Here is a 57,671-nt window from a genome sequence, read left to right on the forward strand (position 1 = left end):
AATAAAATAGAATAAAAATAAAAAAACTAAACAATTAAGCGTTTATTGACGATACTATAAATAAGATAAACTCGTGATAAGTCAAAGGGGTGAACAATATGAAAATTAACCCGTATAATCAAATCCAAAACATATACAAAAAACAGCTAGAGAAAGCTCAGCCTAAAGGTGAGGTTTCGAAAAAGAAAGATCAAGTTGAAATTTCTACAGAGGCGAAATTAATGCAACAAGAATCAAGAATTGTAACAGAGCGAAAAGAAAAGATTGAGGCTTTAAAGGAAAAAGTTCAGTCTGGTGAATACAAAGTAAACCCACAAGAAGTTGCTAAGAAGTTTTATGGCTTCTGGAATCAGTAAAGCTTTCCATTAAGCAGTGAAATTCCGCTTTATTTCAACTGTTTGCTAGTTAAACTCATACTAAAGTTTTAGGGTGAGAATACTTCCTTAAACTTATTTAATATTTTACGTTTCTTACTGCTTTTTAAGAGTTGGGAAATCTTGGAGGTGAAGTAGATGTCTGCTGAGTTAATGATTCAATCTATGAAAAAATTAATTGAAATTCATCAAACGTTTTGTGAAATTGCTAAAGAAAAAACGGAATGCTTGAAAAAAGGGGACATCGCTCACTTGCGAAGCCTCATGCAAAAGGAAGTTGTTCAACTAAAGCAACTAGAACGAGTGGAACAAGAGCGGATTAGGCTCGTTCAATTTTTTATCCAAGGCAAGGGGTTAGTAACAGAAACCGGAACGTTAACCGAGCTCCTTCCGTATGTTAGTGATACCGAAAAAGAGGAGCTCGTTAGTTTGCAAAAAAGCTTAACTGAGCAAATTAACCTACTGAAACAAGAAAACGAATTAAACCAGCAATTAATTCAAGATTCGTTACGGTTTGTGAATTTATCTCTTGATGTTTTAAAGCCTGAGGCCGAAACTGGAAATTACGGGCGACCAGATAAGGAATTCGACGATGGAATTCAAGGACGTTCTCTTTTTGATTCGAAAGCGTAAAGAGATTGAGAGAGTGATTAAGTTATAGATGAAGGTGGTATGAGAAAAGAGGGTGTCCAAAAACAAAGTGTCAGACACCGTATCGCACCTATATATAGATGGATGTCGAAACTGAACCTCTGTATATAGTAGAATGCACGTGGTGTCAGATCCTTTTTGGAACCCTCTTTTCTCAAGAAATGGAGGAAGTGTAAATGAAGTCGACATTTCAAGGGTTGGAGACAGCCCGTCGTGCCCTTTATACACAGCAAACAGCACTACATGTAACAGGGCATAATATTGCAAATGCGAATACACCAGGTTATTCGCGGCAGCGCGTTAATTTTTCACAAACAACGCCATTTCCAGGTGTAGGTTTCAATAGACCCGATATTCCAGGGCAAGTTGGAACAGGTGTACAAGCTGGATCCATTCAACGTACTCGAGAAAGTTTCTTAGATATGCAATATCGTGGGGAAACGAGTAAGTTTGGCTATTGGGAAACTCGTTCCATTGCGTTAGAAAAAATGGAAGACATTATGAATGAACCTACAGAAGACGGAATTGCCAATACGCTTGACCGATTTTGGACAGCACTTCAAGATTTATCTGTTCACCCAGAAGATTCTGGTGCTCGTTCTGTTGTTCGTCAACGAGGAATGGCGTTAGCGGATACGTTTAACTATACAGCGGATTCATTAATGGCTATTCAGCGAGATCTAAAAGTTCAATCGAATGCGACTACGAATGAAATTAACTCATTAACGAGACAAATTAATAATTTGAATAAACAAATAGCGGCAATTGAACCACACGGATATTTACCAAATGATCTTTATGATCAAAGGGATCTTTTAGTAGACCAACTTTCAAAGCTTGTGAACATTAAAGTTGAGCCTGTGAGAAGTGGCGGACAAGCGCTTGAAATAGCTGAAGGAAGATATACGGTCAAATTAATCGATGAAAATGGACGTGATTTAGGGGTTACACTTGTCGATGGAACACGTCTTACAAACAATGATGTAAAAGTCGAGTATGATCAAAACAGTGGGCTTGTCAGTCAAATTTTAGTTGGCCCAGCTGGGTTTGATGATAACGCATTAAGTGGAGTCGTCGCGTTTAACTTTGAAGATTTTAATGCGATTGGAAAATTAGTTGCCGATATAGAAGCGCATGGCTATTTAGCGAAAGACGGTTCTGAACAAGGTGTTTACCCGAAAATGCTTCGAGATTTAGATACAATGGTTGTTACATTTGTAGAAGAGTTCAACCGTGTTCATCATGAAGGTTGGAACTTAAATGATGTGAAAGACGGTGCAAAAGGTGATCCGATTGACTTTTTTACATTTGCAGGTTTTACGCCAACTGCTGGTAATCCAAAAGGTGCGGCAACAAGCTTAAGAGTATCTGATGAAATTGTTAACGAGCTTGATAATATTGCAGCTTCTATCCCAACTTCCATTGCAGACTCGAACAGAGGGTTTGCAGGTGACGGATCGAACGCACTTGCATTAGCGAATGTAAAAGATGCAATGCTAAACTTTGGTGGGACAACAACGACAGTGCAGAGCTTTTACCAAGGTGTTATTGGAGAAATGGCGGTTAGCGGAAACGAAGCAGAGCGTATGATGAAAAATACGGATACGTTACGCCTGTCTGTTGATCAACGTCGCGAAAGTATTAGTGGTGTCTCTCTTGATGAGGAAATGACTAACTTAATTCAGTTTCAGCATGCCTATAATGCAGCTGCTAGAACTATTACATTAGTAGATGAAATGTTAGATACGATTATTAATAGAATGGGTACAGTTGGTAGATAAGACTTACCTTTAAAATGAATCAGCAAATGTAGCTAGAGAACTGTATTTCAATCTTTTGGGATAAAAAGTAAAACGCCATTTTTTATAGAAGAATAGTAGGTGAAATTGATGCGTGTAACGCAAATGATGCTTTCAAATAACACTCTCCGTCACATGTCTAACAGCTATCAAAAGTTAGGGAATATCCAAGATCAATTAGCAACTGGGAAAAAAATTACGCGAGCTTCTCAAGATCCTGTTGTTGCGATGAATGGAATGCGATATCGCTCACAAGTAACGGAAGTCGAGCAATTTAAACGTAATCTTTCAGAAACATATAACTGGATGGACACGGCTGACGCAGCGTTAGATGAAGTGACCCTAACTCTACAACGAATTCGTGAGTTAACGGTACAAGCTTCGAATGATTCGTATGAAGAAACGCAGCGTGAAAATATTCGTAAAGAAGTAACGCAACTTCGTGAGCATTTAGTGGCGTTAGCGAATACTCGAGCAAACAATAAATTTATTTTTAATGGGACGGATACGATCACGCCGCCCGTTGACGGTGATGCAATGAAAAATGCCTACGATACAGCCCGCGTAACTGGAGTTGTAGAACTTCCTGAAGGCGCGGTTTCGGCAAATGACCAACAAGTTCAATTTGAGTTGCTTAAAGGGGTTAATATTGCAGTTAACATTAATCCAAAGAACGTATTTTCTGAACAATTTTTTACAGATATTATTGAATTAGAACGTACATTAAGTGATCCGAATTCGACAGCTGAAGATATTAGTGCATTTATTGATAGGGTTGGTGATAATATTGATCATGTCGTGAATGAACGTGCGGAGCTTGGGGCAAGATTGAACCGAGTCGAAATGGTCGAAAATCGTATTATGGAACAAGAAGTCATTGCTAAACGCATCATGTCTAATAATGAAGATGCCGATATGGAAAAAGTAATTATTGATCTCGTTTCTCAAGAAAGTGTTCACCGGGCAGCTCTATCGGCAGGGGCACGAATTATTCAGCCGACATTAATGGACTTTTTACGTTAAATTAGTATTTTGAGTGAAAGGGGGAGAGTTGATGCAACTACCATCATTAAATATTCAATCGGTTCGTGGACAAACTGGTATTCAGTCACAACGCCCCCATATTCAAATACAGAATCATAAACCCAATTTTTCAATCAAACAAGACCATGCTTTTGTAGAAATGAGTACGCAACAAAGTAAGCTTACGATTGATCAAAGAGAAGCTTTTGCATCCGCTAATTCGAAACACGTTTACCGTTTGAACGAAGAGTTTGCCGCAAAAGCAATGAGTAATGCGCACCAAGCGATCGCAAAATATGCAAGAGAAGGCGATCAACTAATGAGGATTGAAAATGGTGGCGATGTCATTCCTCATTTAGCAAAAGTAAACAGCGTCCTTTTCCCTGAAAAAGGAATTACGCTCGGGCAAATGCCAAAACCTTTTTCGGTAAAAGTTCAGTTTCAACGAAGTAAGACAAATTACCGGGTAAACGAAGGCGGAGTTCATGTTCAAGCACAAAAAAACGTTCCTACCATTCAACACAGACCTTGGCAAACAGACGTCTACGTACGTCAAAAACAAAGCATTCAATTTAAGGCAGTCGGACTTCAATTCAATCAACAACGATAGCTTCGAGTTATTCTCGAGGCTTTTATGTATATGAAAAAATTCATCAAGGTTACAAGCACCTAAATTAGTTTTCTGTCGCATGTTTAAATCAACCCAAAACTGCATTACAATAACAGTAAATATAAAATAAAGTGGTGAGTAAAAATGAAGATTCAAACGAAATATTTAGGGGAAGTAGAAATTAACGAAGAAAAAATTATCCATTTTGAAAATGGAATCCCGAGCTTTCTCGACGAAAAAAAGTTTATCATCCTCCCATTCGGAGAAGGAACACCGCTATACATATTACAATCGGTCACAACACCAGAGCTCGGCTTTGTCATTGTATCACCGTTTGATTTTTTCCCAGATTATCAAGTGAAGTTATCAGATTCAACAATCGAAGCTCTCGGAATAGAAGCAGAAGCCGATGTCACTTTATTTGTCATCTTAACCGTCCAAGATCCATTTACAAATACAACGGCCAACCTACAAGGTCCAGTCGTGATCAATAGTAAAAAACAAAAAGGAAAGCAAATTTCCTTAAACGATCCAAACTACACAACCAAGCACCTACTCATCCCACAAGCCGTCGGTCAGGAGGGGTAGAGGATGCTAGTACTTTCTCGAAAAAAAGATCAGTCGATTATGATTGGTGATGATATTGAAATAACGGTATTGGCTATTGAAGGTGATCAAATAAAGCTAGGGATCAATGCGCCTAGGTCAGTGGAGATACAGAGGAAAGAGATTTATCTGGCTATTCAAGAGGAAAATAGTGAAGCAGCGAATGCTTCGATTAATTTGTTGCAGCAACTGACAAGTACACTACAGAAGAAATAGGAACAGAGTCGATTGGCTCTGTTTTTGTTTCGAAAAAAACAATAATCTGACAAAAAAATAAATTAATTTACATAAAACTTCTACCAAACTATTAAACATCTAAACCCTTTGTCCGATATAAGTATTGTAGGAACGGAAATGAGAAGAAAGGCGGCCGACTTTCCAACCATTTTACGTTCAAAAACATTCCAACCACAAGGACGTGGGCGGAGTAATAAAACAAATTCAAGGAGGAAATTTATTATGATTATTAATCACAATATGAATGCAATGAATGCTAACCGTCAAATGGGAGTTAATATTAACGCAGGTGCAAAGTCGATGGAGAAATTATCTTCAGGACTTCGTATAAATCGTGCTGGAGACGATGCCGCTGGTCTTTCGATTTCTGAAAAAATGCGTGGGCAAATTCGTGGATTAGACCAGGCTGCTCGTAACTCACAAGATGGCATTTCTTTAATCCAAACTGCTGAGGGAGCTCTTAATGAAACTCATGCAATACTTCAACGTATGCGTGAACTAGCTGTTCAAGCTTCAAATGATACAAACGTTACTGCTGACCGTGATGCTATCAGAGATGAACTTTCACAGTTAACGAATGAAATCACTCGTATTGGTACTGAAACTGAGTTCAATACTCAGAAGGTGTTGCAAAATTCCGCGACATACAATTTTCAAGTAGGAGCAAATTCTGGCCAAAATATTCAGCTATCAATTAATATTATGACAGCTGGTGGAAACGGCTTAAACATCTCAAACATTGCGGCTAGTGTAGGTTCTTATGGAGCTGCTACTGGTGCAGTTGATCAGATTAACGCTGCGATAGCTCTTGTTTCTAAGGAGCGATCTAACCTGGGTTCAGTGCAAAATCGTTTAGAGCATACAATTAAAAACTTAAATACAGGTGCTGAGAATTTACAAGCCGCTGAATCACGTATTCGTGACGTAGATATGGCTAAGGAAATGATGGAGTTCACTCGATCAAACATCTTAAACCAAGCTTCTCAAGCTATGCTAGCACAAGCTAACCAACAGCCACAAGCAGTTCTACAACTATTAAGATAACAAAAAACAAAGGCAGCCTTTTCTAGGTTGCCTTTTTAAATAAGGAAGGGTAAATATGGAAACGGATAATGTTAGAAAAGATGAGGACTTTCCTTTTGATACAACTAATATTAATATAATTAAAAGTAAAAGAAGTCTATACTCTACAATAGAGATTAATGGTTTATTCTTACATAGCTCTTATAACCCAATAAAAGAAGCAAAAGCTTTTGCGGAAAAAGTATACAAGAAAAATCATTTGCATATTCTTTATGGCCTAGGCATGAGTTATTATGCTAAAGAGCTATATTCATTAATGGAAGAAGAAGATTCCTTGATAGTTATTGAGCCTAGTGAGGTAATTTTTAATTCCGTCAAAGAAAATATTAATCTTAGTTTTTTACAAGAAAATAATAATATCAGTTTATTTGTAGGGAGTAATATTGATGAATTAAGGAAAAGCATTGAAAAAGTTATAGGTAAGTTTTCTGGGAGAATTACGGTAGTTGAGTCTCCTAATTATTCGAAGTTATTTCCTAAACAATTGCATTCACTATATGAATTACTAAAGGAGCTTATATTTTTACAGGTAGTGAACCTTAATACAATAAATTTTTTCTCGAAGTATTGGCAAGAGAATTTTTTCTCAAACTTATTTGCAGCAAGAAATGCTACATATTTAAGTGATCTAATCGGTAGAATTTCTTGTCCAATAATTATTGCATCTGGTGGCCCTTCATTAACGAAGCAACTTCCTATCCTAAAAGAGTTTCAGAGTAAAGTTTTAATTTTATGCGCGGGTTCAACGATTAATTCTTTATTAAAAGGAGGAATCGAACCAGATATTATAGTTAGTGTAGACGGTGCACCAATAAATTTCAGTCATTATAATGATGTTGATATACATAAGTACCCACTTATGTATCCGTTTAAGGTACACAAGGATATACCCCGATATCATAAGGGGCCACAAATTGTATTTAATGATGATAGACTTGTAGCATCATTTATAAATAGCATTTTCAACAAAGATATAGGCTTTGTAAAAGCTGGAGCATCTGTAGCAAATTACTGTTTAGATATTGCCATTCAGCTAAGTTTTGGGCCGATTTGTTTTATTGGTCAAGATTTGGCCTATACAGATGGCATTACTCATGCATCAGGTAATCGTAGGATTAAAAAGGTTGATATGAGTAATGAAGAGAAGTATGTCAAGGTTAAAGGTTATTATGGAAATGAGGTTTATACAGATTATCCTTTCTTATCAATGAAATATCAGTTTGAAAAGTATTTAGAGTTATTTAAAGAAGAAAGAAATGTATTTAATGCTACAGAAGGTGGGATTTATATTAAAGGTACTGATAACATAACCTTTAATGATTTTTGTCAAAAGTATTGTGATAGTGATTATAGTGTGGAAATTAAAAATCTTTTCAATAAAAAATCAAGTATTAATCTAATTGAATTTAAACAAAAAATCAAACAAGAAATTAAAAACATAAAAAAAATAACTGAAATTTGCAAGGGTGCAATAAAGAAAATAAATAATTATAAAGAAATTGATTCTCATTTAATTGATGATTTAAATAAATACGATAAAGAACTTTATAAGCTACTTGAATCTGAGTTAATGTATTATTTATTCCAACCAATTGTTATCCGCATTTATAATAACTTACTAAGCCCACATACTGAAACTGAACAAGAACGAGAAAAACGGATCATGTTGCTGTCAAAGGGGCTTTATAAAGATATATTAGAAGCAAGCAAGAAGTCTCAAAAATGGTTAGAGGAGTTATTTAGAGAGATAGAAGCTGAAGTTGGTTAAATGAAAGCAGCTTGAACTTTTAAAATAATAATTATCAAAGGAGAGAAACAGAAAGTGGAGATAAATATTAAAGAAATATTAGAAACTTTAAAAGAATATTTACCTAAACTAGTTGGTGCCTCTGAAGAAATAGCAAGCCAATTACAAAGTGGGAAAGATGTAGAAGCGATAGAATTATTACAACAATTTTTAGAGGGGTTAAATTGGGTTGTTTCTGTATTTATTCATCTTAAAAAAATTGGGTATGATTTAGGTTTAAATAGTGAGCAGCTTAATGAGTTTTTAATTCAGATAGAAAAAGCGTTGATATCAAAGGACAATGTCTTGATAGCTGACTTATTCGAATATGAAATTTCTCCAATCTTATCATTATGGTTAGAGAAAGTAGAAAATAACTTGAATAAGGAATTTTCTTAAATAATGAAATGGGAATTAATTGAAACTTCTACAAGTGATTATTCGATTAAACTTATAATGGATAATAGTGATGAACTATATTTGAATAGTCGGTATAATCCCTTAAAAGAAGCGAAAAGATGGGTAGAAGGTATAAAATTAACTTCATTACCTAAGAAGTTTATAATTGTAGGTATGGGGGCTGGGTATCATATTAGGGAACTTCATTTAAGATATCCTAACATTGAAATTGAAGTATGGGATTTTAATAATGATTTTGCTAACTGGATTAAAAGTTCAAAAACTTTAGAATTAATAGGAATCGACTTAGAATTTATAAAATATCATTCTACAGAAAATAAAGGTGAAATAAATAAAGAATTTATTCCATTTATAAATGATGATGGTATTCAATTTTTAATTTATAAACCAGCATTGAACTTGATTCCTCCAAACCTTTCTTTAGTTAAGGAAGCTTTAAATGATTTAATATTACTCAAACAAAATAGTTTAGCAAGAGAAGAGCTATTATCGAGGAACATAAAAAGCAATCTATCGTTAGAAGATAAGGGAGTGGTAGGTTGGATAAATCAATTTTCTGATCAACCAATAATTTTGGTATCAGCAGGCCCTTCGCTAACGAAACAGTTACCTTTATTACAAGAGCTTTCCCAAAAAAATAATATTCAAATTGCCTGTGTAGGGACAGCTTTGATACCTCTCACGAAGTTTGGAATCAAACCAAATTTAGTGATGATTTCTGATCCTACTATAAAAATAAAAGAACAATTTATTGGTGTTAATACTTTAGATATTCCACTATTTTATTTATCTACAGCAAATTATGAAGCTGTCAACCAATATAAAGGTGATAGATATATTGTATGGCAAAAGGATTATTTAGAAGCTGAAAGACAGGCTGAGATTAGAAATGAACCTACTATTCGGACTGGTGGTTCAGTGGCGACTTGCTTATTAGATTTGCTAGTAAAAATGGGAAGTAATCCTATTGCATTAGTTGGTCAGGATTTGGCATTCACAAACGGTATTAGCCATGCAAAAGGTACACATAATTGCAAACCTATATTTAATGTTTCAAATAAAGTTCCTAATTTTAATCAAACTGATTTAATTAATACCTCTGCTAGTTTAAATTCTTTTAGAAAATGGTTTGAGAGGTATGTAGCAATTACCGGAAACGAAAATCAGTTTTGGAATTGTACAGAAGGTGGGGCTTATATAAAGGGCTGGAAGCATTGTTCGCTATTGGAATTTATTGAATTTGTAACTGCAAATAAAGCAAAACAATTAAAATTTTTTAATAAAGAAGTTTAATATTATAAATAAAAGGGATTGGTTAATTTGAAAAATATATTAGTAACTGGCGCGGATGGCTTTATTGGCTCCCATCTAACTGAAGAACTAATTCGTCAAGGTTATAATGTTAAACCTTTTGTCTATTATAATTCTTTTAACTCATGGGGATGGTTAGACCATGCTCCAAATGAAATAAAACAAAATCTAGATGTTTTTACAGGTGATATACGGGATCCTTATGGAGTTAAAACAGCAATGAAGGGTTGTGATACAGTTCTTCATTTAGCGGCTTTAATTGCAATTCCTTACTCTTATCATTCACCTGATACCTATGTTGATACAAATATTAAAGGAACGCTTAACATTTTACAGGCGGCACGCGAACTTGGAATTGAAAAACTTGTTCATACATCGACTAGTGAGGTATACGGTACAGCGCAATTTGTCCCAATAACTGAACAACATCCATTACAAGGACAATCACCATATTCAGCTTCAAAAATTGGAGCAGATCAAATGGCAATTTCCTTTTACAACTCCTTTGATTTACCTGTTTCAATCATTCGTCCTTTTAATACTTATGGTCCTAGGCAATCTGCTAGAGCTGTTATTCCAACAATTATCTCTCAAATAGCAGCTGGCAAAAGAAGAATAAAATTAGGAGCAATACATCCAACACGTGATTTTAACTATATAAAAGATACGGTAACTGGATTTATTTCTATAGCGGAATCTCCGAAATCAATTGGTGAAGTAATTAATGTCGGTAGTAACTTTGAGGTATCAATAGGTGAAACTGTTCAAATAATAGCAGAAGCTATGGGAGTGGAAGTTGAAATTGAAACGGATGACATTAGAATTAGACCTGAAAAAAGTGAAGTTGAACGTCTATGGGCGGATAATTCAAAAGCTAAAAAGTTATTAAATTGGGAAACGAGTTATAGTGGTAGAGACGGATTTAAGAGGGGATTGAAAGAAACAGCAGAATGGTTTACCAATCCTGAAAACTTAAAAGGATACAAGGCGGATGTGTATAATATATGATTTTAGAGCAGCAAATCCTAAAAACACTACAATCAGTATTGCCTACCAGTGAATTTACTCCATTACATGAGCCTACATTTCAAGGAAATGAGTGGAATTATGTTAAAGATTGCCTTGATTCTACATTTGTATCTTCAGTTGGAAAGTATGTCGATCTATTTGAAGAAAGGCTTGCAGAATTTACGGGAGTAAAAAGAGCAGTAGCAGTTGTAAATGGAACAGCAGCATTACATATTGCTTTGAAAATTGTTGGCGTTGAAAAAGACGATGAGGTACTTATACCATCTCTTACTTTTGTAGCTACCGCTAATGCTGTTTCATATTCATCTGCTATACCTCATTTTGTTGATTCTGAAGAAAAAACATTAGGGTTAGATCCTTATAAATTAGATCTTTATCTAAAAGAAATTGGCCAAGTCACTTCTGATGGGTGTATTAATAAGCTTACGGGTCGAAGAATTAAAGCAGTTGTTCCAATGCATACCTTTGGTCACCCTGTTGATATTGATCCGTTACTTGAAGTTTGTAGGAAATACAAACTTGTATTAATTGAAGATGCTGCAGAATCGCTAGGATCTTATTATAAAGGGAAACATACAGGAAGCTTTGGTAAAGTTGCAGCATTAAGTTTTAATGGTAATAAAATAATCACTACAGGCGGTGGTGGAGCTATATTAACTAACGATGATAATCTTGCAAACTATGCGAAGCATCTTACAACTACTGCAAAGGTTCCTCATCAATGGGAATATATTCATGATGAAGTTGGATATAACTACAGAATGCCTAATTTAAATGCAGCTTTAGGATGTGCTCAACTTGAAGCATTACCTAAGTATATAAAAAGCAAACGGGAATTAGCTCAAAAATATAAAACGGCATTTAACACCGTTCAAGGGGTAAACTTTTTTCAGGAGCCTTCTTTTGCAAAAAGTAATTATTGGTTAAATGTTGTGGTTCTTTCAAGGGAATTGATTTTAAATAGAGAATCGATCCTGGAGGTATTAAATAATAACGGTATTATGTCAAGACCAGTTTGGATGCCATTGCATAAGCTTAGTATGTATAGTCAGTGTCCAAGAATGGATTTGGACGGTGTTGATGATCTTGAGAAAAGGATTATTAATATACCAAGTAGTTCTTTGTTGGGGGAGTTTTAAATGAATAAGAGTCGTGTTTGTGTTGTTACAGGTACAAGAGCGGATTATGGACTTTTATACTGGTTAATGAAGGGGATTCAAACAGATAAAGAACTTGAACTACAAATTATTGTAACAGGGATGCATTTATCACCAGAATTTGGATTAACATACAAAATGATCGAAGAAGATGGATTTATAATAGATGAAAAGGTTGAAATGTTACTATCTAGTGATACAGCTGTTGGTATAGCTAAGTCTATTGGATTAGGAGTAATTGGCTTTGCGGATACGTTTGAAAGACTAAAACCAGATATTCTAGTTGTTTTAGGAGACAGATATGAAATTTTAGCTGCTGCACAAGCTGCAATGGTAGCTAAAATTCCAATAGCGCATATTGCTGGTGGTGACACTACAGAGGGTGCATTTGATGAAGCAATCCGCCATAGCTTAACAAAAATGTCTCATCTTCACTTTGTAACCAATGAAGCTTCACTAAAAAGGGTTAGACAATTAGGAGAAAATCCGAAATGCATTTTTAATGTGGGTAGTCCTGGGATTGACTTTATAAATAAAATGAAAATAATGTCAAAAGAAAGCTTGGAGGATAGCTTAAAAATAAAACTACAGAAAAAAAATATTTTAGTTACATTTCATCCGTCTACTTTAGATAGGCTAACTCCTAAAGAACAAATAGGTGAAGTTTTAGATGCTATAGATTTGATTGATGAAAACATAGGGATTATCTTTACAAAACCAAATGCGGATAATGGTGGTCATACGATTATAGAAAAGATAGAATTATTTGCTAAAAGAAAAAGTAATGTAAATGTCTTTTCTTCCTTAGGACAAATAAGGTATTTAAGTATGTTGAAATATGTCGATGTAGTTGTAGGGAACTCTTCAAGTGGCTTGTATGAGGTTCCGTCATTCAAAAAACCAACTGTTAATATTGGGGACAGACAAAAAGGAAGATTGCAAGCTAGTTCTGTTATTGGTTGCGCTGTAAATAAAATAGCAATAGTAAAAGCAATTAATAAAGCATTTGCAATGGATTGCTCAAATACTGTAAATCCATACGGTAATGGGAAAAGTTCTGAAAAGATGATAAGTGTACTTAAAGAATTAAAAGATTACACAGACCTCTTACAAAAACATTTTTTTGAGGTGAAGTAAATATGATTAATAAGACTTATATAATTGCTGAAGCAGGTGTAAATCATAATGGTTCAATTGAGTTGGCTAAGCAATTAATAGATATTGCCAAAGATTCAGGAGCAGATGCCATTAAATTTCAAACCTTTAAGGCGGAAAACCTAGTTAGTAAAAATACGCCAAAAGCTGATTATCAAAAAAGGCAAACTGGTGAGGCTGAATCACAATATGAAATGCTTAAAAAATTGGAATTGGGTATAGATGAACACAAAGTATTAACAAATTATTGTCGAGAGAAAAGTATTGAGTTTTTATCAACCCCTTTTGACTATGAAAGTTTAGATTTACTCGTAAATGATTTTCATATTTCAAAGCTAAAAGTCCCTTCAGGGGAAATTACAAATGCTCCGTTACTGTTAAAAATGGCACGTACTGATAAACCGATTATTTTATCGACAGGGATGAGTACTCTTGGAGATATTGAAAATGCATTATCTATTATTTCGTTTGGTTATTTAAATAAAAATGGTACTCCTACTTTTGAAACATTAAGACAAGCCTTTTATTCTGAAGAAGGTCAAATGGTTATTAAAGAGAAAGTGATCCTACTTCATTGCACTACCGAATATCCAACACCTTTTGAAGATGTGAATTTACTAGCATTAACTACATTAAAGACATCATTTGGGCTCCAAGTAGGTTTATCTGATCACACGATGGGTATATCGGTGCCAATTGCAGCAGTCGCTATAGGTGCAGTCGTCGTTGAAAAGCACGTTACTGTTGATCGGACATTACCAGGACCAGACCATAAAGCATCTCTTGAACCTAATGAATTAAAAGAGATGGTTAAATCAATTCGAGAAGTTGAACAGGCTATAGGATCTCCTATTAAAAAGCCAGCACCTTCTGAATTAAAAAATATGAACGTAGCGAGAAAAAGTATTGTTGCTAATTGTAATATTTCTGGAGGAGAGGCTTTTAATGAAAAGAATATTACAGTCAAAAGGCCAGGTAATGGAATTTCACCAATATATTATTGGGAAATGCTAGGTAAAAAAGCTACAAGAAACTTTAAGAAAGATGAAGAGATTAATTAATATGTCTAAACCAGTTATTATTATTGGTGGTGGTGGGCATTCAAAGGTTCTTCAGGACATATTAAAACTTATTAATAGAGAAATAATTGGTATCACAGAACAGTCCTATGAAAAAGAAGAGAGTAATGGTATTAAAATAATAGGAAATGATGAATTAATTTTTAAATATAAAGCTAGCGAAATAGAATTAGTAAATGCGATTGGGTCTATTCCATTTACTAATAAAAGAAAACTGATTTTTACCAAATTTAAAGAAAATGGTTATAGTTTTGCTACTATAATTCATCCTTCATCTATAATTGCATCTGATACTGAGTTTGAAGAAGGAGTTCAGATAATGGCTGGTGTTATTGTGCAGCCAGGGACAAAAGTTGGATATAATACAATATTAAACACTAAATCATCTATTGATCATGATTGTAAAATTGGATCCCACACTCATATAGCACCAGGAGTTACCTTATCTGGGAATGTCACAATCGAAGAAGATGTCCATGTTGGTACAAGTGCCTGTATTATTCAAGGTGTAACAATTGGAAGAGGTACGACAATTGGAGCAGGTTCAGTTGTTTTAAAAAGTATAAGTAAGAATTCAAAAGTAGTAGGAAATCCTGCTCGGGAGGTACGCAAATGAAGAACTGGCAACAAATATTAATACCGCCTGAAACTACAATTATTGAAACTTTAAAAGTAATAGATCAAAGTGCAATGCAAATCGCACTAGTAGTTGATCATAAAAATAAGTTACTTGGAACAGTTACTGATGGTGATGTAAGAAGAGGAATTTTAAATAAGGTAAATTTAGATGAGACAATTGATAAGATAATGAATAAAACTCCTTTTAAAGCTTCAACTAGTGATACATCTCTTCAAATAACAGCCCTTATGACAACAAATAGTTTAAAGCAAGTTCCGATAGTCGATCATCAGGGTACTATTGTCGATTTGAAGACTTTCCAAGAATATTTCATTCATAATAAAAAAGAAAATCCGGTAGTTTTAATGGCTGGTGGACTCGGAACAAGGCTTCAACCCTTGACTAAGGATACTCCAAAGCCATTATTAAAAGTTGGTGATAAACCTATCTTAGAAACTATCCTAGAAACATTTATTGAATATAATTTCTGTAATTTCTACATTTCAGTAAATTATAAATCAGAATTAATCAAAAACTATTTTGGTGACGGGTCAAAATGGGGAGTTTCAATTAATTATATTGATGAAACAAAAAAACTAGGTACTGCGGGTGCGTTATCTTTATTAAAAACAAACTCCACATTACCGTTTATAGTGATGAACGGAGATTTATTAACTAAAGTTAATTTTGAACAACTACTAGAATTTCATCAGGAACATGATTCAATAGCTACAATGTGTGTAAGAGAATACCATCACCAAGTGCCATATGGAGTTATTCAGTGTGATAATCATGTGTTAACTGCAATTGAAGAAAAACCGACGCAAAGGTTTTTTGTGAATGCTGGAATATACGTTTTAAATCAAAGCATTTTATCATTAATACCCCATAACGAATTTTATGATATGCCTATTCTTTTTCAAAAAGTAATAGATTCTAATCAAAATACAAGTGTTTTTCCTATTAGAGAATATTGGTTGGATATAGGGAGAATGAGCGATTTTGAAAAAGCAAATATTGAGTTTTCGGAGGTATTCAAATGATAAATGCCCTATCTGTATTAGCAATAATACCAGCTCGTGGTGGTTCAAAAGGAGTTCCTAGAAAAAATATTAAAAATTTAGCAGGGAAACCATTAATTGGTTGGACAATAGATGAAGCAAAAAAATCTAAATTTATAGATAAAATAGTATTAAGTTCAGATGACCAGGAAATTATTTCGATTGCAGAACAACTTGGTTGCTATGTACCATTTATTCGTCCAAAAGAATTATCTAGTGATGATACACCGGGGATTGAACCAGTCTTACATGCGATCGAAAAGTTACCTGAATATGATGTTGTAGTATTATTACAACCAACATCTCCACTAAGGTTAGCTGCCGATATTGATCAGTGCATAATTGAGTATATAGGAAATGACTGTAATGCATGTGTATCAGTTACAGAAGTTGATAAAACACCATATTGGATGTACAAAGTAAACCAAAAAGGGTCATTGGAGCCACTTTTAGAAAATAGAAGCGTGTTACGACGACAAGATGCTCCTAAATTTTATTCATTAAATGGTGCTATATATGTGTCTAGTAAAGAAAATATAAAAGCAGAAAGAACATTTTTAACGGATAAAACAAGGGCATATATTATGCCTAAAGAACGCTCTTTTGATATTGACACCCAAGAAGATTTTTTATTATGTGAAATGATTTTAAAAAAAGCTTGTCATAGTAAAAGCCTACCAGTTGATATTATCTAATAAAATTTATCTCTTAATTAAGTATTCTCCCTTTTCAAATTAAATGTAATGCAATGTTTCAGCCTTGTTTCAATTAATTCTTAAGATTAAATTAATCTCAACCGATATAATAAAAAAGAATAATTGAGAGGGGCTTATAAAATGGAAATTGGGCGCTCGTATACATTTAGTTCAACTTCTATACAACAACCGAGAATGGAACTCACAAATCAATCAGATACTGAGCATTTGAAGGACAGGACCGAGGAAGTACCAAATATAAAAAAAGCTGACGTAACCGATGTGCAGAAAAAAATCGACGGTGTTAATCAATTTTTAAAGTCTTCTAACACAAACCTTCAGTTTAATTTGCATGAAGGTTTAAAAGAGTACTATATTACGATCGTTGACGAAGACACAAAGGAAGTAATTAAAGAACTCCCACCAAAGAAACTACTAGATTTTTATGCGGCAATGGTTGAATCAATAGGTCTCTTTATCGACAAAAAGATTTAAAGGTGGTGCTATAAATGAGAATTGGTGGTATTGCAAGTGGAATCGATACGGAAACAATTATTCGTGATTTAATGAGGGTAGAACGTTTGCCACTTGATCGCTTTTTTCAACGCAAACAAACACTTGAGTGGCAGAGAGATGCTCAACGTGAAATGAATTTACTATTAAAGAATTTAGACGATTCTGCAACAGGAATTCGACTGCGTTCATCGTTAAATACAAGACAAACATCGGTTTCAGATAGTAGTATACTAACGGCAACGGCTAATGCTTCTGTAAGAAATGGTACTTATGATTTTAATGTAACTAGTATAGCAAAGACAGAGAAACATATGAGTCAGAATAACATTGTTACTGATACTGCTGAGAAACTTAATTTAACAACATCTTTTAAATCTCAAATAGCAGTTTCTGATAATGCATTTGAAATTAATGGGGAAAGTTTCACAGTAGATGATAAGTCATTAAATGACATTCTTAAAGAGATTAATACAAGGGAAGGTTTAGAAGTTCGTGCACATTATGATTCGGTCTTTGATAGAGTTGTCATTGAGACAACCAAAACGGGCATTCATAAGACGGATGGAACTTTGGAAATAGAGCTAAGTGGTGAATTCTTCTCTAAAATAAACATTAATGATGTAAATAATCCATTTCAAAATGCAGCTAATGCTGAATTTACTTATAAGGACAATGCAACTGCTCTTACTACAGATCCGATTATTTCAAAGGGAAATAGAAATACAGTTGGAGGAATAACTGTAAATTTACAAAATACAGGGACGACAACTGTTACTGTAACTAGCAATACAGATGACGCTTTTGATAAAATTAAAAGTTTTGTAGATAAATATAATGAGTCGATTGATATTATACAAGGTAAACTTAATGAGCCAACCCATCGTGGTTTTCCACCTTTAACAGATGAACAAAGAAATGAATTGTCAGAAAGGGAAGCGGAGTTATGGGATGAAAAGGCAAAAAGTGGGCTGTTACGTAGGGATCAAAACTTAGCAAGTACTCTTAATCGAATGCGTTCTGATTTATACACGCCCGTTTCTACTTCAGGGCAATTTAACCAATTAGCACAAATCGGTATTACAACAACGAGTAACTTTCGAGATGGTGGGAAATTAGAAATTGATGAAACGAAACTCCGTGCTGCCTTAGCAGATGATCCTGATTCAGTTCATCAATTACTAAATAATGTCGCTGAAAGTGGTGCAACTAGTCAAGAAAAGTATGAGCAAACTGGTTTAGTTGGTCGATTAAGATCCTCAATTAGTAACTCAATCAGAAATATCGTTTCACGTGCAGGTAACGAAAACCGTACTGAACAACAGTTTACCATTGGTAGAGAAATGGTTAATGTAGATCAGCAAATAGACCGTTATCAAAGACGGTTAGCGGATATAGAAAATCGTTATTGGGCCCAATTTACAGCTATGGAGAAAGCGATGAATCAAGCGAATGCTCAAGGGATGGCCTTTTTGCAACAATTGGGAGGATTCTAAACAGTTGAAAGGATGTTTTAATAGTGATACAAACAGCTAATCAAGCATATCAAAAAAATAAATTTGATACGGCGTCACCGGGTGAATTAACATTAATGCTTTATAACGGTTGTTTAAAGTTTATTAAACTATCAAAAGAAGCAATTAGTAATAATCAAGTAGAAACAAGGAATGTTAATTTGATAAAGGCACAAAATGTTATTCGTGAATTAATGGTGACCTTAAAAGTTGAAACAGAAGTTGGAAAAAACATGTTACAGATGTATGACTATATTTTACATCATTTAACTGAAGCTAATATTAATAATGATATAAAGGCATTAGAAGAAGCGGAGCAATATGTCATTCAATTTCGTGATACATGGAAAGAAGTCATCATGATTAACCGTAAAAGACAACATGGTGGTGGAGGACGTGCTTGATCTATTAAATAAAATTGATCAAGTCAACATGATTCTTTTATCCCATTTAAATCTAGCTCTTCCAAAAGATGAAACGGATTACTATATTCAGCAGTTGGAAAACTTACTTGCAACTCGTGAGGAACTAATAAAAGGTGTAAAAGAAGCTCAAACCGCTGAGGAAAAACATCTTGGAGATAAGATTATTAAGGATAATAAAAAAATAAATCAACTACTAGTTCAGAAAACCCAACAACTGAAGAGAGAAATTAACCTGTTTAATACAAAAAAGAAACATAATCAACGATATGAAAATCCTTATCAAGATACATCAGTGGATGGAATTTTCATTGATAAGAAAAATTAATTCCTTCCCTATCAGCTTGTTAAGGTGGTTGGTCTACATCGATCAAAAAAAGTGGCTATCTTAAATTAATTTTTGGAGTAATCAATTATGGTTACTCTTTTTAATACTTCTCGAGAACAACCTAAACAATACACCCGAAAACCTACAAGCAACTTAATCGTTATTCGTAACTTATCCATCAACTAATTATCATAATAGAACAGTCATTTAATATTACTATTGAGGCTAGTTCGTTACTTGCGTTTTACAATGGAACGTGTAAAAACAGGTGAAAAATTAGATGGACCACTAGAATTTAAAAAAAGTATTGCAAAAAGAATATCCGTTGTGCTAAAATCTATTTATGAAAGCGGTTAAAGTAATGCGACAATCTTTAAAGCAACCTGTATTTGAAGCAGAAGCTGTATATTTAAACATTCATTTGCGAAGGCTTACAAATAAAAGTGAATAATGTATAGTTCTACTTCTTTACGTGTAACTAATTCGATTAGGCATAAGTAGAGAAAGAGGGATGCAAAATGAGCTTATGAAAATAAGTTCATCTGTATCGGAAATCTCTTTTTTTACTATGTCTTTTTCTGTGCCTTATAAGAAAACGCTTACTTTTACTAAAACTTTATAATTAGTTTATCTTTACGTGTAACTGATACGATCAGGCATAAGTGAAGAAAGCTGCAAGGGTACTAGTAATCTAGTTGATCAAGATTACTATACCACATCACCATACTTGCACTTTTTTCTCTTATGTCTGTTTTTTTATTTCACAAATTGGTAAACAAAAACCTAAAAATTTTTGAGAGGAGCATTTATATGTTTAAAAATTTATTTGGAACACTTCAAAAAGTAGGTAAAGCGTTAATGTTACCAGTAGCCCTTCTTCCTGCAGCAGGTATTTTACTTGCATTTGGTAATGCTTTGCAAAACCCGCAGTTAACAGATCGTATGCCGTTCTTAGAGGCAGGATGGATTGTGTTAATTGCTCAAGTTATGGAGCAAGCAGGTGGAATTGTTTTTGGTAACCTCGCTTTATTATTCGCGGTGGGGGTTGCTGTTGGACTAGCTGGTGGTGACGGTGTTGCTGGACTTGCAGCTATCATTGGTTACTTAATCATGAATGTTACAATGGGAACTTATTTAGGAATTACACCAGAGCAACTTGCAGATCCTGCTTTTGCAAATGTATTGGGTATTCCAACAATGCAAACAGGAGTATTTGGTGGTATTATCGTTGGTATTTTAGCTTCTTTTATGTACAAAAAGTATTACAATATCGAATTACCTTCATATTTAGGATTTTTTGCTGGTAAACGTTTCGTTCCGATTATTACGGCGGCATCTGCTGTTGTATTAGGGGTTGCAATGGTTTACATTTGGGGTCCAATTCAAAGTGGATTAAATGCTTTCTCTCACAGTATGATTGACTCAAATTTAACAGTAGCAGCATTCATTTTTGGTATTATTGAACGTGCTTTAATTCCATTTGGTTTACACCATATTTTCTATTCACCATTTTGGTTTGAGTTTGGTCAATATGTAGATGTAGCTGGAAACGTGGCTCGAGGAGATCAACAAATATTCTTTGCACAAATGAGAGATGGCGTGGAATTTACAGCAGGAACGTTCATGACTGGTAAGTTTCCATTTATGATGTTTGGTCTACCTGCAGCAGCACTAGCTATTTATCATTGTGCTAAGCCTGAAAACAAAAAGTATGTAGCAGGTATTATGGGGTCTGCGGCATTAACTTCATTTTTAACAGGTATTACTGAGCCAATCGAGTTTGCGTTTTTATTCGTAGCACCAATTCTATTTGCTATTCACGCAGTGTTTGCAGGTTTTTCATTTATGCTTATGCATATTTTAAATGTTAAAATTGGAATGACATTCTCTGGTGGTATTATTGACTTTTTACTTTTTGGAGTTCTTCCAAACCGTACGGATTGGTGGTTAGTTATTCCTGTAGGTTTAGTTTTCTCAGTTGTTTATTATTTCGGGTTCCGTTTTGCTATTCAAAAGTTTAATTTAAAAACGCCAGGTCGCGAAGATGAAAATGTTGATGCACAAGCAAACGGTGGAAAAGTCGATGAGTTACCGATTAAAGTTTTAGAAGCTATGGGTGGAAAAGAAAACTTAGATCATTTAGATGCTTGTATTACTCGTTTACGTGTTTCTGTAAAAGATATTAAAAAAGTAAATAAAGATGAGTTGAAAAAAATAGGGGCAGCAGGTGTACTTGAAGTAGGAAACAACATTCAAGCTATTTTTGGACCAAGGTCTGAAAATATTAAAGGCCAAATTGAAGATATTATTTCTGGTAGAACGTCGGTTAAACAAGAAGAACAACCAACGAAAGTTGTAAAAAGTACGACAGTAAATGAAACGTATCTTTCACCGATGAAAGGTAAACTTTTACCAATTTCTGAGGTGCCTGATCAAGTATTCTCGCAAAAAATGATGGGTGATGGATTTGCCATCTTACCGAACAGTGGAGATGTAGTAGCTCCTGTTAATGCAAAAGTTGTTAATGTATTCCCTACTAAACATGCGATCGGTTTAGAAACAGAAGGTGGAAAAGAAATTATTATTCATGTGGGAATCGACACAGTAAATTTAAAAGGGCAAGGCTTTGAAGTAGTTGTTAAAGCTGGAGATGTTGTTAAACAAGGTCAATTGTTAATGAAAGTTGACTTAAAATATATCAAAAAACACGCTTCTTCCATTGTTACACCAGTTGTATTTGCGAATCTAGCAGCAGGTGAAACGGTTTCACTGGAAGGAAAAACAATTAAAATCACAAATTAATATTTGTAAAAGGTCTGGTGCTAACGGTACCAGACCTTTTTAAATTTAAACCCTCGTGCCTAGTCACCACCCGAAGATTGTAATATTTTGTCGAAGGTTTTGGAAGGTAGTATTTGTTTAGACATTCTTTTCCTTTGAGATAACAAGTGACGTTTATTACTCCTTCAGACACAATACCACCCAATTTTGCTTTTGTTAGATACAAGCAATATCTCTTGGACGAAGGTTTTGCAATTGCGACGATCAATGAAAAAATCAACAGTTTGAAAGTATACAATGATTTTCTCCGAATGAAAGGCGTCGTAAATGACTCCTCCATATACAAGAAACGTAATCGACTTATGATCGCTGCAGGAAGTGAGCATGTCGTGACTGCCCTGTTAGACAAAGAAGTAGAACTACTGCTGTTCTACCTAGAGGAGCAAAGGAAATTAATCATGAGAAATATAGTGAAGTTCTAAATTTATTCTTGAAAAGGGTCGACTTAGTTGTTATATTAATAATAAGAATATATGTTCTATTTTGGTGAGTGAGAAAGTATAAAATTCCTTACTTGGAAACTGTCTAGCGCAAGCGCCCTATCGACTAGAAAGCTTCCTTCGTCTCGTCTACGATAAGTCGAGAACGAAAGTCTAACGACTTTCGACTCTCCTATATCTCACTCGACTTAGTCCAGCTTATTACGTCGATGAGCAAGGGCGCTTGTGCTTTTCTTATTTTCGTAGCATATTAGTACATGCCTTGCTTTAAACACTCCACATCCACGATTCAGCACTTGAATAACCACCTAATCAACACTTAAGAATACCCCACTCAGCGAGATTTTTGCACTAGTCGTTTTTTTCAAAAATTAAAAATATGTTATAATAATAGAACTAAGGAGAAACGGAAATCATGCAAGAAGAATTACCGATTAATTGGTTGAAACCTAAGAATGATTTTGTGTTTAAGTTATTGTTTGGAAGTGAAGACGAAGGGTCTAATCAACTACTTTTAGCATTTCTAAATGATGTTCTTGATGTACCAGAAGGTCAAAGTCTAGCCAAAGTAGAAATCTTAAATCCCAATCTAAACAAGAAATTTCTTAAAGATAAGGAAGCAATCTTAGATGTCCGAGCAAGAGTGGTAGGATTGGGGTACATTAATGTAGAAATTCAATTAACAAATCAGAAGAACATACACAAACGTTCACTTTTTTATGCTTCAAGATTATACGAGGGACAGCTAGGTGAAAAGGGGAAATATAGAACCTTAACGAAAGTAGTTGCTATTAACCTAATCGATTTTAATTATTTTCAATCTGAAGATTACCGTAGATGTTTTGGTTTAAAAGAAGATGGCACCTTAGAACCGTTTCCAGATGATTTAATGAAGTTACACTTTTTTGAAATGCCTAAGTTTAGAGCATTAGATAAAAATGGGAAGATAGCAACGAATGATCGAATGGCAAAGTGGTTACGCTTTTTAACAAATACCGATGATACGAGGTGGGAAGAAATGGCGAAACAGGATCCGATGTTAGAGCTAAGTGTTGAGAAATTACGACTTGCGAGTATGGACCCAGAAATTCGAATGCAGTATGAGGCTCGTGAGAAAGCCTTAAGGGATATCGAATCGATTCGTGATGATGCTTTGGAAGAAGGGAAGTTAGAAGGGAAATTAGAAGGAAAAGAAGAAGGGAAAGAAGAAGTCGCCCAAACTATGCTTCGAGAAGGTATGGAAATTTCTTTTGTTATTCGTATGACCGGACTTTCAAGGGAAGTTGTAGAGAATCTAGCGTCAAAGCTAAAAAGCTAAAGGTTATCAAGTTGGGAACTATTTCTAGTGCCAGTCACGACCCGATAAAAAGCTGCTGTAAATGTAATAAAAAGGAAAAGTTAGTGGGTTGCTGTCGATTATTTCCCGAAAAATATCGAGAAAAGGAATCTGGTAATTGGTTTACATTTTCAACTAAATTACCTGGATATTTACGGTATGTTATCTACGTTAAATTTGATACACTATTCAAAGGAAATCCCTTGTAGACCTACGTTAGAATAGGAGTGCAAGGGATTTCGTATTTATATTTACACTTTAAAATCATAAGCAGATGGGTGTGAGTTAGTAGTAAAAGTGTGCTCTTGATGATACTCGGTACTTTCATAGATTTCAAATTCAACTTTATACAGTACTCGATCAATTTCCACTAAAACAAACCACGGTTGAAAAACGTTGATTGTCTCATTGTTAAATAGGTATTGAATACCTAATGTGTTTGTGACATACCGTGTCTTATTTTTTGTATATTTTAAGGGAATATCGTAAACAGCTACTGGATGTTTAGGTTCGGACTGAATATACCAGTGATAGCGAACCGTCGTTTCCTCTTTTTGATCAATTTGAACTAAAACCGTTACGGAATGGTTATGTTGTGTAAATCGTTCTATTATTTCAACAGGTTGAAAGTCTTCAGTCGCTCCTTCGCAAAGAACTATAGATTGAACAACATTCTTTGTCCTCATTAGCTACTCATTTGTCCCCATAGAAAGTTTTTGAGTAATGGTGTTTTTGAATATTGAACGATATAGCCAACGTTATCCGCTATTTTTATATGTGTACATGTATGAGAATGAAATGATTGAGAGTTTCCTTGTTTTATTAACCTGTTATTTTGAGAGAGTGTGGATAGAATACCGTTTCTAAGTTGTCCATTATCTACAGAATGTAATTGAATGGTGTGTACATTTCTGTTCGATCTTTTTAGGTGATGTATTTGTCCTTGAAAATCAATTCCTAAATTGGATAGCATTTCTAGATCACATCCCAACTACCATAAAATGGTTTCTATTAAATATAACTATATTACTGTAAAGAAAAGTTGTCAATAAATTGAAACTATTTTAATGCCGAATTTTCAGATAGATTACTGTAAATGTTGTTAAACCAATAAATATTAAGTGTTTTGGGGGATATACCGAAAATGTTTAATATATTATTTTAGGATAATATAAACTTGTCGAATATAACGTTATTCTTTCGAAAAAAGTAGAAGTTTGTATCTGGACTTTGGAATTACCAATCTGATGAAGGGATAAGGGGGCTTGTGAGGCTCTACCTGTCACACCACGAAATACATTTAGGACGGGACTGAGAAGAGGTAACGGTAACCAATGAACTGATTTAAAATGGAATTATTGTTAATTAATATGTCTTTATCAATAAATCATCCCCTTTTTTTACCATTTTAGTAGGCGTTTCCTACCGATACAAGCAGAATCCCGAATAGTTAGAAATATCATTATATTATAGGATATTGTTGAATTTTGGAATTTTCTGCGATAGTATTTTGAATATATTAGAAAATTTTTAAAATCTTCTCAATTGAAAATTAGTGGTTATTTGAGTAGTGGAGGGTAATAGATGGCTAACCTTCATTAGTTAAATTTCATTAGTAGATAAAATTCTTAGAGGGGGGAATGAATGCTTTAAAACGAAGAGGGTGGATGTCGTTAAATTTTAGTTAGTATAGTTATAAATTACTATGAAAGTAGGCCAAATATGAAAAGTATTAAAACAAAACTAGTTGTCTCTTTTTCGATACTAATTTTAATCATATCGATATTAATAGGGGGCATTTCATTATTAAGTGCTAGTAATGCGATTGAGCATGAAGCGGAAGCAGGTTTACTTGCGATTGCAACTGAAGGAGCGCGGTTAACAGAGAGTCGGGTTGAAACTCAAAAACAGGCTTTGCAGTTAATCGCAAATCTTGAAGAAATAGAAAGTATGGATTTGGAAAGGCAACAGCCGGTCCTAGAAAGACAAGTTGCGAGAACTAATTTTCTTGCACTTGCAATTGTTCAACCAGATGGAACGGCCTATTATAGTGACGGTACTACTGTGCAATTGGGAGATCGAGACTATGTGAAAAGGGCATTTAATGGAGAAACAAACGTTTCTGACATAATTGTAAGTCGTGTTACGAATGAGCCCATGCTTATGTATGCAACGCCGATTGAAAGAGATGGAAGTGTAGTCGGGGTGCTAATTGGCCGAAGAGATGGATATGCATTAAGTAACATTACTGATATGATCGGATATGGTGAGCATGGATATGCTTATATGATTAATAGTGATGGAACAACGGTAGCTCATCCAGAAAGAGATAGGGTAGCCAATCTATGGAATCCGAACGATTCTGTAGCGGATGATAAAAGTTTAGAGTCTGTTGCGTCATTATTTACTAGAGCAATTGAGGAAAAAAGAGGGATAAGTCAGTATAATTTTTTAGATCGAGATGTTTATGCTAGTTATGCGCCTGTTGAAGGAACTGATTGGGTACTTGTTGTCACAGCACATCGAGCTGAAGTGCTAGAAGCAATTCCTGGCCTACAAAGAAACATAATGGTAGCAACTCTTATTATTTTATTAGTTAGTATAGTGATTACTAACTTACTAGGATCGTCGATTACGAAACCTATTATTAAAATTATTGGCCACTCTGAGAAAATGGCAGATTTGGATTTAACAGAAGATGTGCCAGAAACACTTCTTAATAAGAAGGACGAGGTTGGTAATTTATCGCAAGCACTGCAGATAATTTCGAATAATTTGAGAGTGATTATTAAGGAGATTAATCATTCATCAGATCAAGTATCTTCAGCATCAGAGGAGTTAACAGCAACCACCTTACAATCAACGACCGCGGCTGAGGAAGTAGCAAAAACAATTAGTGAAATTGCTCTTGGGGCATCAGATCAAGCGCAAAATACTGAAGCAGGTTCTACAAAAGCATATTTATTAGGAGAAACTGTCGCAAAAGAACAAGCCTACGTCAAAGAGCTTAATGAAGCTTCACATAGAGTAAATCAAGTCGTTGAAGAAGGCTTAACTGAAGTTCAAAAATTAACAAACATTGCTATAGAAAGCAGTAAAGCTACAAAAGAAGTCCAAGAAGGTATCATTAAGACAAACGATAGTGCAAAGCGAATTAGTGAAGCGAGTAATGTAATAGCAACAATATCAGAACAGACCAACCTATTAGCATTAAATGCGGCTATCGAGGCTGCCCGTGCAGGTGAGGCTGGAAAAGGATTTTCGGTCGTTGCTGACGAGATTAGAAAACTAGCGGAACAGTCATCAAATTCTACTCAAACGATTGATACGGTTGTCCATGAGCTACAAAATAATTCAAATGCTGCCGTTGAAATCATGGAGAAAGTTTCTTTAATCTTAAAAGAACAAGAAGTTAGTGTGAAACAAACAAGAGAAAAGTATGAAGCGATTAATCAAGCGATGAAAGAAGCGCAAAACGCCGTTGAAAAATTAAATGTTTCTGGTGAAGAAATGGAACAAATGAAAGAAGCGATCATCGATACTTTACAAACGCTTTCAGCTATAGCTGAAGAAAACTCTGCTTCAACACAAGAAGTTTCTGCGACAATGGAAGAACAAACAGCATCATTAGAAGAGATTGCATCTGCGAGTGAAGGACTTTCAGAATTAGCACAAAGGTTACATACAATTATTTTGAAATTTAAAGTATAAAATTTCTATAGGATCGATCGAGTACCGAGTGACTCCATCGATCCTATTTTTTAAAATATATGGTTTTGGAATCCTTCTATGAAGCTGAGTGCTTATTGTTCATGAGATCTTGCATGGCATTTGCAACAAATTCTACATCTGTACCAACAATTACTTGTAAGCTTGTATTCCCTAATTTCATTGTTCCTTTAGCACCATGTTTTTTTAATTTTGCTTCGTTCACTTTTGATAGATCATTGATTTTAAGGCGTAGTCTAGTTGCGCAGTGATCTAAGGTAGCGATATTTTCTTTTCCACCAAGATCTTCTAGAAAATAAAATGCCATTTGATGATATTTATCTCCAGGGATTACTTGTTGGTGATCGTGATTAGAAATATCTTCATCGTCCTCACGTCCAGGAGTTTTTAAATTAAATTTAAGAATGGCAAAATAGAAGATGATAAAATAGATAACTCCGTAACCGATTCCAATTCCTAATAATAGCCAAGGACGTTGTGCAATCCCTAAGTTTAAGAAAAAGTCGATGGCCCCAGCGGAAAAACCAAATCCGTGATGGATATCTAATAAATAGGCAAATGCCATTGAACTGGCTGTTAATAAAGCGTGTATAACAAAAAGGATGGGCGATAGGAACATAAACGTAAACTCAATTGGTTCTGTAACCCCTGTCAAAAAAGAGGTAAAGGCAATACTGATTAATAAACCAGCAACGATTTTTCGTTGAGATTTCTTAGCTGTTAAAATCATGGCAAGTGCTGCAGCTGGTAATCCGAACATCATAACTGGGAAAAATCCTGCCATAAATATTCCGGCAGATGGATCTCCGGCAAAAAATCGATTTAAGTCCCCAGTAACGCCGTTAAACTCACCAAATACAAACCAAACGAGACTATTTAACACATGGTGTAACCCAATGGGAATTAAGATTCGGTTCAAAAATCCGAACACACCTACACCGAGTACCCCTGCATTGATAATCCACTCTCCAAGTGCGTTAATTCCAGCTTGGATAGGCGGCCAAAGGACACTCAAGAGTCCAGCTAATACAATCATTGTAGCTGCTGTTATGATGGGTACAAAGCGTCTTCCGCTGAAAAAACCTAACCATTCAGGTAGTTTTATAGTATGGAAGCGATTGTATAATCCCCCTGCGATCACCCCAGATAAAATCCCACCAAGAATGGCCATGTTAATACTTTCGTCAATGGCTTTTGTGCCTTCTGTTAGAACCAAATAACCGATGGCCCCTGCTAAACCTGCTGCACCGTTATTGTCTTTTGAAAAACCAACAGCAACACCAATCGCAAAAATAAGTGCTAGGTTTGCAAAAATGGCAGAACCTGCGCTTGCGACAAAGGGAATATCAAGTAAATCAGGTTGTCCTAATCTTAGTAATAAGGCAACGGCTGGTAGGACGGCAATTGGTAGCATTAACGCTTTTCCAATTATTTGAAAGAAATTAAGCATGTAGTATTCACTCCTCTTTGATTAGTACGCATGGTAGCGTTCTCTTAAAATAGTAGCACCTAATTATATAGTTGTCTATACCAATTTAAGATAAGGAAAATAAAAATGTACTAAATAAACGATAAAACAGTTGTGTATTAAGAGATTATAGACTTTTTAACATCTTCCCACTAAAATAATCTATGAACTGGTATAGACAACTATCTCTCGCGATGATAGAATGATCTTAAAGTTAAAAGTGAAAGGAGTGGATCATAATGATCAAACATCAACCTTTTATGATCAAAGGCATTCAGATCTATGCTGAAGATTACACATATGAAAAAGGATATATCAAAGTTGTTGACGGATTCATTAAGGAAGTTGGTGATGTGAAAGAACTAAGTTCTATCGATTCACTCAATTTTGACGAAGTCTTCATTCCTGATGGTTGTAGTTTACTTCCGGGAATGATCGATATTCATATCCATGGAGCGGCAGGTACCGATACAATGGATGCGACGTTTGAAGCTATTGAAAAAATGGCAAACGCTTTACCTCATGAAGGAACGACAAGTTTTTTAGCTACTACAATGACACAATCAGAACAAGCTATTGAAGATGCTTTAAAAAATGTAACTAATTATATGAAACAATCAGAGGGAAATGGGCAGGCGGAAGTTCTTGGCATTCATCTTGAAGGTCCTTTTATTAACGAAAAAAGAAACGGTGCGCAACCAGCTGAGTACATTACAGAACCTAGTCTTGACTTATTTAAAAAATGGCAAGAGGTAGCAGAAGGGAATATTAAACTTGTTACATTGGCTCCAGAGAGGCCAGGTGGAATAGACCTAGTTAAGTATTTAAAAGAAACGAATGTTGTCGCTTCAATTGGTCATTCTGATGCAACGTATGAGGAAGTCAATACAGCTATTTTGGCAGGAGCCTCACATGTAACACATCTTTTTAATGGGATGAATTCCTTGCACCATCGAAAACCAGGTGTTCCGGGTGCAGCTTTATTAAGAGATGAGCTATATGTTGAAATCATTGCTGATGGTATTCATGTTTGCCCTGAAATGATGGATCTCGCTTATCGTCTAAAAACAAAAAATAAACTTATTCTTATTACGGATTCAATCCGTGCAAAAGGTTTAACAGAAGGAACATATGAATTAGGTGGTCAACAAGTAACGGTGACTGAAACAGGTGCAACACTTGAGAATGGTACATTAGCAGGAAGTGTAGTAAAAATGAGTGATGCGCTTCAGAATTTTAAAAAGGTTACTTCATGTTCAATGAGAGATCTCATTGATATGACGTCTGTAAACCCAGCCAAACAATTAAACCTTTTTGATCGGAAAGGGAGCATTGCAGAAGGCAAAGACGCTGATTTAGTTGTCATGAATAAAGATTTAGAAGTTGTTTTCACGTATTGCCGAGGGAAATTAGCATATAAAAAAGGAGAGAACAGAACATGAAATTAATAAAAGTGAAAAATTATGAAGATATGAGTGAAAAGGTTGCTGAAATGATCATCGAGAAAATACGTAAAACAAGTAAATTAAATCTAGGATTAGCGACAGGTGGGACACCGAAAGGAACATACAAGAAGTTGGTAGAAGCATACGAAAAAAAGATGATTTCTTTTCAACAGGTTACAACCTTTAATTTAGATGAATATGTTGGACTTGCTCCTAATGATCCTAATAGTTATCATTACTATATGAATAAATCGCTTTTTGATCATGTTGATATTCAACCTTCAAACACAAATATTCCAAATGGGGTTGCAAGGGATTTGATGGAAGAATGTGTTCAATATGATTATTTAATCAAAAAATCAGGTGGTATTGACTTACAAATACTTGGAATAGGTCAAAATGGTCATATTGGATTTAATGAACCTGGTACTTCGTTTGATTCGGGAACTCACATCGTTAAATTAGATGACTCAACCATCAATGCTAATGCTCGTTACTTCAATCGTTTACAAGATGTTCCAACACATGCCATTACGATGGGAATTCAATCGATCCTTCAGAGTAAGGAAATTATCTTAATGGTATCTGGCGAAGAAAAGTCTAATGCGCTTCAAAGGCTATTAAATGGAGAGGTTACGGAGGAATTTCCAGCGTCAGCATTAAAGAACCATCCAAATGTGTACATCATCGCTGATGAGAAAGCTTTGTCTAGCGTTTTTGTAAGTTAAGTGAAAGGGGAAACAAAATGATCGACAAAAACTCACCGTTACCAATTTATCACCAAATTGTGGAGCATATTAAAAGTTTAATTGAAAAAGGTGAATTAAAACCTGGAGATTGTCTTCCTTCAGAGCGTGAATATGCGGAAAGTTATGAAATAAGTAGGATGACGGTGAGACAGGCAGTGAATGAACTTGTTAGTGAAGGACACCTTTATCGGATAAGAGGAAAAGGAACGTTTATTGCAGAAAGAAAAATTGAACAGAAACTTGCGGGTTTAACAAGTTTTACAGAAGATATGTGTGCAAGAGGAATGAAACCAAGCAGTAAGTTGCTTCGTTTTGAAATTGTTCCGGCCCATAATAAGCTAGCAAAACAACTTGGGATAAAAGAGAATGGTCCTGTTTACGATATAGTAAGGATTAGGTTTGCTGACAATGTGCCAATGGCACTAGAAAATACGTATATCCCCGCTAATCTTGTTAAAGGATTAACAGAGGAAATTATTAGTCAATCTTTGTACGCATACATTGAAGAAAAGCTTGATTTAAAAATTAAAGATTCAGATCAAGCCATTGAAGCTTCCGTTGCGGATGAAAAGCAAAGTAAGGCTCTAGAAATAAAAAAAGGATCTCCCATTTTATTCATTCAAAGAAATACATTTTTAACAAATGGAGCTACATTAGAAGTTGTTAAATCAGCTTATAGAGCCGATCGTTATAAGTTTTTAATTAATATGAAACGTTAAAATGAAATAGGCTTTTTGTTGGAGGTCAGATATGATTACACAATATTTCGAAAACATCCATAAGCTATTATATACAGTAGAACAAAATGAAAAGGCAAAATTATATTTGGCAGCAGAAAAAATTGCTACTGGCATTCAAAATGATGGCATTGTCTATTTGTTTGGTTGTGGTCATTCGCATTTACTAACCGAAGAGGTGTTTTATAGAGCGGGTGGCTTAGTACCTATTTCTCCTATATTTGTAGAGGAACTAATGTTACATAAAGGGGCGCTTCGTTCATCAAGCTTAGAGAGAAAAAATGATTACGCCAAGTCTTTTATGAACGAAATAAAAATAAACTCCAATGATGTGATGATAGTCATTTCAACCTCAGGTAGAAATCCGGTTCCAATTGATGTGGCTTTATATGGAAAGGAAAAAGGAGCATTTGTTATCGGGATTTCATCTGAAACCTATTCGAAAAGCCAAAAATCGAAGCATACTACTGGAAAATATTTGTGTGACACCGTTGATCTTCATATAGATAATCATTCAGTGAAAGGCGATGCTCTCGTTACACATCATATGTCTTCCGTAGCTTTTGGTCCTAGTTCTACCGTTATTGGTGCTGCAATTTTAAATTCGATTATGGTCGAAGCGATTAAGGTCATGCTTGAAAATGGTTATGAAGCACCCGTTTTTAAAAGTGGGAATCTTGAGCATGCAGATGAATATAATTTACAATTAATAAAAAAGTATAAAGAGCGAATTTCTTTATTTTAAGAACTTCGTCTTAGGATACAGCCAATAGAAAATACAAGTAAGATAAAACTTAATCAAACGTTTAATTAAAAATAGTACCTTAAAACATGAAGAGCAACTGTCTAATAGGAGTAGACAGTTGCTCTATTTCTATTTCCAAAGTTATCACTTTTTCTATATAGAAGAGCGATCGTAAAGAGGTTTATTGAATGATGAATGTTGACTTTCAATGTGGTGGCACCATTGAATTGAAATTATTTTTAAAAAATTCACTACGTACCCCCTCAAAATGAGGAAAGCTTACGTATAGATAATTGGAAATATAGAAAGGCAAAGCCGTTGAAAGGTGGTGACGCAAAGCGAAAGATTAATTACATATGTCAGCTAAGTGTAAACAAGGAAGCGTCTTTCACTTCTACAAAAAAGAAACGAATGGTCAGATCAGAAATTGAGGTGAAGAAAATGAGAAGTAAAGTAATCTTAGTTTTATTTTTTACTTTACTATTACTAGGGGCTTGTGGGACTGATAGTTCTCAATCAAATCTCGAAAAAAATACCGAACCATATCAAACGGAAGAACTGAATTACTTGTATGAAAGCCAATTATTTATAGTGGCTGATACGCCAGGTTGGACAGTGCATCAGGAAAACACTTCTAATGATAAGGCAAATGTTATGTTTCAAAATGGTAAACTTAGAGCGATAGTGACTGTTGTTTCAAATGAAAAGTCATTAGAAGAAATAAAAAAAGAGTTAAAAGCGTCATTTCGAAATGTTGAGGAGATTGAAGAAACGAACAATTACTTATCGTTCAAATCTAAACGAGAAGAAAGTATTCGTACGGAAATTTACTTACATTCAGGTGATGGACAAACAGGTATATTGATTTTTATGACACCTCTTAATGACTATGAAACAAATCAATCAAAAATAATAGAATTTAAAAATAACGTACAATACTTTTAGTGGAGGATATGTTTAATATGAAAAAAATAATTACTAGTATTACAGTAGGGCTTTTATTAATTGGTGGGAATTCTTATTCGGCTGAAGAGCAAGAGATTATTAAACCGGATTCAGAACTATATGATACATCTCGTTTGATAGAGGAAGCAGAATACGAGTTAACAGAAGATAATGGTGAAAAAGCACTTCTTCAAGATGAATATGCCGATAAGCGTTTGAGTGAAGCTGAAATGGCATTTGATGAAGGTGATGAACAAAAAGCTGAAGAATTAATGGAAGATTATAACGAGCATATGCAAGAGATAGAAGAAAATATCGAAGCGGCAAAAGAAGCTGGAGATGATATTTCAAAAGTAGAAGAAATTGTAGCTGAAAACAGTCAGAAGCGTTTCGAAAATCTTCAAGCGTTATTAGAGCGTGAGGATTTACCAGAAGCTGCAAAGCTAGGAATTAAAAAAGCATTAGAGAATAAGAAAATGGCTCAGCAAAGATTTTCAGAAGCCTTAAAGAAAGCTGAAGCAGCACGAGGTAATGTCAAAGAAAAGCAAGAAGAGCGTACGAAGAATGAAGAAACACGTGTTAACGCTGAAGAAAAGCAAGAGGATAACATAAAGGAAGTAGAAGAACGTGTTAACGCAAAAGAGAAACAAGAAGAGGGTATGAAGAGAGCAGAAGAAGCACGTGTCAACGCAAAAGAAAAACAAGAAGAGGGCATGAAGAAAGCAGAAGAAGCACGTGCTAACGCAAAGGAAAAACGAGAAGAGGGCATGAAAAAAGCAGAAGAAGCTCAAGAAAATGCCCAGAAAATCAATAAAGAAAACAATACAGGAAAAGAAACTTCACAAGTGAACGCACCACAAGCTCAAAGGTAAACAAATATAATAAGCACCAATAATCTCTGTTGTTAAGGAAAAACTGTAGTGCAAAAATCAGAATTTAAAGTAAGGTGTTTAAAAAAGACCTTAACATGGTGAAACTATTTTAAAGTATAAAAATGTCTAGTATGCAACCCATTATTAAAAAATGGGTTGTTATTATTTATCCCACTCTTAAGGGATAGTAAGCCACTACCTCAAAACTTAAGAAAATCGAGAAGTTTAGGTGGGGGATAAACTGCCCCTAAAGGTCCGATATAGAATAACTTTCATCAGTGATAGCTGATGATTAGTTATTCTTATGCCTGTGGTATAAGTTGAACTAACAATCAGTGGGGGATGAAGGAAAACCCCCACTGATTGAAGTTCAGCTTTATCAGTGAATGCTGGAATGAAGGAAAGCCTCCACTGATTGAAGTTCAGCATTAGAATAAATTTTATCATTTATTATTTTCGCCACTAAGGTATTATGGTATGTGGAATCGTCGTAACCAAAGGTAGGTTTATGTCACTCGTTATTAAAAGATATTTACCCTCAAAAAAAATAGAGTACTCTTATTTTTAGGAGAGCTGAAGGGGGAGCTATGGAAGAGTCTCGATTAAAAAAGTCACTTATTGAAATACAAAACGGCAATGAAATAGAACGAAATCGTTTAATTCATCATTATAAACCATATATCATTAACGCTGTTGGTCATTGAAATCGTTTAATTCATCATTATAAACCATATATCATTCACGCTGTTGGTCATGTTTGTAAACGATATATTACGTGTAGTAGTGATGAAGCTAGCATTGACTTAATCGCATTTAACCGTGCTTTGGAGACGTTTGATTGGCAAAAGGGTAGGACGTTTCTAAACTATGTATATCTTCTCATTCAGCGGGATTTAATCGACTATTTTCGAAAAGAAAATCGTGAACACGATTTACTGATCCAATCACTCCCAACTAATGAAGACAACCAACCGCTAGATATTGAGGCGGTTGCTTCGATACAGGTATATAATCAATCTACTTCTTCTACTAATTTAGTAGAAGAAATTTTAGAGTTGGATGAAAGATTATTTAACTTTAACATCTCATTTGAAGAATTAGAATACCACTGCCCGAAACACAAGGATACTCGACTCATGTTAGTTGATTTGGCATCTGAGTTTACAAAATGTCGGGAATTAGTAAATGAACTGTTAGAGAAAAAACAATTTCCGGTGTCAAAATTCACTAAAAAAACAGGTGCTCGACCGAAAACGATTGAGCGACATCGAAAGTATCTCATAACTCTAATCATAATTAAACTGCATCCTGAATGGACTCATCTTTCGTCGTTTGTTCAATTCGAACCAGGGAGTGTGAAATAATGAAAAAAAATTCAATTGAAGGCGTTGTTGTTAAAGTAACGCAAAGTTATTGTGTTCTTCTTTGTGATGATGGAACATTTAAAAATGTTCCAAGAAACAAGAAAGAAGTACCGAAGTTAGGAGAACGATTAACATATGATCAAAAACCTCAATTTACTCTGTTTCAGCTTAAATATATCTCCGCCATGTCAATGGCTGCTATTCTGTTTATAAGTTTAGTAACCTATGGCTTCATTCAGAAAAGCTCTGAACCTTACTACGTTGTTGCAATTGATATCAACCCGAGCATTGAGCTGTATTTAAACAAAGATTTAAAGGTTTTAACACTTTCTCCTTTAAATGAAGATGGAAAAAAGATAGTTGATTTACTTGAAATAGAGGATGCAGATTTATATACAATGACTGAAAAAATTGTCACGGTCTCAAAAAGGTATTTTCATCAACATGATAAAGGATTAATAAGCACTACAATTGTAAATCTAAAAGATTTAACTACAATACATTTTGAAAACAATCTAAAAGAGACGATTGAAAATCAACTTCATAATCATCAGGTTATTGCTGAAGTGAAGGTTTTTAATGAAACAAAGGAATACTATGATCAAGCCCAATATATGAACGTATCTGTAAATAAATACAGGTTGTATGAAACATTAAACGATAAAGGGATAGTAAGTGGTATTAAAGATATAAAGGAGAAGTCCTTATGGCAATTGGAAAATATGTTAGTTGAAGAATCGATTCCAGAAGGCGATGAAAGCTCGATTATAAAGAGTGGGGATACATTGGACACCGATTACGAACACGTAGAACCACTTACACCTCTAAGTCCTAAAAATATGAAAGAAAATATTGAACGAAGTCATGAAAATAAACAATCCCAACAAAAGGGAAGTAGTGACCTACAAAAAAATAGTAAAGTATCGATACCGACTAGTGAAGCAAGCAAGAATGATAATTCCAACGAAAATGTGAAGAGAGAGGTAGAACATCGACCTGCAAACAGGCCTGAAACAAAAGAACCTGGTCAGGATAATAAAGCTACTAAACCATAGATTGAGGGGAAAAAACAAAACGAGAGCAGTTTTCAATTTTTACTGAAGCTGCTCTCGTTTTTGTGTGAGCTCATCGTGCCTGTTGTTTGGTGTTCATTACAAAAACGTATGTTCTTTACACGGTCTTTGAGTTGTGATATCATATATTAACAATAGGAACGTACGTTCTTGTTGTCGGGTTTATCTACATCTTATGGAGTTACTTGAACTATGATAAAATATGAGGTGTATGACGTGTACAATGTTGATTATGATTCACTATGGAAAGATGTAATTGAAGATTTTTTTGAAGAATTTCTCCTTTTCTTCGCCCCTGATCTATTTGAGCAAGTGGATAGGAGAAGAGGCTTTGAGTTTTTAGAACAAGAATTGCGAAAGTTGTACCATGAATCTGAAACTAATAAAAAAATCATGGATAAGCTAGTAAAAGTGTATTTGAAAAATGGTGAGGACAAATGGATCCTTATTCACATTGAAGTACAGGGTACGAATGAAACAGATTTCTCAAAACGGATGTTTCAATACTTTTACCGTGCATTTGACAAATACGATCAACAAATTTATGCAATTGCCCTTTTTACAGATTTTCCGAACGAGAAAGCCCACTCCTTTAGTTATATTTAGGTAGCAGCTCACAAGAACTGATAGGATAACAAAAACACATATTAGTCATGTAAAATATGTGCCCTTGACGTTGAACCTTGCGGGTGTGTGTTTCTTATGTGTAAAGGCAAGTTAAACACAACCACTTACCATTCAAGGTTACACACACCCTCTTCAACGTAAAGGGACCGCATCGCTCACATATTAAACAAAGTGAACGATGCGTTTTGGGTTTATTTAACGTATAAAATATGACGCTGTTTTTGTAGAAACACCTATCATATTGAACTAATTAGCCTATCATTTTAAACCTATATTTAACTTTAGGTGTGGGATGATAGTGAGTTCAAATACGGAGTGCCACTGATAAACCGAAGGTTTGTGGTACTTCAAGTATTTGAAATTTCCTTCCTTTTTTATTGTGTACTCGTTGCAGTTTCGTTTGGTAACTGATACAATAAGTACATGGATGAATATAGAAGAACAAACACAACCGTTTCGTTATTAAACTATCATTTCGTTTTCTGTCCTCGTTATAGAAGGAAGATTTTTCTTCGGGAAGATGTAGAAAATCGTTTTAAAGCATTAGTGCAAGAAGTGTGCGANGAATTAGAGATANAAATTGTAGCTGTTGAATGTGATAAAGACCATACGCACATGTTTCTTAATGCCCTACCTAAACTAAGCCCTTCGGACATTATGGCAAAAATTAAGGGATTCACTTCAAAAAAACTAAGAGACGAATTCCCTCACCTTCGNCATTTGCCGAGTCTTTGGACTCGTTCGTTTTTTGTTTCTACCGCTGGCAATGTTTCGAGTGAAACCATTAAACGATATGTAGAAAATCAAAAGAAAAGGAATTAGAAAGGAGTTGAAACCTATGGCAAGAAAAAGTACACCAACTTATACAATTGAATTCCCTTTGCACATTCCAACTTGGCAACAACACCGTTTGGAAAACAAGTTCAAGATAGCTAGAGTTTTATATAATTCTTGCCTAGGTGAAGCTTTAAAGCGACACAAAGCTGTAAAGTCGGATAAAGAATATCGTAACCTTCTTAAAGAACCTAAGTCTAAAGAACGTGATAGTCAACTTTCAGATATTCGATTAAATTATGGTTTTTCTGAATATGGAATACATAGTTTTGTGAAGTCTATTCAAAGAAAGTTTAAAGGACACATTGGAAGTTTTGAATCACAAAANCTTGCAACTAGAGCATTTCATGCNGTTGAGAAACTCCATTTTGGTCACTCAAAAAAAGTTCACTTTAAAAANAACACTGATGATATTTCAGTTGAGAATAAATCAAATAAAACGGGACTGAGATTTGCGAATGGCAACATTCTTTGGGGTGATAAACCAACAAAAAAGAATACAAAGCCTAAAAATTGGCTNTCTATGCCTATTTCACCGAAACCTAACGATGAATATGCACATTTAGCTTTAATGGATAAGACGAAATACGTTCGTATATTAAAACGTGAAGTACGTGGTAAAGTTCGTTATTTTGTTCAACTCATTCAAGAGGGGTATCCGCCTACAAAAAGAAATCGTAAGATTTCTAACGACGAAACAAAACGTGTAGGCATAGATATTGGTACGTCTACGATTGCGATATGTAGTGAAGAAAAAGTCCGATTTCAAGAACTTGCTCCAGATTGTAAAAATGATGAAAGAGAACTAAAACGTATTCAACGTAAAATGGATAGGTCCAAAAGAAGTACAAATCCTAATAATTTCAATGAAAATGGAACCATTAAAAAAGGTAGACTAACTTGGACGTTCTCTAAGAAGTACAAGGATTTAAGAAAAAAAAGAAAAGAACTTTATCGAAAAATCACTGTTCAAAGAAAAATGGCACACGAAAACTTAACAAATGAAATACTTTCTCTTGGTTCTGATATTCGAGTTGAAACCATGCGGTTTCAATCTCTACAAAAACGAGCGAAAAATACTACACGTAATAAGAAAAATGGCAAAATCAATCGCAAGAAAAGATTTGGCAAATCAATAGCTAATCGCGCACCAGCCATGTTGCTAACAATAATTGACCGAAAACTAGGTTANCAAGGTCGTTCTTTAAAGAAAATAGATACTTATGNAACGAAAGCAAGCCAATTCAATCATATAACAAGAGAATATAGTAAAAAACAACTTTCGGAACGTTGGAATGAATTTGGAGAGTTTCTCATTCAACGTGATTTATATAGTGCTTTTTTAATAGGNAATACAAACGAAACTCTTAATTCAGTTGATGTGCAATTATGCAATACGCAATGGGATAATTTTGTGCAACTACACAATCTTGAGGTTGAGCGTTTAAAAAAATCACCAAGTAAAACTTTGCGATGGTTTGTCGCATAAAACAAACCTGATTGGTCGTGACAACGCCCAATAGAACTCGGAACGATAAGCATATCAAGAGTCTTTCTAGGCTTGTTGAGAGAAGTGCCTTGCGATTGCGCAATACGTCCGTTAATGTTTTAGGAGAAAGTACGTCAGTGCTTTGGTGGAAACTCTTTCCGAAAAGAAAGATAAGGGCACCATTGAGAAGCTTGCAAGTACCCTAGAACCCCACTGCTTTAGCTGTGGGAGTTGTCAGGTTACTGGTTAGAAAAGGTTATTGCCCTCAAGGTGACCTTTGGTATTCTTCAATTCAAATCTTCAATAGAGAAACGCTTTCACATATGTTATTCTATAAGATGAGGTGATAGCATGGCGATTACAATAAAAGATGTAGCTAAACTTGCGGGAGTAGGGATAGGGACTGCATCTCGAGTTATAAATAAATCTGGATATGTTAGAGAAGTAACAGAAAAGAAAGNNCTAGATGCTGTTAAAAAGNNAGGATATGTNCCCAATGAAACTGCGAGAGCATTTGTCTCACAAAATAATAAGATGGTTGCTTTATTTTTGCCTTCCATTCACCATGCCTTTTTCTCAGAGCTTGCATTCTTTATTGAAGATGAACTCGATGAGAACGGTTACAAAATGATGCTGTGTAATTCTGATGGCCATAAGGAAAAAGAGCTAGAATATATTAGTATGCTAAAGCAGAATAAAGTATCAGGCATAATAGGCATTTCCTATAATTCAATAGAAAATGATATAGATGATTCAATGCCCATTGTATTAGTAGACCGACATATTGGAAAAAGTACTCCGTATGTCTCGAGTGATAATTACGGTGGTGGTAAAATGGCATTTCATCTGTTAAGAGATACAGGGTGTCGTAACGTAGCGTTTATCGGTACTTATTCTAATCATTTGTATACGGAAGTAGAAAAAAGAAGAAAAGGCTTTGAGGATGCTGCAAAAGAGAGTGGAGCAAAATATACTATATACATTGAAGAGGATCCTATTAAGGACGAAATTGCATTTTTAAATAAATTTCTATTAAATTATCCCGATATAGATGGGGTTTTTGTTGAGAATGATATCATGGCTTTATTTCTAGTACAACTGGCCCTTGAAAAGAATATTAAAATACCAAAAGACCTTTCTATTATAGGGTATGATGGGATTCAGACATTTTCCCCTTTACGGCCAAGTCTAACATCAATAAGGCAACCAGTTGAATTAATGGGGAGAAGTGTTGTTAAGTTATTATTAAAAAGAATTAATGGGGAAAAGGTATTACCTGTTATACATCCAGTTGAATTTATTAAAGGAGATACAACATTTTAAAAAAAATCGAAAAATTATAAAAGAATGGATTGACAATGGAAGGGCTTTCAAATATACTCTAGTTAATTGATGGAAACATTTCCACAAAGTTTAGGGTGTTTGTTGCCCCTTTAATTTTTTCTCTAGTGTGGAAACATTTCCACTACCAATCAAGGGGGGATATAATTGTGAAAAAAGTATTTGCTTTATTGATGACTGCTGTACTTGCTTTTGGTTTAATGGCTTGCTCTAATTCCGAAAGTAAATCTACTGTTACAAATGGAGATGAAGTAATAGAAATTACAGTATGGGTACATGTTCCTGCAGATGATCCAGAAGGCTTGAATTATGCATTAAGAGTGAAAGAATTTGAAGAAAAGCACGAAAAAGTAAAAGTAACCGTTGAGCATATCGTTAAGACTGGTGAAGGAAGTGGTTATAATGATAGACTTAACGCCGCCATTACAACTGGAAATTTGCCAGATATTATTACATTAGAGAGTGTGCATACAGCTTCTTATGTTGATGCAGAGATCCTTTTATCGCTTGACGAATATCTAGACCATCATGTGATAGATTCGTATTTAGATGCAATCGTTAATGCTGGTAGTGTTGGAGATCATTTATATGCCTTACAATCTTTTGACTTATCTGCACCTGTATTCTACAATGTTGATTTATTTGAAGCTGCAGGCATAGACATTCCAGCAGATGAAAACGGTAATTGGACTTTAGATTTAGCGTGGAGTTATGATGAATTCTTAGAAAATTCGAAGATTCTTAGAGATTATATGGGGGAAGAACCGGTACACATGTTTCCTGATAATAATGGCTGGCAGATGTATGCTCACTCCCCGATTATCTTTTCGAATGATGTTCAATTAGTTGGAGAGAATGGGTTAGATACAGAAGGCTACTTAAATAGTGACAATGCTATAGAAGCCTTTAATTTTATAAATACTCTTTTTAGAGAGGGAATTGTTTCATCTACTGCTAGAGAAAATGCGTTTGCTTTAGAAAAGGCAGCCATTAGTTTTGAAGGACCTTGGATGGTTGGCGTCTTTCCTATTGAATATCCTGACTTAAATTGGTCATTAATGCCATATCCGTATGGGAAAGAAGGACATAACTCAGCACCGCATGGTAGCTGGTATGTAGCAGCAACAAAGAATACAAAGTATCCACAGCTTACTGCGGAATTAGTAGCTCACTTAACAAATAAAGACAGCGCCCTAGCTATGGAAGAAGCTGCAGGATTAATTCCTGGTCATAAAGAATTATTAGACTCATCTGAAACATATGGTGAATACCCAAGAAAATTAATGTTAGATCAACTAGCTCAAACGAAGCATGTTAAACCAAAATCACCAATCTTCCCAGTATTAGAGGACATACTTGGTGATATTGTTGAAGGTCTCGCTTTAGGTACAGATTCTGTTGAAAATTTAGTGAATACTGCTATTGCAAAATCAGAAAGAGAAGCAGTAAGGTTCAAATAAGGTGATTAATAATAGGATGATAGTAAGTATACGAACACTCGTATACTTACTATTCTATTAAGGGGAATTTAATATGAAGAGAGTATGGTATAACATAAAAAAATCTAAAAATCTAAGTTTCTTTTTCAGTACTAAAGTATTGTTTTTACTTCCGGCGTTTATATTAATCGGAATATTTGTCATTTATCCGTTAATTCTTGCGGTTGGTTATTCCTTTACTAATTATTACTTGCTAAAACCAAATGATATATCATTTATTGGAATTGATAACTATAAAGAAATTTTCAAGGACAATTATGCCAAACAAGCTTTCCTAAATTCTACAAAATACGTTATTTATATCGTTCCATTTCAAGTTGCGATTTCTTTATTCTTAGCGTTACTCATTACCAAAAAATCAAAAGCTAACACTTTTTTTCGGACGGCATTTTTTTCGCCTTATATATTATCGATTATCGTTGTTGCTTTATTATGGAAAAACATACTAGATCCAAATGTAGGAATCGTTAATATGTTCTTGGCCAATTTGGGATTTAGTAAGCTAGAGTTTTTTTCAAGTCCTGAATTAGCGCTTCCAACTATCTCTTTCATTATTCTTTGGCAAGGAATTAGCTTCCAGATGTTAATACTGCTAGCAGCTCTTCAAGATATTCCACCTTCTATGTATGAAGCTGCGGATTTAGAAGGAGCAAATGCTTGGCAAAAATTAAAATATATTACTGTTCCAAGTATAAAAGGTCAGCTAGTATTTGTATTACTTGTAGTAACGACAGGTACATTTAAAATTATCATTGAACCTTTAGTTTTAACAAATGGTGGTCCTCAAAACAGTACAACTAGTATTCTATTATACATGTTTGAGCAAGGAACAAGGTATCGCCAAATCGGATACTCAAGTGCAATAACAGTAGTATTTGCATTAATATTAATTGTCATTGCCTTTGCGCAAAGAAAAATGGTGAAGGAGGAATAGAACGTGAAGAAATTTAATGTTATTAACTTTATTAAGTACCTTATATTAATTGGCTTTACGATTCTATTCTTATTTCCAACGGTATGGATGTTCGTTAGCAGTACAAAAACAGTTGCAGAGATAGCCAATGAAATAGGGACAATCAATAGCTTTGTACCAAATTTTAGTAATATCCACCTTTGGTTTGATTCATATAAAGAAATATTTAGTAGGTTTAATTTTTCGGTTCATTTTTTTAACAGTGTTTATTATAGTTTTGTCATTGTGTTTGGAAGTTTATTTGTGAACTCATTAGCTGGGTATGCATTAGCAACCTTTGATATCCCTTTTAAAAAGTATATTACTGGTCTGCTAATCATTTTAATTATCTTTCCATTCCAGTCTGTTTTAATCCAAATATTCATCATTATTAATGAAATGAATCTGACGAATACAGTCTGGGGTTTATCATTGCCTCATATTGGAAGTGCATTTAACATCTATTTATTTATGGTTTTTTTCAAAAAAATTCCAAAAGAGTTACGAGAGTCCGCACATATGGATGGTGCCTCTGAGTGGAAGATCTTCACAAAAATTGCCGTGCCGATATCGAAGCCAATTTTTATGACTATTGGGATATTAGTGTTTGTAGGATCTTGGAATGATTATATATGGCCACTTATGATTTTTACTGAAACTGATAAGTACCCCCTTGCTGTAGCAGTAAACATTATGAATGAAACAAAACCTGTTTATTTAAATCAGGTGATGGCAGGCTTAACTGTGACAACCATTCCAATTTTACTTATCTATATTCTCGGGCAGAAATATATAATGCCACAAGATACTTCATCTGGTATTAAATAAGCAAGGATAGTGAGGTGACTTATGAAACAGATCTACAACCTAAATTTTAGTGAAGGTAAAGGAAGTATAACTAAAGAAAGTATTCGTGGCAATGTATTGGATATTGACTACGTGTTTAATCATGCAAAGTATAAGGGAAATAGTTCGCCAAGTTGGATTAAATCTCCAATTTCAGGGTATGCGCTAGATTTCGACGGGTATTCTACTTATATAAAAGACGAACCTTTAGAAATAAGTGGCTCTTTTACGATCATGGCATTCGTAGCCCCACGTTGCTTTGAGGCGTGCCATGGAGAAGTGGCTACGACAATTATTGATCAATTAGATAAAGAGAATAAAAGAGGTTTTGCTTTAAGTATATACAGGTACGGGGAAGTTCAGTTCGAGTTAGGGGACGGGACCCAGGTACATCGGTTAAGAAGTAATGAACAACTAGCTTTATTTAAGAAATCACTCATTACGGCTACCTTCAATCAAGCAACAAGAAAGGCTTCTATTTATATTAATGCCAATCCTCAAGTGGAAACTTACTCCATCAAAAAGATGCTATCAGCTACTGTACCACTATCGATTGGATTAAACAATGCACCTTTCAAAATTAGTCATGTTTTTACAGCTGGAATGTTTTCTGGATTGATGGATTTTATTCAAGTTTTTGATGAAGCGATGCCATTAGAAGTCATTCAACGGCAGTTTTTATCGGTAGAAACAAAGCTTTCTCTTGATTTAAAAGAGATTGATTTAGATGAAACGAAATTACTGGATGACCCGCACCGCCCTAAATATCATGCAATACCACCACAGCATTGGATGAACGAACCTCATGCACCATTTTACTATAAGGGAAAGTATCACTTGTTTTATCAGAAAAATGCAGTTGGTCCTTATTTCTCTAATTTACACTGGGGGCACTGGACAAGTAATGATTTAGTTTTTTGGAAAAATGAACGAACGGCCTTATTTCCCCAAAAGGGAGAATTATCTCCTTCAGGGGTGTGGTCTGGCTCGGCTGTGATAGGTCCAAATGATGTCCCGTATCTTTTTTATACATTTGCTAATTTTGAAAAGAAACATAACCAAGGCGTAGCGATTGCGGTCCCTACTAATATCAATGATATTAGTTTAGTTGATTGGGAAATGCTTCCGAATGCTGCAATCAAGCAAACTGACAAACAAGGTATTCCCTCTCAATTTAGAGATCCATTTGTTTGGAAAGATGAACAGGAAGAGTTATGGTACTTAATCATTGGCGGTGGAATTGAAGGGAAAGGTCCAACGGCTTGGATTTACACTTCTCATAATTGTGAGGAATGGAATTTTAGAGGTGAGTTTCTGACAGTTGACTCGGATCGTTATCCACATTTAGGAACGAATTGGGAGCTTCCTGTCTTATTACCGGTAAAGGATAACAAGGGAAATTCAAAACATGTTTTTATCTTCATGAGCTATTTTCAGACAAAGTCAGATGACCATGTCGATACGTACTATTTTCTTGGTGAATTTGATAAAAGTAGTTATCAATTTATCCTAGACACAAATGAGCCACAGCTATTGGATTATGGGAAATTTAAGTTTAGTGGACCGAGTGGGTTTGTGGATCCGGTGACAGGGAAATCCATTGTTTTTTCTATCCTTCAAGGAAACCGAAGTGAGCAGGATGAGTTTGATTCTGGTTGGGCACATAATGCAGGACTTCCCATCGAGCTTTATTTAGAAAATGGGGAACTAAGAATGAAACCTCTAGAAAATTTAGTGGGCCTAAGAGATAAGTTGCTAGTAAATGAAACGAAAAAATCCTTACGTGAAATTAATGAAAAGCTTAAAACAATCGATGATAAAATGCTGGAGGTTCTTGTTGAATTCGAAGACACGGAGCAAGTAGTTGGCGTAGAGCTAAAAAAGGATCCTAAGAACCAAGAAAAGACAAGTTTAATTTATTCGAAAGAAAATAGGGAAGTTTCGATAGATCGCCGTCAAAGCAGAATCGGATGGGGAGGAGACATCCAGGGTGGGGTACTTGACCTTGATCATGGCCTTATTGCCCACATATTTATCGATCATTCAGCCATAGAATGTTACTTAAATAACCGCAGAATGGTGACGAGCAGGGCTTATCCTACACTAGAAGACAGTAACGCACTCACTCTCATTGGGGATGAGAACATTCTAATAAAATCAATTAGAGTTTTTAAGCTTAAGTCCATTTGGATATAAAAGTAGAAACGGGTGATCAGAAATGACAGAAATAACGACTAAAATAATCAATACTTATAGGCATAGCTATCATCTAATGCCAGAGTGTGGTTGGATGAATGATCCAAATGGGTTTTCCTATTTTAATGGAGAATATCATTTGTTTTACCAGTATTACCCATATGACTCTATTTGGGGACCGATGCATTGGGGCCATGCGGTTAGTTCAGACTTAATAAATTGGCGTCATAAAAAAATCGCTTTGAAGCCAAGTGAAGAATACGATCGGAATGGAATTTTTTCAGGCTCAGCTATTCAGGTTAGAAACGAGCATTGGCTCTATTACACCGGTCATACCGATTCTCAGCTTGATGTTTTGTATGATGAGAATTTAATAAAGAACACAGCTGCGATTAAGTTAGAATCCGAACCCTATATTAGACAAGTGCAATGTCTTGCAAAATCAGTAGATGGTGTGACCTATACAAAATACGAAAATAATCCAGTAATTTCTACGGAACAAATTCCAATGGGCATAAGGCTTGAGGATTTCAGAGACCCTAAAGTTTGGATACAGGACGAAATGTACTATATGGTAGTAGGAGCAAAAAGTATTGAGGAAATCGGATACGTATTATTTTATACGTCAGTAGATGGAATAAATTGGAGGTATTTAAATCAATTTTCACTTGGTAGAGATTATGGCACCGTGTGGGAATGTCCTGATTTATTTATGCTGGATGGAAAGGACGTCATGCTCTTTTCACCTCAGGAAAAACCTCGTGTTGGCAATAGTTTTGAAAACGTACACTCTACAATGGTCTTGATTGGAAGCTTTAATTACTCTACCGGGGAATTTACAGTAGAGAGCGAGCAGGAATTAGATCAAGGGTTTGATTTCTATGCGCCGCAATCAATCCTAACGAAAGAAGGAAAAAGGGTGGTGATTGCCTGGATGAATATGTGGGATATCAAATACCCGTTGCATGAGTTAGGACATGGATGGAACGGGTCAATGTCGCTCCCAAGAGAGCTTTCTTTGAAGGATGGAAAGCTTATTCAAAAGCCTTATTACAAAATTGAAGCATACCAGCAAAACAAAGTGGAGCTCTCGGACTTTGTGATTTCAGGTAATTATCAAAATAATAGTCTAAATGGGACTACTCAACGGTTTGAGGTTTTATTTGACATGCAAAGTAGCAAAAAATTCACAATGGAGTTTTTTAAAAGTGAAAATGAGAAGCTATCGCTAACCTTTGATAAAAATAGAAATGAAATGATTTTGAATCGAAGAGACTCCGAATATCCTATTGAGAGCTTGAGATCGAAAAACGATTTCATAAGGAGTCAGTCTATTAACCTGTCCAATCAAGTGAAGCTCTCCATATTTTTAGATGTATCCTCGATTGAAGTGTTTGTAAACGATGGAGAATGTGTATTTACCTCTTTGTTTTTCACTAAAGAACTAGGGGAACACGTGCTACTTCATTCTGAAGGTACAACGTATATCAATAAGCTACTGAAATGGGATGTGCTCGCAGGAAAAAGGACGGAAATGTAATATAATAATTTATCCCACTCTTAAGGGGCAGTAAGCCCTCCCACCTCTACGCGTAGCGTAGGTGGGAACTTCCATTCAGGTGGAGTTAGAGACTCCATCTGAATTTCCGATGTTCTAGCGAAGCTAGAACGAGTTCTCTTTCCAGGGTGGACACCGTTCCAAACCTAAATGTAGACGAATAATCAATCTATCCGTCAGTATTTAGTAGAAGCCGCGTGGTGTCAAATACTTTTGGGACACCGCCTTTATGCGCTGCCAAACGCACAAAAGGGCTATCTCATTTGAGTGAGATAGCCCTTTTGTGAGTCTAATTATAAATATCAGCTTCCGTTAAGTATCCATCTTTTATAATCGTTTCCTTTATGTTGTTATTCGTTACCGGAATCGGTTCTAGCAAAATCGATGGTACGTCAATTTTTCCGTTATTAATTGTTTGGTTCGTTTCGATTTCTTCGTTTTTGGCAATTTGAACTGCTATTTTTGCAGCATGTTTTGCAAGGCTCTGAATTGATTTGTAAACAGTCATCGTTTGTGTTCCATCTACAATTCTTTTTACTGCACTTAACTCAGCATCTTGTCCAGACACAGGAACACCTTGTAATCCTGCCTTTGTTAAAGCGGTTATCACACCACCAGCCGTGCCATCATTAGCAGCAATTACTGCATCAATATCATTCAAATTACTGAGAACCTTTTCCATGTTTTCTTGAGCAATACTTGGATTCCACCCTTCGGTAAACTCATCCAATACGATCCGAATGTCTCCCCTATCAATATAGGGTTGGAGGATACTCATAGCTCCTTGCCTAAATAAATGAGCATTATTGTCACTTTCTGCTCCTCCAACGTATGCAAAATTTCCTTTACTAACATGATTAAGAATTTCCTCTACTTGTAGTTTTCCAACTTGCTCATTATCAAATGATATATATAAGTCGACATTTGCATTTCTTATTAGACGATCATATGAGATCACTTTTACACCAGCAAAATGAGCCATTTCGACAATTTTAGCTGAAATTTCAGCATTATGAGGAACGACAACTAACACATCGACTCCTTCTTCAAGCAAAAGCTCTGCTTGCTTGATTTGAACATCGTCGTTTCCGTTAGCGGCAAGTGTCTTTACTCTGGCCCCTAATTGCTTTACTTCTTCTTCAAATATTTCCTTGTCACTATACCATCTTTCTTCTTTTAACGTATCAATGACAAATCCAACATACACATCATCAGCTGAAAGGTGGCTCTCTCCTATCGGTTTGGTAGCTTGTTCCTCAATATTCGAACAGGCGGCATGTATAAAAACTGAAACTAATACTAGAAGCATAAAAATCTGGTTTTTGCCCAACGTTAACACATTATCCCTCCACTTTTTATAAACGGAACTGTTTAATTATTTCATTCATTCGTTCAGACATTTTGGCCAATGTCTCTGCACTCGTTGATATATTTTCAATAGATTTTGTCTGTTCATAGACAGAAGCAGAAATCTCTTCTGAACCTGCAGCAGATTCTTCTGATATAGCAGCTATTTGTTCAACCGATGCGTTAATTTCTTGGCTTGTTTGCTCAAAATGAGCAAGAGTATCCGCGATCTCCTTTACCCCAGTAGCCATATTTGAAACTTTCTCTTTAATGTCAAAGAAATATTGGCCTGAGGCTTCCATTTGCTCTCGTCCTTTGTTCACTTCATGATACCCTTCATTTAATTCTTTTGAGACTTGAGAAGCTTCTGTCGTAATGGAGTATACAATGCCTGTGATATTCTCTACTGAATTTGATACTTCTTCTGCTAATTTCCGTACTTCTTCTGCAACCACAGCAAATCCTTTACCAGCTTCTCCGGCTCTAGCTGCTTCGATTGATGCGTTTAATGATAATAGATTAGTTTGTTCGGCAATGGACTTAATGACATGTACTAGCTCGGTGATTGAATGAGTTTTTGACTCGAGACTATTTACTTTTAGCACAGAAGCTTGGACAAGTTCGTTGACTAGGTTCATTTGAGTAACGGACGTTTTCATTTGCTTATCGCCATTTATTGAAACTTGTAGAACCTCATCTGAAAAGATAACTAAGGCTTCCCCGCTTTGATTTGCCGTAACCAAGCGTTCGTTAAAACGGCTTGTATTTTCCGAGATAATCGAGACTTCGTTAGCCTGGGTTGTTGATCCAGATGCTAATTCTTCCACTGTAACAGCCACTTGTTCACTTCCAAATTTGACGTCAAGAGACGCTTTTGCAACTTTGGCAGACTGTTGATCAACCTCAGAGGCCAAACTTGACACTTCAATAATCATCTCTCTTAATTTTTCACCCATATGATTAATTGAAGAAGATAGTTTCCCTATTTCGTCATTTCCTGTATTCTTTAATTTTTCAAAGTTTAAATTTCCTTCAGCAATCGCATCACTTGTTAAAACGATTTTATTTAAATCATTTTTTATCTTTCTACTAATAAAATAGATAAGGAAAAATGCCAGTAGAATGGAAAGGATTCCAGTCGTAACAAGAATAGTTGTTATATTATGAATGCTTTCCTGGACTCTAAGAATCGAACCAGTATTCGAATTTACAGCTCCGTCCTTTAATAGATTTGCTAGTCCAATGGTATCCGCTTTCAATTGACTCGCATTTTCTTGTAATGCTAAAAAGGTAGCTGTGTTTATTTGCAGAACATTTGGTACGATCTCGGTGAAGAAATATTCATCTAATAGATTGTTGTTTTCAACAATTTCTCCAAGTATCCGAATTTGGTCTTCATTCGTAAGATGTTGACGTAAGTTTTTCGCCGTACGAATGAAATCGATACTATCATCTAAATAGGCGTTTAATTTTTCATCATTTGATGCAACAATATACTCGGGAATGTGTAAATACTTATCTTGGTAAAGAGAAATCAGTTCTGAGGAATGAATCGCAATTTCATTAGTAACCATTGTCTCTTTCATCGTCTTACTAGTTTCTTGTAAAAACCAATATGTAACAAAAATTGTTGCTAAAAAAACTGTAGCAACAATACAGAAAATAGACGCGTATTTTCTTCCTATGTTCATGTTGCTCCATCTAAGTTGTTCAAACAAGTAATGACCCTCCAATATGTAAGATTTATTAACACTAAGAAGTATAACCTAGGCATGCTAGGATGTCACTGCGAAAAATTTTGGGTGTTTTGTCGGAACGTGTAGAACAGAACGGGAAGTCGGTAACATTACATGTTCGTCACTCTTTATTACTGAAGAAAAGGTAAGTGAATACACCTAGTGGCGACAGACTAACTTTTTACGGAATATAAACAGTTTCGTAAAAAGTGTAGAACTCATAACGTATTAACTGTAAAATTATTGTAAATGCATCTGTTGAACGGTACAAACTGAGTTTGTATAAGTTTTCTAGTGATATTAAAGGAGAGGGGAAAAATGGTAACTTTGTTTGATCTAAGAGTGAAACAAGAAGGTAAATTTTATCCCACTCTTAAGGGGCAAGTAAGACCCCCACCTCAAAACTTAAGAAAATCGAGAAGTTTAGGTGGGGGATAAACTGCCCCTAAAGGTCCGATATAGAATAACTTTCATCAGTGATAGCTGATGATTAGTTATTCTTATGCCTGTGGTATAAGTTGAACTAACAATCAGTGGGGGATGAAGGAAAACCCCCACTGATTGAAGTTCAGCTTTATGATGCCATTGAAAATCTTTATGATGAACCTTTGAACGTAGTTAAATTAGGAGATCAAATGATAACTCCGTGTACTGGTTGCTGGACATGTTGGATCAGGACCCCTGGTCAATGTGTAATGAAGGATCAAATGGCTAACTCTTATCTCCACTATGTAAACAGTGATACAGTAATTATAGTTATTGATACAGCCCAAGGGTTTATCAACCATCAAGCAAAAGCTTTTTTGGATAGGGCAATTCCCCACTACCATCCATATATAGAAATTATCGATGGAGAGTGTCATCACGTTGCTAGATATGAGTGCTATCCTGATATGGTATTTTACTTTGATAATAAAGGCTTAATCAATCAAGAAGAACAGGTTATCGAGGATTATTTGTGTCGAACTGTGTACCATTATAAATCTAAAGCCTATCGCATCGTAAAAGATGGCCATCTTCAATTGCGCGCTTTGGAACCAAAGAAGGCTAATAATACGTTTGTGGCATCTGCGGCAGTTCAATCCATGGAAAAACTAGTGATTTATAACGGTTCTCCTAGAAGGAGTGGCAGCAATTCGACACTTATTCTGAAAAAAGTTATTGAAGCCCTTGGTGAAAGGGTTGAAATTCGTGATTTGAAGAAAAGAGATAAATGGGAGGTATGGGCAGAGGATTTTAAAAGTGAGAAAGACGTTATGTTTTTCATGCCCCTATATGTTCATGCCATGCCTTCGCATGTCATGGAGTTTATCGAGAAACTTCAACCTTCGAATGGCAGTATAAGCTTTTTTGTACAATCGGGTTTTCCTGAAAGTAGTCAATCTCATTATCTTGAGGCATATTTTCAACAATTGGCTCTCAGATTAAGAAGAACTTATCTTGGTACAGCTATTAAGGGCGGGGTCGAAGGTTTGCAGATGAGACCAATGAAGGCTCAAGAAAAAATGATTGAACCAATCGTAAAGACCATTGTGAACTTAGTGCTCGAAGGGAACTTCATTCCCAAAAATATTCAACAATTATCCAGACCAGTTCGATTAGATAAGGGTATGAAAATTCTCTATCTGTTATTTACTAAATTTGGCCTAATAAATTATTTTTTCTGGGATCAACAACTTAAAAAAATCAAGCATATGAAAAAAGGTTTGACCGTCCTTACTTATCTTTAACAAAGGAGACCCCATCGGCTTAACTGTGTCAACAGCGAAGAAATAGGCTTGTCTTAAGTAAACTACAAGGACTAAAACAAAGGTAAATGACTAATTACGTTCCCTCAGACTTCGGTTAGAGGGGGTAATTATTTTGGGACCTCAAAACTTAAGAAAATCAAAAAGTTTAGGTGGGGGATTAACTGCCCCTAAAGGTCCGATATAGAATAACTTTCATCTGCGAAAGCTGATGATTAGTTATTCTTATGCCCGTGGTATAAGTTAAACTACCAATCAGTGGGGGATGAAGGAAAACCCCCACTGATTGAAGTTCAGCTTTATGAAGAGTCTTAGAGAAATTTGTTCAACTACAAGAAAAACCGCCGTTATAAATGAACGGCGGTTTTTCTAATACGCTTACTTACTTGTTAATTGAGCTTTCTTAAGGTCAGACGGTTTAAGGTCGAAGCGATCTGCATTCATTACCTTGACCCAAGCATTTATAAAGTCACGCACAAACTTCTCTTTATTATCGTCTTGCGCATAAACCTCTGCAAGAGCACGTAGAATGGAGTTGGAACCGAATACGAGGTCAACTCTTGTTGCTGTACGCACTACTTCCCCTGTATTACGATTACGTCCAACATACGCTCCTTCTACAGGCTTCCACTCTACTCCCATGTCAAGTAAGTTAACAAAGAAATCGTTAGTGAGTGTGCCTACACGATCAGTGAATACACCGTGCTCAGTGCCACCGTAGTTTGTACCTAGAACACGCATACCGCCAATAAGTGCAGTCATTTCTGGTGCAGTAAGGTTTAAGAGTTGTGCCTTGTCTACAAGGAGCTCTTCTGCACTTACACTATACTGCTTCTTCTGATAGTTGCGGAAACCATCAGCGATCGGCTCTAGCACTTCGAAGCTTTCTACCTCCGTTTGCTCTTGCGAGGCATCACCACGTCCAGGAGCAAACGGAACCGTTACATCAAAGCCTCCATTTCGTGCAGCTTTTTCAACTGCGGCACTACCGCCTAGAACAATCAAATCAGCAATGCTGACTTTCTTTTCTAGTTGATTTTGAATGTCTTCTAGTACAGTTAGCACTTTTGTAAGTTGCTGTGGCTGATTCACTTCCCAATCTTTCTGTGGAGCAAGACGGATGCGGGCACCATTAGCGCCGCCACGCATGTCGGAGCCACGGAAGGTACTAGCTGAAGCCCAAGCAGTTGTAACTAACTCGCTAACTGTAAGTCCTGAGTCTAGGATCTTTTCTTTAAGCCCTGCTATTTCTACATCTGTTAATTCATAATCAACTGAAGGTATAGGGTCTTGCCAGATAAGTTCTTCCTTTGGAACTTCTGGACCTAAATATCTTGCACGAGGCCCCATGTCACGGTGCAATAATTTAAACCATGCACGAGCAAAAGCGTCGGCAAACTCTTCTGGATTTTGATGGAAACGACGAGAGATCTTCTCGTATTCTGGATCATAACGTAATGCCATATCCGCGGTGGTCATCATCGTCGGAACACGAACAGATGGATCTTCTACATCGGGTGCAAGGTCCTTCTTATCAGGATTTACAACAAGCCATTGATAGGCACCTGCAGGACTCTTTGTAAGCCACCATTGATATCCAAACAATAGATCAAAGTAACCATTATCCCACTGTGTTGGATTAGCAGTCCAAGCACCTTCAATACCGCTAGTGATGGTGTCACGTCCAATGCCCTTGCCGTGTGTGCTTAACCAACCTAATCCTTGTGTTTCAATAGGAGCAGCTTCTGGGTCTGGACCAACATGAGCTGCATCTCCTGCACCGTGTGCCTTACCAAAAGTATGACCGCCAGCTATTAGTGCAACTGTTTCTTCATCGTTCATTCCCATACGTGCAAAGGTTTCTCGTATGTCGCGGGCACTTGCAAGGGGATCTGGATTACCGTTTGGCCCTTCTGGGTTGACATAGATAAGACCCATCTGAACGGCAGCAAGTGGATTCTCAAGCTCACGGTCACCTTTGTAACGGTTATCACCTAGCCATTCCTTTTCATTACCCCAGTAGATGTCTTCTTCTGGATGCCAAATGTCTTCACGTCCTCCACCAAAACCAAATGTTTTGCCACCCATTGATTCAATAGCAACATTACCTGCTAGAACGAGCAAGTCTGCCCAAGAGATCTTGTTGCCATACTTTTGCTTAATCGGCCAAAGAAGTCTGCGTGCTTTATCAAGGTTGCCGTTGTCAGGCCAACTGTTAAGTGGAGCAAAACGCTGTGCACCAGTTCCACCACCACCACGTCCGTCACCTGTGCGATATGTACCTGCAGAGTGCCAAGCCATTCGGATAAAGAGTGGACCATAATGTCCATAGTCCGCAGGCCACCAATCTTGACTGTCTGTCATTAGGTTGTGAAGATCCTTTTTAAGAGCATCGTAGTCTAACTTTTTAAACTCTTCTGCATAGTCAAATTCTTCTCCCATAGGACTAGACTTTCTGTCATGTTGATGTAGAATATTCAAGTTTAATTGGTTTGGCCACCAGTCTCGATTTGTCGTGCCGCTAGAATTGTTACTAGTAGCACTGCCGTGATTAAACGGACACTTTCCAACGTTAGCATGATCTTTCCCGTCCATATTTTCTCCCCCTCTTTTATGAAAATTAAGTAGTAAACAATTATGTCTCTAAGATATATATGTCTATTATCATTATAATAAACTATTATTTACATTTACAATAAAAGGCTGTAAGAATCATATAATTAAGTAACAAACCATACATAAAAACCTGGAATTTTGAGTTGCGATACAATCCTCATTATAACTAATGACTAATGAGAAGGAATATTAGACAACCGCTTCCCTTAACTCACCTAAAATTACTCAAAGTTGAGCATTTTTAGATAATATTTAAGAGGACATTTTAGGGATGAGTTAGCACTGAATTATAAAGTTAATGTATAGGTAAAAGGCGGTCAGAAAGTGACCGCCTTTTTAGCTTATTCAAGTAACGGAGTGTGTTTCTGTAACAAGCAGAAACGCCTATTATTATATTGTGTAAGTTACTTAAAGGAGCAGTGCTATATATTTATCTGCCCAAAAAAGTGTACTTCATAACGTTTTTCAATCGTCTTACCCCTTCTTCCAATTCCTCTTCGGTTAAATTACCATATCCGAAAATAAGTTTATTATCATGATTTCCTTTAACTAAAGCATGTTTCTCTACTGAAAAGATGTTAACCCCATTCTCCTTGATTTCATCCAGTATTTTTTTTGAAAACTTAAAATTAAATTCTCCAACTAAGTGAATCCCAGTTGAAGCACCATGTATTTTAATTAGGTTCCCAAATTCATTCTTTAGACACGCTATTAAGAAATCTCTCTTTCTTTTATACAATTTCCTCATTTGGATCACATGTTTCTCTAAATGTCCATGTTGTATAAAGTGTGCTAAAATAACCTGCTCAATTGTCGGTGAATGATAGTCTGTATATCTTTTAAGGTTTTTAACTTTCTCAACTAAAGAAATTGGCAAAATTAAATAACCAATTCTCAGGCTAGGCGACAGGATTTTACTGAAAGTACCTATATAAATGACCTGTTCAGGAGATAACCCTTGTAATGAACTTACTGGTTGTCCAGAATACCGAAATTCACTATCATAATCATCTTCGAGGATATAACTATTTGTTCCCTTAGCAAAATCAATAAGTTGAATTCTTCTTTGTATTGGTAATATTCCTCCTAAAGGGAATTGATGAGAAGGAGTGACAAAAATAATACTTTTTCTTCTTTTAGAGGAAAGGCGATCTGTTTGTATTCCAAATTGATCTACTGGAATAGGGATAATTCTAGCCCCTCTTTCAATGAAAATTTCAGGGATTTCTTTAGTTACGGGATCTTCAATTAAAACTTCAGTATTTGAGTTTATTAATAGTTTTGCTAAAAGTGTAAACGCCTGAGTAGCTCCAGAGGTAATGACAATTTGATTAGAATGACATCTAATTCCTCTAGCTCTATAAAGGTATGTAGCAAGGACGTTGCGTAACTGCTCACTTCCTTCAGGCGAATGATAACCGAATAGTGAGGGATTAATATTTTCATAAACGTCTTTCGCTATACTACCCCATTTTTTTCGTGGGAACTTTTCTAAACAAGGAACACCTGAACGAAAGTCAATTAAATTCTTAGGGGTGTTGATAGAGCAAGCAGTTTTATCGTACGTAAGCTGCACGTCACTAGTCTGAAAACTCTCTAGTAATGCTCCTGATTCCACAAAGGTTCCAGCCCCTTGTTTTGAGTTGATAAATCCTTCTGCCATTAA

The 57,671-nt window shown here is 35.5% G+C and carries 49 protein-coding genes (1 of these 49 cut by a window edge); 42 read left to right on the top strand and 7 right to left on the bottom strand.

Annotated features, from left to right (window positions below; genetic code table 11):
* Window positions 1-98: 98 nt before the first annotated feature.
* The 24 genes from flgM (at window position 99) to BKP45_RS07030 (ending at window position 24,071) form a co-directional block, all read left to right on the top strand.
* On the top strand, window positions 99-356 hold the full coding sequence (gene flgM / locus BKP45_RS06910) for a flagellar biosynthesis anti-sigma factor FlgM (RefSeq protein WP_071388917.1): 258 nt from the start codon (window positions 99-101) through the stop codon (window positions 354-356).
* A gap of 156 nt (window positions 357-512) precedes the next feature.
* Window positions 513-1,007: a flagellar protein FlgN gene (locus BKP45_RS06915; protein WP_071388918.1), complete on the top strand. Its 495-nt coding sequence runs from the start codon at window positions 513-515 to the stop codon at window positions 1,005-1,007.
* Window positions 1,008-1,201: 194 nt separating this feature from the next.
* Window positions 1,202-2,806: a flagellar hook-associated protein FlgK gene (flgK, locus tag BKP45_RS06920; RefSeq protein WP_071388919.1), complete on the top strand. Its 1,605-nt coding sequence runs from the start codon at window positions 1,202-1,204 to the stop codon at window positions 2,804-2,806.
* Window positions 2,807-2,914: 108 nt separating this feature from the next.
* On the top strand, window positions 2,915-3,847 hold the full coding sequence (gene flgL, locus BKP45_RS06925) for a flagellar hook-associated protein FlgL (RefSeq protein WP_071388920.1): 933 nt from the start codon (window positions 2,915-2,917) through the stop codon (window positions 3,845-3,847).
* 31 nt (window positions 3,848-3,878) lie between these two features.
* Window positions 3,879-4,457 carry a DUF6470 family protein gene (locus BKP45_RS06930; RefSeq protein WP_071388921.1) on the top strand — a complete coding sequence of 193 codons (579 nt, stop codon included), beginning with the start codon at window positions 3,879-3,881 and terminating at the stop codon, window positions 4,455-4,457.
* A gap of 144 nt (window positions 4,458-4,601) precedes the next feature.
* Window positions 4,602-5,045, top strand: a complete 444-nt coding sequence (gene fliW, locus BKP45_RS06935) for a flagellar assembly protein FliW (protein ID WP_071388922.1) — start codon at window positions 4,602-4,604, stop codon at window positions 5,043-5,045.
* Window positions 5,046-5,048: 3 nt separating this feature from the next.
* On the top strand, window positions 5,049-5,279 hold the full coding sequence (gene csrA, locus BKP45_RS06940; protein WP_071388923.1) for a carbon storage regulator CsrA: 231 nt from the start codon (window positions 5,049-5,051) through the stop codon (window positions 5,277-5,279).
* A gap of 243 nt (window positions 5,280-5,522) precedes the next feature.
* On the top strand, window positions 5,523-6,344 hold the full coding sequence (locus BKP45_RS06945; RefSeq protein ID WP_071388924.1) for a flagellin N-terminal helical domain-containing protein: 822 nt from the start codon (window positions 5,523-5,525) through the stop codon (window positions 6,342-6,344).
* Window positions 6,345-6,399: 55 nt separating this feature from the next.
* Window positions 6,400-8,151, top strand: a complete 1,752-nt coding sequence (locus BKP45_RS06950) for a motility associated factor glycosyltransferase family protein (RefSeq protein ID WP_084787670.1) — start codon at window positions 6,400-6,402, stop codon at window positions 8,149-8,151.
* A gap of 54 nt (window positions 8,152-8,205) precedes the next feature.
* Complete coding sequence (locus tag BKP45_RS06955; protein ID WP_071388925.1) at window positions 8,206-8,568, top strand: hypothetical protein; 363 nt, start codon at window positions 8,206-8,208, stop codon at window positions 8,566-8,568.
* Window positions 8,569-8,571: 3 nt separating this feature from the next.
* Window positions 8,572-9,882 carry a motility associated factor glycosyltransferase family protein gene (locus BKP45_RS06960; RefSeq protein WP_071388926.1) on the top strand — a complete coding sequence of 437 codons (1,311 nt, stop codon included), beginning with the start codon at window positions 8,572-8,574 and terminating at the stop codon, window positions 9,880-9,882.
* Window positions 9,883-9,909: 27 nt separating this feature from the next.
* Window positions 9,910-10,908 carry an NAD-dependent 4,6-dehydratase LegB gene (locus tag BKP45_RS06965; RefSeq protein WP_071388927.1) on the top strand — a complete coding sequence of 333 codons (999 nt, stop codon included), beginning with the start codon at window positions 9,910-9,912 and terminating at the stop codon, window positions 10,906-10,908.
* Window positions 10,905-12,068 carry a LegC family aminotransferase gene (locus BKP45_RS06970; RefSeq protein ID WP_071388928.1) on the top strand — a complete coding sequence of 388 codons (1,164 nt, stop codon included), beginning with the start codon at window positions 10,905-10,907 and terminating at the stop codon, window positions 12,066-12,068. The genes BKP45_RS06965 and BKP45_RS06970 overlap by 4 nt, the downstream gene beginning before the upstream one ends.
* Window positions 12,069-13,223 (top strand): UDP-N-acetylglucosamine 2-epimerase, encoded by a 1,155-nt coding sequence (neuC, locus tag BKP45_RS06975; RefSeq protein ID WP_071388929.1) that lies wholly within the window; start codon window positions 12,069-12,071, stop codon window positions 13,221-13,223.
* Between the two features lie 2 nt (window positions 13,224-13,225).
* Window positions 13,226-14,302 carry an N-acetylneuraminate synthase gene (gene neuB, locus BKP45_RS06980; RefSeq protein WP_071388930.1) on the top strand — a complete coding sequence of 359 codons (1,077 nt, stop codon included), beginning with the start codon at window positions 13,226-13,228 and terminating at the stop codon, window positions 14,300-14,302.
* A gap of 1 nt (window position 14,303) precedes the next feature.
* On the top strand, window positions 14,304-14,936 hold the full coding sequence (locus tag BKP45_RS06985; protein ID WP_071388931.1) for an acetyltransferase: 633 nt from the start codon (window positions 14,304-14,306) through the stop codon (window positions 14,934-14,936).
* Complete coding sequence (locus BKP45_RS06990; RefSeq protein WP_071388932.1) at window positions 14,933-15,982, top strand: nucleotidyltransferase family protein; 1,050 nt, start codon at window positions 14,933-14,935, stop codon at window positions 15,980-15,982. The genes BKP45_RS06985 and BKP45_RS06990 overlap by 4 nt, the downstream gene beginning before the upstream one ends.
* Entirely contained in the window at window positions 15,979-16,695 is a 717-nt protein-coding gene (locus BKP45_RS06995) for an acylneuraminate cytidylyltransferase family protein (RefSeq protein ID WP_071388933.1), read from the top strand. The genes BKP45_RS06990 and BKP45_RS06995 overlap by 4 nt, the downstream gene beginning before the upstream one ends.
* A gap of 141 nt (window positions 16,696-16,836) precedes the next feature.
* Window positions 16,837-17,190 (top strand): flagellar protein FlaG, encoded by a 354-nt coding sequence (gene flaG, locus BKP45_RS07000; RefSeq protein WP_071388934.1) that lies wholly within the window; start codon window positions 16,837-16,839, stop codon window positions 17,188-17,190.
* A 14-nt stretch (window positions 17,191-17,204) separates the two neighbouring features.
* A complete protein-coding gene (gene fliD / locus BKP45_RS07005) occupies window positions 17,205-18,704 on the top strand; it encodes a flagellar filament capping protein FliD (RefSeq protein WP_071388935.1) in 1,500 nt (499 codons plus the stop codon).
* A gap of 20 nt (window positions 18,705-18,724) precedes the next feature.
* Window positions 18,725-19,126, top strand: a complete 402-nt coding sequence (gene fliS, locus BKP45_RS07010; RefSeq protein WP_071388936.1) for a flagellar export chaperone FliS — start codon at window positions 18,725-18,727, stop codon at window positions 19,124-19,126.
* On the top strand, window positions 19,119-19,472 hold the full coding sequence (locus BKP45_RS07015) for a hypothetical protein (RefSeq protein WP_071388937.1): 354 nt from the start codon (window positions 19,119-19,121) through the stop codon (window positions 19,470-19,472). The genes fliS and BKP45_RS07015 overlap by 8 nt, the downstream gene beginning before the upstream one ends.
* Before the next feature lie 810 nt (window positions 19,473-20,282).
* Window positions 20,283-22,274, top strand: coding sequence for a glucose-specific PTS transporter subunit IIBC (ptsG, locus tag BKP45_RS07020; RefSeq protein WP_071388938.1), 1,992 nt, complete (start codon window positions 20,283-20,285; stop codon window positions 22,272-22,274).
* An 894-nt stretch (window positions 22,275-23,168) separates the two neighbouring features.
* Entirely contained in the window at window positions 23,169-24,071 is a 903-nt protein-coding gene (locus BKP45_RS07030; RefSeq protein WP_071388940.1) for an Rpn family recombination-promoting nuclease/putative transposase, read from the top strand.
* 269 nt (window positions 24,072-24,340) lie between these two features.
* Here BKP45_RS07030 and BKP45_RS07035 read toward each other — a convergent pair whose 3' ends face one another.
* The gene (locus BKP45_RS07035) at window positions 24,341-24,775 is read right to left on the bottom strand and encodes a hypothetical protein (RefSeq protein WP_071388941.1); all 435 of its coding nucleotides are present in this window, start codon (window positions 24,773-24,775) and stop codon (window positions 24,341-24,343) included.
* Entirely contained in the window at window positions 24,775-25,062 is a 288-nt protein-coding gene (locus BKP45_RS07040; RefSeq protein WP_071388942.1) for a hypothetical protein, read from the bottom strand. The genes BKP45_RS07035 and BKP45_RS07040 overlap by 1 nt, the downstream gene beginning before the upstream one ends.
* Before the next feature lie 749 nt (window positions 25,063-25,811).
* On the opposite strand from BKP45_RS07040, the gene BKP45_RS07045 reads away from it, so the two are divergent.
* On the top strand, window positions 25,812-27,800 hold the full coding sequence (locus BKP45_RS07045; protein ID WP_071388943.1) for a methyl-accepting chemotaxis protein: 1,989 nt from the start codon (window positions 25,812-25,814) through the stop codon (window positions 27,798-27,800).
* 76 nt (window positions 27,801-27,876) lie between these two features.
* Here BKP45_RS07045 and nagE read toward each other — a convergent pair whose 3' ends face one another.
* Window positions 27,877-29,268: an N-acetylglucosamine-specific PTS transporter subunit IIBC gene (gene nagE / locus BKP45_RS07050; RefSeq protein ID WP_071388944.1), complete on the bottom strand. Its 1,392-nt coding sequence runs from the start codon at window positions 29,266-29,268 to the stop codon at window positions 27,877-27,879.
* Between the two features lie 257 nt (window positions 29,269-29,525).
* On the opposite strand from nagE, the gene nagA reads away from it, so the two are divergent.
* The 16 genes from nagA to BKP45_RS07135 all read left to right on the top strand — a co-directional run bounded on the left by nagA (window position 29,526) and on the right by BKP45_RS07135 (window position 48,540).
* Complete coding sequence (nagA, locus tag BKP45_RS07055; protein WP_071388945.1) at window positions 29,526-30,728, top strand: N-acetylglucosamine-6-phosphate deacetylase; 1,203 nt, start codon at window positions 29,526-29,528, stop codon at window positions 30,726-30,728.
* Window positions 30,725-31,459, top strand: coding sequence for a glucosamine-6-phosphate deaminase (nagB, locus tag BKP45_RS07060; protein WP_071388946.1), 735 nt, complete (start codon window positions 30,725-30,727; stop codon window positions 31,457-31,459). The genes nagA and nagB overlap by 4 nt, the downstream gene beginning before the upstream one ends.
* A gap of 17 nt (window positions 31,460-31,476) precedes the next feature.
* Window positions 31,477-32,199: a GntR family transcriptional regulator gene (locus BKP45_RS07065; RefSeq protein ID WP_071388947.1), complete on the top strand. Its 723-nt coding sequence runs from the start codon at window positions 31,477-31,479 to the stop codon at window positions 32,197-32,199.
* Between the two features lie 31 nt (window positions 32,200-32,230).
* Entirely contained in the window at window positions 32,231-32,962 is a 732-nt protein-coding gene (locus BKP45_RS07070) for an SIS domain-containing protein (protein WP_071388948.1), read from the top strand.
* A 441-nt stretch (window positions 32,963-33,403) separates the two neighbouring features.
* The gene (locus BKP45_RS07075) at window positions 33,404-33,907 is read left to right on the top strand and encodes a hypothetical protein (RefSeq protein WP_071388949.1); all 504 of its coding nucleotides are present in this window, start codon (window positions 33,404-33,406) and stop codon (window positions 33,905-33,907) included.
* 17 nt (window positions 33,908-33,924) lie between these two features.
* Window positions 33,925-34,779 carry a DUF5667 domain-containing protein gene (locus BKP45_RS07080; RefSeq protein ID WP_071388950.1) on the top strand — a complete coding sequence of 285 codons (855 nt, stop codon included), beginning with the start codon at window positions 33,925-33,927 and terminating at the stop codon, window positions 34,777-34,779.
* A 713-nt stretch (window positions 34,780-35,492) separates the two neighbouring features.
* On the top strand, window positions 35,493-36,143 hold the full coding sequence (locus tag BKP45_RS07085; RefSeq protein WP_084787672.1) for a sigma factor: 651 nt from the start codon (window positions 35,493-35,495) through the stop codon (window positions 36,141-36,143).
* A complete protein-coding gene (locus tag BKP45_RS07090; protein WP_071388952.1) occupies window positions 36,143-37,198 on the top strand; it encodes an anti-sigma-I factor RsgI family protein in 1,056 nt (351 codons plus the stop codon). Before BKP45_RS07085 ends, BKP45_RS07090 begins: the two co-directional genes overlap by 1 nt.
* A 210-nt stretch (window positions 37,199-37,408) precedes the next feature.
* Complete coding sequence (locus tag BKP45_RS07095) at window positions 37,409-37,822, top strand: RpnC/YadD family protein (protein ID WP_071388953.1); 414 nt, start codon at window positions 37,409-37,411, stop codon at window positions 37,820-37,822.
* A gap of 444 nt (window positions 37,823-38,266) precedes the next feature.
* Entirely contained in the window at window positions 38,267-38,665 is a 399-nt protein-coding gene (gene tnpA, locus BKP45_RS07100; RefSeq protein ID WP_071388954.1) for an IS200/IS605 family transposase, read from the top strand.
* Between the two features lie 1,852 nt (window positions 38,666-40,517).
* On the top strand, window positions 40,518-41,489 hold the full coding sequence (locus tag BKP45_RS07110; RefSeq protein ID WP_071388956.1) for a LacI family DNA-binding transcriptional regulator: 972 nt from the start codon (window positions 40,518-40,520) through the stop codon (window positions 41,487-41,489).
* 167 nt (window positions 41,490-41,656) lie between these two features.
* A complete protein-coding gene (locus BKP45_RS07115; RefSeq protein ID WP_071388957.1) occupies window positions 41,657-42,967 on the top strand; it encodes an ABC transporter substrate-binding protein in 1,311 nt (436 codons plus the stop codon).
* A gap of 73 nt (window positions 42,968-43,040) precedes the next feature.
* Window positions 43,041-43,940 carry a carbohydrate ABC transporter permease gene (locus tag BKP45_RS07120; protein ID WP_084787674.1) on the top strand — a complete coding sequence of 300 codons (900 nt, stop codon included), beginning with the start codon at window positions 43,041-43,043 and terminating at the stop codon, window positions 43,938-43,940.
* A gap of 3 nt (window positions 43,941-43,943) precedes the next feature.
* Window positions 43,944-44,786, top strand: a complete 843-nt coding sequence (locus BKP45_RS07125) for a carbohydrate ABC transporter permease (RefSeq protein WP_071388958.1) — start codon at window positions 43,944-43,946, stop codon at window positions 44,784-44,786.
* A 21-nt stretch (window positions 44,787-44,807) separates the two neighbouring features.
* Entirely contained in the window at window positions 44,808-47,000 is a 2,193-nt protein-coding gene (locus BKP45_RS07130) for a GH32 C-terminal domain-containing protein (protein WP_071388959.1), read from the top strand.
* A 22-nt stretch (window positions 47,001-47,022) separates the two neighbouring features.
* A complete protein-coding gene (locus tag BKP45_RS07135; RefSeq protein WP_071388960.1) occupies window positions 47,023-48,540 on the top strand; it encodes a glycoside hydrolase family 32 protein in 1,518 nt (505 codons plus the stop codon).
* A gap of 307 nt (window positions 48,541-48,847) precedes the next feature.
* Here BKP45_RS07135 and BKP45_RS07140 read toward each other — a convergent pair whose 3' ends face one another.
* On the bottom strand, window positions 48,848-49,867 hold the full coding sequence (locus tag BKP45_RS07140) for a sugar ABC transporter substrate-binding protein (RefSeq protein ID WP_071389076.1): 1,020 nt from the start codon (window positions 49,865-49,867) through the stop codon (window positions 48,848-48,850).
* Between the two features lie 46 nt (window positions 49,868-49,913).
* Window positions 49,914-51,623, bottom strand: a complete 1,710-nt coding sequence (locus tag BKP45_RS07145) for a methyl-accepting chemotaxis protein (protein WP_245747392.1) — start codon at window positions 51,621-51,623, stop codon at window positions 49,914-49,916.
* 725 nt (window positions 51,624-52,348) lie between these two features.
* Here BKP45_RS07145 and BKP45_RS07150 point away from each other — a divergent pair.
* The gene (locus BKP45_RS07150; RefSeq protein WP_211272943.1) at window positions 52,349-53,371 is read left to right on the top strand and encodes a hypothetical protein; all 1,023 of its coding nucleotides are present in this window, start codon (window positions 52,349-52,351) and stop codon (window positions 53,369-53,371) included.
* A gap of 396 nt (window positions 53,372-53,767) precedes the next feature.
* Here the strand turns inward: BKP45_RS07150 and katG are convergent, their stop codons facing one another.
* Window positions 53,768-55,984, bottom strand: a complete 2,217-nt coding sequence (gene katG, locus BKP45_RS07155) for a catalase/peroxidase HPI (RefSeq protein ID WP_071388962.1) — start codon at window positions 55,982-55,984, stop codon at window positions 53,768-53,770.
* A 451-nt stretch (window positions 55,985-56,435) separates the two neighbouring features.
* On the bottom strand, window positions 56,436-57,671 hold the 3' portion of the coding sequence (pdxR, locus tag BKP45_RS07160) for a MocR-like pyridoxine biosynthesis transcription factor PdxR (protein ID WP_071388963.1). The gene runs 174 nt beyond the window's last position; only the last 1,236 of its 1,410 coding nucleotides appear in the window; its start codon lies beyond the right edge, outside the window; it ends in the stop codon at window positions 56,436-56,438.

It is taken from the genome of Anaerobacillus alkalidiazotrophicus, assembly GCF_001866055.1.

What these genes read in the sequence shown, in the direction of transcription:
- fliD (WP_071388935.1), top strand. Translation starts at nt 17,205, where the DNA reads ATGAGAATTGGTGGTATTGCAAGTGGAATCGATACGGAAACAATTATT.
- nagE (WP_071388944.1), bottom strand. Translation starts at nt 29,268, where the DNA reads ATGCTTAATTTCTTTCAAATAATTGGAAAAGCGTTAATGCTACCAATT.
- fliW (WP_071388922.1), top strand. Translation starts at nt 4,602, where the DNA reads ATGAAGATTCAAACGAAATATTTAGGGGAAGTAGAAATTAACGAAGAA.
- BKP45_RS07080 (WP_071388950.1), top strand. Translation starts at nt 33,925, where the DNA reads ATGAAAAAAATAATTACTAGTATTACAGTAGGGCTTTTATTAATTGGT.
- BKP45_RS06995 (WP_071388933.1), top strand. Translation starts at nt 15,979, where the DNA reads ATGATAAATGCCCTATCTGTATTAGCAATAATACCAGCTCGTGGTGGT.
- BKP45_RS06945 (WP_071388924.1), top strand. Translation starts at nt 5,523, where the DNA reads ATGATTATTAATCACAATATGAATGCAATGAATGCTAACCGTCAAATG.
- BKP45_RS07130 (WP_071388959.1), top strand. Translation starts at nt 44,808, where the DNA reads ATGAAACAGATCTACAACCTAAATTTTAGTGAAGGTAAAGGAAGTATA.
- neuB (WP_071388930.1), top strand. Translation starts at nt 13,226, where the DNA reads ATGATTAATAAGACTTATATAATTGCTGAAGCAGGTGTAAATCATAAT.
- katG (WP_071388962.1), bottom strand. Translation starts at nt 55,984, where the DNA reads ATGGACGGGAAAGATCATGCTAACGTTGGAAAGTGTCCGTTTAATCAC.
- nagA (WP_071388945.1), top strand. Translation starts at nt 29,526, where the DNA reads ATGATCAAACATCAACCTTTTATGATCAAAGGCATTCAGATCTATGCT.
- BKP45_RS07070 (WP_071388948.1), top strand. Translation starts at nt 32,231, where the DNA reads ATGATTACACAATATTTCGAAAACATCCATAAGCTATTATATACAGTA.
- nagB (WP_071388946.1), top strand. Translation starts at nt 30,725, where the DNA reads ATGAAATTAATAAAAGTGAAAAATTATGAAGATATGAGTGAAAAGGTT.
- flgK (WP_071388919.1), top strand. Translation starts at nt 1,202, where the DNA reads ATGAAGTCGACATTTCAAGGGTTGGAGACAGCCCGTCGTGCCCTTTAT.
- ptsG (WP_071388938.1), top strand. Translation starts at nt 20,283, where the DNA reads ATGTTTAAAAATTTATTTGGAACACTTCAAAAAGTAGGTAAAGCGTTA.
- BKP45_RS07135 (WP_071388960.1), top strand. Translation starts at nt 47,023, where the DNA reads ATGACAGAAATAACGACTAAAATAATCAATACTTATAGGCATAGCTAT.
- BKP45_RS07030 (WP_071388940.1), top strand. Translation starts at nt 23,169, where the DNA reads ATGCAAGAAGAATTACCGATTAATTGGTTGAAACCTAAGAATGATTTT.
- BKP45_RS07040 (WP_071388942.1), bottom strand. Translation starts at nt 25,062, where the DNA reads ATGCTATCCAATTTAGGAATTGATTTTCAAGGACAAATACATCACCTA.
- BKP45_RS07075 (WP_071388949.1), top strand. Translation starts at nt 33,404, where the DNA reads ATGAGAAGTAAAGTAATCTTAGTTTTATTTTTTACTTTACTATTACTA.
- flaG (WP_071388934.1), top strand. Translation starts at nt 16,837, where the DNA reads ATGGAAATTGGGCGCTCGTATACATTTAGTTCAACTTCTATACAACAA.
- csrA (WP_071388923.1), top strand. Translation starts at nt 5,049, where the DNA reads ATGCTAGTACTTTCTCGAAAAAAAGATCAGTCGATTATGATTGGTGAT.
- flgM (WP_071388917.1), top strand. Translation starts at nt 99, where the DNA reads ATGAAAATTAACCCGTATAATCAAATCCAAAACATATACAAAAAACAG.
- BKP45_RS06985 (WP_071388931.1), top strand. Translation starts at nt 14,304, where the DNA reads ATGTCTAAACCAGTTATTATTATTGGTGGTGGTGGGCATTCAAAGGTT.
- BKP45_RS06960 (WP_071388926.1), top strand. Translation starts at nt 8,572, where the DNA reads ATGAAATGGGAATTAATTGAAACTTCTACAAGTGATTATTCGATTAAA.
- BKP45_RS06990 (WP_071388932.1), top strand. Translation starts at nt 14,933, where the DNA reads ATGAAGAACTGGCAACAAATATTAATACCGCCTGAAACTACAATTATT.
- BKP45_RS07120 (WP_084787674.1), top strand. Translation starts at nt 43,041, where the DNA reads ATGAAGAGAGTATGGTATAACATAAAAAAATCTAAAAATCTAAGTTTC.
- flgL (WP_071388920.1), top strand. Translation starts at nt 2,915, where the DNA reads ATGCGTGTAACGCAAATGATGCTTTCAAATAACACTCTCCGTCACATG.
- BKP45_RS06930 (WP_071388921.1), top strand. Translation starts at nt 3,879, where the DNA reads ATGCAACTACCATCATTAAATATTCAATCGGTTCGTGGACAAACTGGT.
- BKP45_RS07045 (WP_071388943.1), top strand. Translation starts at nt 25,812, where the DNA reads ATGAAAAGTATTAAAACAAAACTAGTTGTCTCTTTTTCGATACTAATT.
- BKP45_RS07150 (WP_211272943.1), top strand. Translation starts at nt 52,349, where the DNA reads ATGGCTAACTCTTATCTCCACTATGTAAACAGTGATACAGTAATTATA.
- BKP45_RS07095 (WP_071388953.1), top strand. Translation starts at nt 37,409, where the DNA reads ATGATAAAATATGAGGTGTATGACGTGTACAATGTTGATTATGATTCA.
- BKP45_RS07090 (WP_071388952.1), top strand. Translation starts at nt 36,143, where the DNA reads ATGAAAAAAAATTCAATTGAAGGCGTTGTTGTTAAAGTAACGCAAAGT.
- BKP45_RS06915 (WP_071388918.1), top strand. Translation starts at nt 513, where the DNA reads ATGTCTGCTGAGTTAATGATTCAATCTATGAAAAAATTAATTGAAATT.
- BKP45_RS07140 (WP_071389076.1), bottom strand. Translation starts at nt 49,867, where the DNA reads ATGCTTCTAGTATTAGTTTCAGTTTTTATACATGCCGCCTGTTCGAAT.
- BKP45_RS07035 (WP_071388941.1), bottom strand. Translation starts at nt 24,775, where the DNA reads ATGAGGACAAAGAATGTTGTTCAATCTATAGTTCTTTGCGAAGGAGCG.
- BKP45_RS06970 (WP_071388928.1), top strand. Translation starts at nt 10,905, where the DNA reads ATGATTTTAGAGCAGCAAATCCTAAAAACACTACAATCAGTATTGCCT.
- BKP45_RS07065 (WP_071388947.1), top strand. Translation starts at nt 31,477, where the DNA reads ATGATCGACAAAAACTCACCGTTACCAATTTATCACCAAATTGTGGAG.
- neuC (WP_071388929.1), top strand. Translation starts at nt 12,069, where the DNA reads ATGAATAAGAGTCGTGTTTGTGTTGTTACAGGTACAAGAGCGGATTAT.
- BKP45_RS06950 (WP_084787670.1), top strand. Translation starts at nt 6,400, where the DNA reads ATGGAAACGGATAATGTTAGAAAAGATGAGGACTTTCCTTTTGATACA.